Below are 43,468 nucleotides of genomic sequence, written 5' to 3'. Positions count from 1 at the left end.
GGCGCCAGCCGATGTCGTCTTTAAAGTAACCCGTATCGGCAGTAATGTGGATAAAGAGTTTAACCAGCAGGATTTGGCTGCTATTATTGAGCCTAGAGTGCAGGAAATTTTCCAACTCATTCAGGCGGAAGTTAAGCGCTTGGGTTACACAGAGCTTCCGGGGGGTTATATACTTACCGGAGGTACCGTCTCCATGCCTGGTGTACTTCAGGTGGCACAAAGCGAACTGGCCGCTTCCGTAAGGATCGCCGTACCTGATTTTATCGGTGTAAGGGATCCGGGCTACACGAGCGGAGTTGGCATCTTGCATAATGCCATTCGTTACTATCGCGGAAGATCGACAAGCGTTAGCAACAGTGGCGGAAGTACCAAGAAGCCAACCAACCGAACCAAAAGCAGCAGTCCCACTGTGGAAGGCGAGCAAAAGCAGGGATTGATTGAACGCTTGAAAAATATGTTCAGTGAATTTATATAACGTTCATTGCTAAATATGCCAATCATGGACGGGCCATCCATGCACATTGAGGGGGAGATGGAATAGTATGTTGGAATTTGATTTTGAAATGGAGAGCTTGGCTCAAATTAAAGTGATCGGCGTCGGCGGCGGCGGCAGCAATGCGGTTAACCGGATGATCGAAAATGGTGTTCAAGGTGTGGAGTTCATTACTGTCAATACAGATGCACAAGCACTTCACTTAGCGAAGTCCGAGCATAAGCTTCAGATTGGTGATAAGCTGACTCGCGGCTTGGGTGCTGGTGCTAACCCGGATGTAGGAAAAAAAGCGGCTGAGGAGTCGCGTGAGCTCATTATGAATACGCTCAAAGGAGCCGATATGGTATTCGTTACGGCGGGTATGGGCGGCGGTACAGGAACCGGAGCGGCTCCTGTCATTGCTGAGATTGCCAAGGAATGCGGCGCGTTGACAGTGGGCGTGGTAACACGACCATTCACATTTGAAGGTCGTAAGCGCTCCAATCAAGCTGAGCTTGGCATTGAGGGATTAAAAGAAAAGGTAGACACCTTGATTGTAATCCCGAATGATCGCCTGCTTGAAATTGTGGACAAGAAGACCCCGATGCTGGAAGCGTTCCGTGAAGCGGATAATGTTCTGCGCCAGGCGGTACAAGGTATTTCGGATCTGATCGCTGTACCAGGTTTGATCAACCTTGACTTTGCTGACGTAAAAACGATCATGACAGAGCGTGGCTCTGCTTTGATGGGAATCGGCGAAGCGACTGGTGAAAATCGTGCGGCTGAAGCAGCACGCAAGGCTATCATGAGTCCGTTGTTGGAGACATCCATTGAAGGTGCTCGCGGTGTAATTATGAACATTACTGGCGGTGCTAATTTGTCTCTGTACGAGGTCAATGAGGCAGCAGAAATTGTAACGTCGGCTTCCGATCCGGAGGTTAACATGATTTTCGGTGCTATCATTGACGAAGAGTTGAAGGAAGAGATTAAGGTTACCGTTATTGCAACTGGCTTTGAAGGTAAGCCAAGCCAACCAGCACCGGGACGTAGACCGGCAGCTAACCCGGCAACTTCCGAATCGACGGAAAAAGCCTCTCCTAACTTGCGTCCATTTGGTAATACTCAAAGCAGTGACCAATTGGATATTCCGACATTCTTACGTAACCGTTCACGCAATAATAATAACGATAACTAGTTTGAAATCAGAGAGCCCGCATTCTCCGTGGAGATGTGGGCTTCTTTGTGTTTTCTCTAAGCACGCTTTCGGAGCTTCTCCTCTTTCCGACAAAATTAGTCGATCACCGTCCCCATCGTTAGACAGACTTTGAACAGCATGGCTACTATACTTAAGCCTATCCTGCAAACGCTGGGCGGGTGAATCCTTGGTTGTTTATATCGACTTGATTTTTTTGACCAATTTGTTCATTGATGCTGTATTGCTGATGGTCACCGCCTGGATGAGAAAAATCCGTCCAGTGTGGTGGCGGCTGATTCTTTCGGCTGTGATCGGTGCAATGTACGTGGTCATGATGTTTGTGCCGGAGCTGTCCTTTTTATTTACGTTTCTGATCAAATTGGCATTATCGGTCATTATGCTGCTAGTGGCTTTTGGATTTGGCAGCATGCAAAAGGTTCTTCGGACAATGGGTGCTTTTTACATGATCAATTTTGTAGCTGCAGGCGGAATCTTGGGGGTGCATTATTTTCTTCAAAGTACGGGGGAAATGTTTAATGGCATTTGGTACACCACTTCGGGTGGAATGTCCTTTGAGTTGAAAATTGCATTCTGGTTTATCTTATGCACATTTGTCGGAGTGATGCTTTTCTTCCGTATTGTGCAATCCTCAAAGCAGCGTACAGAAAGGATGAGTGGGTTTTTAGGAGAAGTGCAGGTGTGGATCGGGCAGGATCATATTGAGTGTGCAGGCTTGCTGGATACTGGCAACCAACTGCATGATCCCTTGACCCGAATCCCGGTTATGGTGATGGAGTCCGCCTTGTGGGAAGGGTATTTGCCCTCCTCCTGGCTCCAAAAATGCTCCGAGGGGAATGTTGACCAATTGGTAATGGAGCTGGGGAACGAATCGTTCAGCTGGCAGGATCGTATCCGCCTTGTTCCCTATCGAGGGATCAACCGCAGCCATTCCTTTATGCTTGCACTCAAACCGGATCGGGTGGAAGTGTTCATGAATGGGACTCGTTTTGTACAGGACCGAGTACTGATTGGCTTGGATGGTGGGACCTTGTCGGCAGAGGGCAAATACCGTGCGATTATTCACCCGGATGTGACGGCACACGAAGAAGGCTGTACTGATATGAGCCAGAAGGGGGATGCGCGTCTTAGCGAGCCATTACAGGCTCAGGAGCGTGAAACGAAGGTACAGAATGAGGCTTGAAGGAGACGAAATGAGATTTGGCACCATTTTAAAATTCAAAAGGGGGAGCATGGTATGCGGGAACATGTGAAATTAAAAATGAAAATCAGGCTAGCTTTGCAATTGCAATATTATCGTATTTTATTTTTATTTGGCCTAAAAAGTGAAGAAATTTATTACATTGGCGGCAGCGAGGCGCTCCCCCCACCGTTGACGAGAGATGAGGAAGAGTATTTGCTCGGAAAGCTTTCTTCTGGAGATGCAGCTGTACGATCCATGCTAATTGAACGGAATTTGCGTTTAGTCGTGTATATTGCCCGTAAGTTTGAAAATACGGGGATCAACATTGAGGATCTCGTATCCATCGGTGCCATAGGACTGATCAAGGCAGTGAACACTTTTGATCCCGAAAAGAAAATCAAGCTTGCCACCTACGCTTCAAGATGCATTGAAAATGAAATTTTGATGTATTTGCGTCGCAATAGCAAAACGAGAACAGAAGTTTCTTTTGATGAACCCCTGAATATTGATTGGGATGGTAATGAATTACTGCTTTCCGACGTGATGGGTACGGAAAATGATACCATTTACCGCAATATTGAGGAGCAGGTAGACCGTAAATTGCTGCATAAGGCGTTGGATAAGCTGACAGATCGAGAGCGTTTAATTATGGAGCTGCGCTTCGGCTTGCAGGACGGAGAAGAGAAGACACAGAAGGATGTTGCTGACCTGCTGGGTATCTCGCAATCGTATATTTCACGTCTGGAAAAACGAATTATAAAGCGCTTACGAAAAGAATTCAACAAAATGGTATAACGTTTGGGGATATCCGGAAGCGATGGAAACGGCGAATAAAAAAACGCCCTCAGGAGATAATGTACATTAATGTTGCTCCTTGGGAGGTAAGACACGATGACCCGAAACAAAGTGGAAATTTGCGGTGTGGATACCGCCAAACTGCCGGTATTAGCCAATGCAGAAATGCGTGAGCTGTTCACATCACTTCAGCAAAATAATGAACGATCAGCCAGAGAAAAATTGGTCAATGGCAATCTCCGGCTCGTCCTGAGTGTAATTCAGCGGTTTAACAATCGGGGAGAGTTTGTGGATGATTTGTTCCAGGTAGGCTGCATCGGCCTGATGAAGGCGATTGATAATTTTGACCTGTCACAAAATGTGAAGTTCTCCACTTATGCGGTTCCGATGATTATCGGAGAGATACGCCGTTACTTGCGGGATAACAATCCGATTCGTGTATCGCGTTCGTTACGGGATATTGCATATAAGGCGCTCCAGGTGCGGGACAGTCTGACAAATCTAAACTCGCGGGAACCGACGATTTTTGAAATTTCTGAGGCGTTGAATGTTCCCAAAGAAGACGTTGTGTTCGCATTGGATGCGATTCAGGATCCGGTTTCGCTGTTCGAGCCGATATATCACGACGGGGGCGACCCAATCTATGTGATGGATCAGATCAGTGATGACAGAAACAAAGACGTCTCATGGATTGAGGAGATCGCTCTGCGGGAAGCGATGCATCGCCTGGGCCAGCGTGAAAAGATGATATTGTCCATGCGTTTTTATGAAGGAAAGACGCAAATGGAGGTTGCCGACGAAATCGGTATCTCTCAAGCCCAGGTTTCAAGATTAGAGAAATCGGCTATACAGCAAATGCAAAAGCACGTAAAATCCTAACGATATGAATGGTTTGAACGACTCCGATAAAAACGATCCTATGTGGATCGTTTTTGCGTTTACAGGACATTTTTTGGGTTCTCCCGCTCATATAGTGAAGTAAAGGATGTGATGCGCGTGAGTACGCCGGAAACGTCGGTAAGAGCAATGAAAATTTCCGAGTTTCAAACAAAGGATGTCATTAACATTGTAGATGGGCGACGACTGGGACAAATCAGTGATTTGGAGATTGATGTACGGCTGGGAAAAATTGAAGCCATTGTGGTTCCGGGCAACAGCCGGTTTATGGGCTGGTTTGGAGGGGGAAGTGAATTGGTCATCCCATGGCGAAATATTGTCAAGATCGGCTCGGATGTTGTGCTTGTACGACTGGAGGGGCTGGATGAGCTGGGTACAGGGGAGGAAAAGCTGTATATCGAACGTCAGGAGCGGAGTGACCGCCGGGGCTTCTGAGCAGCAGGTCTATGTATTTTAGCTGCTTGTGAAGACATGACGGCGGCTTTTTGGTACACTGGGCAGTAGAGGTGAGACAAATGGAACCGTTTGTAGTGAATACCATGGCAACGGGTGCTGCGTCAAAGGAAGATGGCGCTCGTCCCGTGCCGGAGTTGTTATATATTGAATCCTGGAAACGGAAGGTTCAGGGCTTGACAGCGGGGTTTACTGGACGTCATGGCGGTGTTAGCGAAGCGCCGTACGAGAGTCTGAATTGTGCGTTTCATGTAGGAGATGAGCCGGAGAAAGTGATCCGCAACCGACAGCTTATTACAGAGCGGCTTGGTTTTGCCGCTGAAGCATGGACATGTGGTGAGCAGGTGCATGGCAATCATGTTGCTGTCGTCAAGGCTGCTGACCGCGGACGCGGCTTTAGGGATCGTGCATCTGCTTTTCAGGATACAGACGGACTATTAACAGATGTACCGGGTATTTTGCTCACATCTTTTTATGCGGACTGTGTACCGCTATACTTTTGTGATCCGGTGCGGCGTGTGATTGGGCTGGCCCATGCGGGCTGGAAGGGAACGGTAGCAGAGATTGCCCTGAAAATGGTGCTAGCCATGCAGAACGAATTTGGATCACGTCCTTCTGATTTGCTTGCAGCCATCGGCCCTTCCATTGGCTCTGAATCATACGAGGTGGATGAGCATGTCATGAGCCAAATTCGGGTTTTAGAGCATGATTGCCCGGGTAATGATGATTGGGAAGGCTCCGTCTATTTCCCGTTAATGGGCGGTAAAACACTGCTTGACTTGAAACAATGCAATCGACACATTATGATGAAAGCAGGAATATTGCCGAGCCATATCGAATGTACTACCTTATGTACGAGCAGCCGTAGCGATTTGTTTTTTTCATATCGCAAGGAAGGCGGCGTTACAGGGAGAATGGCGAGCTGGATTGGTCTGGAAGAGAGGTGAGTCCTCCCGTGTCTTTGGAGGAACGAATCAAAGAAGTAAACGCCCGTATAGAAGCAGCTTGTGCTCGTAGTGGACGTTCACGTGATGAAGTGAATGTGATCGCTGTCACGAAATATATTTCGGCTGTAACAATGGAATCGGTATTGGACGACGGATTGGAGCATGTAGGCGAAAATCGCTGGCAGGATGCTGCGGATAAATGGAGCAGGTTGGGTGACCGGGGGACGTGGCATTTTATTGGTCATCTGCAAACCAATAAGGTTAAAGATGTGATTGGGAAATTTGAGTTTATACATTCGCTGGACCGTTTATCGCTGGCTCAGGAGTTGGAAAAGAAGGCCATCGCTCTTGGAGTGAGAGTCAAAGCCTTCGTGCAAGTGAATATCTCTGGAGAAATTTCAAAATACGGCTTGTCTCCTGAGGCGGTTGCTCCTTTCCTGGAACAAATTCGTGAGTTGGAGTATGTGGACGTCATCGGCTTGATGACGATGGCTCCTCATGAGGAAGACCCGGAAAAAACTCGACTTGTATTTCGGGGACTGCGTGAATTGCGTGATTCATTAAATGGACAAGCCTTGACCCGAGAGCCTATCGTTCACTTGTCCATGGGGATGTCCAACGATTTTGAGGTAGCGGTGGAGGAAGGGGCGACCTGGCTGCGGCTTGGTTCCGTACTGGTCGGAAGAGAGGAGGATTTCCATTGGGCGTGATGAATAAGTTTATGAATTTTCTGGGGCTTCAGGAAGAAGAGGAAGTTATTGAGCGAGAGGTTATGAATACGCCGGAAGAGCAAGAAATTGAAACCCCAAGCTTTGATAAACGTAAGAACCAGAAGGGCAATAATATTGTCAGCATCCATTCACAGAAAAATGTGAAAGTTGTCCTGTATGAGCCGCGATCTTACGATGAAGCACAGGAAATTGCCGACCATATTCGTTCCCATCGCACCGTCGTAGTCAATCTGCAACGAATTCGCAAGGATCAGGCGCTGCGTATTATTGATTTTTTGAGCGGCACCGTGTATGCGTTAAGCGGTGGCATTTCCAAAGTTGGTAACAATATTTTTCTGTGTACTCCGGATACGGTTGAAATACAAGGCTCCATTACGGAAATACTAGCTGACACGGAACAAGAATTTAACAGAATGAGGTGAGTTTTTTTTGATCGAGGTAATCGGTTGGCTATTTCAGATTTATTCGTACATGATCATTGCTTATGTCCTGATGTCATGGCTTCCTAATGCCAGAGAGAGTGTGATTGGTGATTTACTTGCCAAGTTTGTGGAGCCATATTTGTCTCCTTTTCGCAGGTTCATCCCGTCAATCGGGATGATTGATATTTCACCCATCGTGGCGCTGATTGCTCTGCGTTTTGCGTCGTATGGTTTGATTTCTTTAATTAGCAATTTCGTCTAGGAGGACTCATGCGAACCGAGATTTATGAGCATTTTCACCCGGATGAACGGGATTATGTGGATCGCGCTTCCGAATGGATCAGTCATGCGGGAGCTTATCATGAGCAGAAGCTGACTGATTTTTTGGATCCGCGCCAACTGTACATATTGGAGACACTTTCTTCGAAGGAAGATAAGGTCACGATTAGGGTAGATGGCGGCTACGAGGCTTCGGAACGAAATCGGGCGCTGATTGCGCCCGATTATTCGTATGTAGACGATGAGGATATGGGGATACGGGTTCTTTCCATCAGTTCTGATGATCATAAAATAGGTACGCTGGAGCACAGTGATTATTTGGGGGCCATATTAGGACTTGGAATCAAGCGTGGAAAAATCGGTGATATTCACGTATTAGACGATGGATGCCATGTATTAGTAGCTTCAGAAATCAGTGATTTCATTACGCTGCACCTACAGCAGGTTCATCGTGTTCATGTATGGACAGAACTGCTGCCTCCAGAAAGCCTGCGAACAAAGGAAGCTGCATTGGAGTCGTTGGATTTGACGGTGGCTTCCTTGCGCCTGGATGGAATTGCCAGTGACGTGTATAAGCTGAGCCGGAGCAAAATTCTAACTCCAATCCGGGCCGGACGGTGCCGAGTCAATTGGAAGGTGGAGGAGAATCCATCCAGATCACTTAAAGCGGGAGATGTTATTTCCATGCAAGGATTTGGGCGTTTCAAAGTGCTCGAAACAGACGGTATGACAAAAAAAGGAAGATTCCGTGTCAAAATCGGTAAGTTTGTATAGCTTGAGGCAGGATTCACGAGCTTTGTGTCGAAAGAATTAAGCTAAAGCATAGAACTGGAACGATTTTGCTCTGTACAGTATTCACAAATCGGGGTATGATGACCGATAGATGATAGTGAGCGTCGTGACGCGGAACATGTATTTTTTGTCAATCTTATAGGAGGTGGACGGCATGCCATTAACGCCATTGGATATACATAATAAGGAATTTGCCCGCCGGCTTCGTGGTTATGATGAGGATCAGGTCAATGAATTTTTGGATCAGGTGATCAAAGATTATGAAGCGGTTATTCGTGAAAATAAAGAATTGAGCACTGAGTTGCTGAACGTACAGGAGAAGCTTGACCATTTCGCGACGATTGAAGATACGCTGGGTAAGACGATTATCGTGGCGCAGGAAGCGGCGGATGAAGTTCGTAACAACGCCAAGAAGGAATCCCAGCTGATCGTAAAGGAAGCGGAAAAAAATGCGGATCGCATTGTAAACGAAGCATTGGCCAAATCCCGCAAAATTGCTTTGGAGGTTGAAGAGCTGAAGAAGCAGGCTTCGATTTACCGGGCACGTTTTCGTACACTGGTGGAGGCGCAGCTTGATCTGTTAAGTCAGGACGGCTGGGAAGCGCTTGAAAACCGGGAACGTGAAGTGCTGGAGCGCGAGCGTGAAATGAAGGAGATTTACTAATTGTCTTTTCTGACAGCGTTTAATAGGCTTCGTCAGGGTTGACTTTTATCTGCAAACAGGCTATAACTGTAAATACTATACTGAATATAACCACTAATCGTGCATCGGCTAAGGGTTATTATTCAAGTCAGCGGTGATGCTGCTGATACAATACCCCGATGAATTGAACATGTATAATTCGTTGATGGGAACGAGTACGTCATGATTTGTTCCTCAGAGAGTTGGCCTCTTGGTGCAAGCCAACGTTCAGAACATGACCGAAGATCCTCCCGGAGAAGTAAGCTGAAGCGCTTGATTTTTACGGCGTGTGTAAGCAATTACCGTTTGCCATACGTTACAATGGCGCCCTGCTGTAGTTGAGTAGGGCTCAGAGAGCCGTAACAGTACCTTTTTTTGTAGAAGGGTCTGTTTATGGAATCAGGGTGGTAACGCGAGCACAGCCTCGTCCCTCTACAGGGATGGGGCTTTTTTTGTTGCTTTTTTGGGAAACGCTACAGCAATTAGAATGATGAGCAGAGAAGGAGAATGACATTATGAACAGAGTGGATGTTAAAGAAAAAGCACGGTCCCGCGACCTGCGCATCCTGCACAAATGGAAAGAAGAGAACACCTTCCGTAAATCCATCACAAATCGTGAGGGGAAACCAAATTTTGTATTTTATGAAGGTCCACCAACTGCCAACGGTAAACCGCATATCGGTCACGTGCTGGGGCGTGTAATTAAGGATTTCGTCGGCCGCTATCAGACAATGAAGGGATATCGCGTTGTACGCAAAGCGGGTTGGGATACGCATGGCCTGCCAGTCGAATTAGGTGTGCAAAAACAACTGGGTATCTCCCACAAGCCTGAAATTGAAGAATACGGCGTTGAGAAGTTCATTAAAAAATGTAAAGCAAGCGTGTTTGAGTACGAGCAGCAATGGCGTGATCTGACCGAAGCCATCGGATACTGGACAGACCTTGATCACCCGTATATTACGCTGGATAACAACTATATCGAGAGTGTATGGAACATTTTGGCGACCATTCATGAAAAAGGACTGCTGTATCGTGGTCACCGTGTGAGTCCGTATTGCCCGGATTGCCAGACCACACTGAGTTCTCATGAAGTGGCACAGGGCTATAAAGATGTTAAGGATTTGAGCGCAACGGCCAAATTCAAGCTGCATAGTAGTGGTGAATATGTACTGGCCTGGACGACAACACCTTGGACCTTGCCGAGCCACGTAGCGCTTGCCGTTAACCCTGAGCTGGAATATGCACGTGTGAAGCAGGAAGACGGCGTATATATCGTTGCTAAAAATCTGGTTGAGGACGTAATTAAAGGCGATCATGAAGTGCTTGGCACGCTGTCCGGTTCAGAACTGGTTGGCCAGACTTATACCCCGCCATTTACGTATTTCCAGGTTGAGAAAGGTAATCAAATTTTGGGAGCAAAATTTGTAACAGACTCCAGCGGTACAGGTATCGTTCATATGGCTCCGGCTCATGGTGAGGATGATTATCGTGTATGCCGTGAAAATGGCGTTGGATTCATCAATGTGGTGGATCTCCAAGGTAACTATGTAAAGGAAATTACTGACTTTGCAGGCCGTTTTGTGAAGGACTGTGATGTGGATATTGTTAAGATGCTGTCTGAGAAAGGCTTGCTGTACAGCAAGGAAAAATACGAGCATAGCTATCCGTTCTGCTGGCGTTGTGATACTCCGCTGTTGTATTACGCTATGGACAGCTGGTTTATCAAAACAACCGCGATTAAGGATCAATTGATTGCCAACAACAGCGAAGTCGAATGGTATCCGGGCCATGTACGCGAAGGACGCTTCGGCAAGTTTTTGGAAGAGTTGGTGGATTGGAACATCAGCCGCGACCGCTATTGGGGTACACCGCTGAATATCTGGGTGTGTGAGGAGACTGGAGAACAGTTCGCACCGCATAGTATTGCCGAGTTGCGGGAACGTGCGATTGGCGACGTACCATCGGATATTGAGCTGCACAAGCCATATGTAGATGATATTAAGGTGCGTAGTAAATGCGGCAAGTATGAAATGACTCGTACGCCGGAAGTGATCGACGTATGGTTCGATAGCGGCTCCATGCCGTTTGCACAGCATCATTATCCATTTGAAAATAATGAAACGTTCCAACAGCAATTCCCGGCAGATATGATCTGTGAAGGGATTGACCAAACTCGTGGCTGGTTCTACAGCCTGCTCGCGGTTTCGACCATGCTGACTGGCAAAGCTCCTTACAAGGCAGTGATGGCAACAGGTCACGTACTGGATGAGCAGGGTCAAAAAATGTCCAAATCCAAGGGCAATGTGATTGATCCATGGGAAGTGATTGACGAGTACGGTACAGATGCTTTCCGTTGGGCATTGCTGTCCGATAGTGCACCATGGAATAGCAAGCGTTTTTCCAAAGGCATTGTAGGCGAAGCCAAATCGAAGCTGGTAGATACGCTTGTCAATACACATGCTTTCTTGACCTTGTATGCAGATATCGACGGCTTTGATCCGGCACAGCATCCGTTCAAGCCGTCGGCCCATAAGCTGGATCGCTGGATTTTGTCCCGTCTGAACAGCCTGATTTTGGTAGTGGACAAAGCTTTGTCTGTAAATGATTTCCTGAATTCTTCCAAAGCGATAGAATCGTTCGTAGATGAGCTGAGCAACTGGTATATCCGTCGTTCACGCGATCGATTCTGGGGCAACGGCCTTACAGAGGATAAGCTCGCTGCGTATCGCACATTGACTGAAGTGCTGTTGACGACAGCCAAGCTGCTTGCACCGTTCACACCGCTGCTCGCAGAGGATATTTATCTCAATCTGAGCAATGGGGAAAGTGTTCATCTGGATGATTATCCAACTGCCAATGAATCCTTGATTGATCTGGAATTGGAGCGTGATATGGAAACGGCACGTCGAGTAGTAGAATTGGCGCGCAACGTCCGCAACGAAACGGGTTTAAAAACGCGTCAGCCGTTGTCCGAGTTGATTTTGTCGATGGATCAGGATTTTGAACTGAGTGGCTACGAGGAAATCATCAAAGATGAGATCAATGTGAAGCATATTCATGTTGAGACGGACGATAGCGGTTTTGTAGATTTTACACTAAAGCTGAATTTGAAGGTAGCGGGTAAGAAATACGGCAAAAATGTCGGCTTCCTGCAAAACTTTTTCAAAGGCATGTCTGCCGAGGATACTCGTTCGGTAGTAGAGCAAGGGGCGCTGAACGTGACTTCTCCGGAAGGAGAGGAGCTACAAGTTACGGCCGAGGAATTGCTGGTGGAGAAAAAAGCGAAAGAAGGCTTTGCATCTGCTTCCGGTTATGGATTAACGGTCGCGTTGAACACGGACATTACGCCTGAGCTGGAGCAGGAAGGCTGGGTACGTGAAGTGGTCCGCGCGGTGCAGGATTATCGTAAAAAGCTGGATCTGCCGATTGAAAAATACGTGGCACTGACGCTGGATGTAGATGACGAGCTGCGTCAAGCAATCGAAAGCTTCGATTCTGTACTGCGTGAAAACGTATTGGTTACTACCGTGACATTCGGTCAGGCAGAGCCAGCAGAGCGTGTGGAAGTGAACGGTAAAACGATCAGCGTTCATATTGGGGAATAATTACAAGCCCCCTGTCCCATAATACAAGAACAGGCAGCGTATAAAAACGAGCCTAAGCATCGAAAACGGATCTTCTCCGTTACGTGCTTCGGCTCGTTTGCTGCGTTCAGGGCAGCCATGGAAAAAGGGGGATTGTGCAGATGACGGCACGATCAAGGCGCAGACAGGGAATCAGTCGCCAAAAAATGAACGAGGGAGAAGCTGCCAAAGCCGCAGATAAAAGTGCAGCAGGTAATCAGGCAGAGAAGCTAAATCGTGTAGAAAAGTTGATACATGCTGTGTCAGAGCAGATGGAACGGACACGTATTGCCGATTACGCTCTGCTGCTAAATAGGCCTTGGAGATTACTCTGGTTGAATTTAATATCAGGTATATCCCGTGGAGTCGGCATTGCTCTAGGCTTTACTTTTTTTGCAGCCACCATTATTTATGTGCTGCAAGTACTCGGTGCGCTGAATTTACCGATTATCGGTGATTATATTGCTGATATCGTACGGATTGTACAGCGACAGCTGGAGCTTACCACCTACTAGATTACAGATATTATGTTTTAATCTAAGTTTATGCTTCATCTTCGTCCGTCATATCCGGCTCCAGCAGACCTTCACCCTCGCCGTTTTCTAGATAACGCTGATAAATGGAGCTGCGAACAACGGATATATTTTTTCCATAAATGTCAGTAGCGATAAAGCTTTCGTATGGCTCTACGAAGCCCATATTATCATCGCCTGCTTCAATTTCCATATCATCATAGCGATGGATTTCTCCACTTTCCGCCATAGCTGGGGTATTAGATGTACCCCAACTTTCAACGATTTGCCAAGCATCTTCACCGTCAAATCCGTTTTGATCTTCACGTTCATCCAGACTCGTTCTGCCGAATGCGGGGGCCAGAAATTCCTCCTCGATTGGACGGCGGTTGGACACCTCTGTTTCAGGGTTATGCTCTTTGCAGTAAATGGTATAGGGAACAGCCAGCAGGCGCTCATAAGGAATGGGTTTGCCACAGGCGGCACAAATGCCGTACGTACCCTTTTCCATCGCCATCATGGCTGATTCGATACGTTCCAACTGGAATTCGTCGTGCTCCAGTAAGGAAATGTCCTTGGCTCGCTCGTATGTTTCGGTTGCCAGATCGCCTGGATGATTATCAATCGGGGATAGCTCGCCGGTCTGCTCGCGTTGGGAATCACCGAGTCCGTAGTGATCGTTGTCCTGCAAACGATGCTCAATCTCTTTTTTGCGTTGCAGCAGTTCGTTACGCAATCCCTGCAATTGTTGCTCCGTCAATGGGGACATGGAATCCTCTCCTTGCTTTAGATTAAGATGCATATGCATTGTCTCGGGGATGCTCCTTGTAGTTTGCACCGGAAAGACCTCTTTTACAGTAGGAAATTCTACTCAAAACTGTACTTGCGAGCTCATGGGACTCGTGGACGATCTGAGAAGGCTTATGCTACAATAAATGGGTTCGACAACGGATATAAGCAGATCGGAGTGACGAAGGACCGTGATTTATTTTGGTATTGCGCTAATTATTTTTTTGATTGACCAGGGAGTCAAATATTTGGTGGCTACGCGGATGGAATTGTACGAGCAAATACCGGTGATTGGCAACTTCTTTTTAATCACGTCCCATCGTAATCGTGGAGCCGCTTTTGGGATTTTGGAAGGTCAACGTTGGCTTTTTATCGTGATTACAATTGTAGTAGTGATCGGCATCGTATGGTACTTGCGAAAAACGGTGAAGGCTGGTCAGAAATTGCTTCCTGTAGCACTAAGCTTGGTGCTTGGAGGCGCAGTCGGTAACTTTTTGGATCGGGCTATTTCAGGAGAAGTGGTCGATTTTGCACAATTCAATTTTGGAAGTTATACGTTTCCGATCTTTAATGTGGCAGATTCGGCGATTGTCATCGGTGTAGCCCTGATTATTTTGGATACATTACTGGAGTCGCGTCGGAACAAAGAAAATGGCAATGAAAGCATTGAAGGGAAGTCGTAGCATGAAAGAAACGAATGAAAACAGTGAAGCCACAGGTCTGTCTTACGAGGAGGAGCTGGAGAGTGAATCCCTGGAATGGACAGCGGAATCTGTTGATGCCAAAACGCGTATAGATAAATATATCGCCGAAAAAATGGAGGATGTGTCCCGTTCTCAGATACAGCTGTGGATCGGAAACGGTCGGGTGCTGGTCAATGGCTCCGCAATCAAAGCCAATTACAAGCTGGCTGAAGGAGATCGTATTGAATTGTCCGTACCGGAGCCAGAGAATGTCGATATTATACCCGAAAATATTCCGTTGGATATTGTCTACGAGGATTCGGACGTGATTGTCATTAACAAACAGCGCGGTCTGGTCGTGCATCCCGCACCAGGACATACTTCAGGAACATTGGTCAATGCGCTGATGTATCACTGTCATGATCTCTCCGGCATTAACGGGGAATTGCGTCCGGGTATCGTTCACCGTATTGATAAAGATACATCAGGACTCATAATGGCGGCCAAAAATGACCAGGCTCATGCTTCGCTGGCAGCACAGCTAAAGGAACACAGCGTTACGCGTAAATATATAGCTTTGGTTCACGGTCATTTGAGCCACGATCAGGGAACGGTTGATGCTCCTATAGGTCGTGATTCAGGTGATCGTAAATTGTTCACCGTGACGGAACGAAACAGCAAGCATGCAGTCACCCATTTTCTCGTCATTGAGCGTTTGGGGGATTACACCCTGCTTGAGCTTCAATTGGAGACAGGGCGCACACATCAAATTCGTGTACACATGAAATTTATTGGGCATCCTTTGGTGGGTGACCCTATGTATGGACGCAGCAAAGGGGTTCGCATGAATGGTCAGGCGCTGCATGCAGCGGTGTTGGGCTTTAAGCATCCAGCCACTGGCGAGTATATGGAGTTCAGCAGACCCATTCCTCCCGATATGGAAGATGTTTTGGCGTCTTTGCGTAGTCGCTAAAATCAACGAAGTTCTGTATTCGTATTCAAAAACCTGAATAAATTATTAGAAAAAACCGCCTAATTGGCGGTTTTTTTATTGTTTGGGCAAGGTATGGGTAAAAACAACTATGGATAATTATACAATGAAGTTGTATAATTATTAAAGTGCTTCCGGTGGTTCCGGTTAAACAGGTGTTGACACATGATTTTCGATCTGTCATACTTCTTGTAGTTGCGATGAACTTTGTCCAAGAGATGGCTACCATCTCACACTATGAGAAGCTGGATAAAGAAAATCCTGAATAGCACCTTTAAATCAGTCCCGTGAGGCTGGCAAGGTAACGTGAATGGATCACTGATCAGTGCATCCGCTGCGGCGGTATGACTTCAGTGTGTCCGAGAGATCGGAGAACGGTGGAAGACTGTTCATACGAGACTCCTTGCCAAACTTGGGCAAGGAGTCTTTTTTGTATCCGAACACGGGACCAGGTCTGAAGGGAACATTACCTGAGGAGGCTGGGAGCATGAGTAATGAAACACATGTACTGATGGACGAAATTGCGATTCGTCGGGCATTAACACGGATTGCACATGAAATTTTGGAGAAAAACAAAGGTATTGATGATTGTGTCCTAGTAGGAATTCGAACACGCGGGGTTCATTTGGCGCAGCGTCTGGCTGAGAAAATTGCCGAAATCGAAGGTGCGCCGATTCCATGGGGAGAGCTGGATGTCACAGCTTACCGGGATGACCGGAGCAGCGTTAGTAAAACCAAAGGAAATGGAAAAGAGCTTTTGATGAATCCTGCTGACGTTTTGGTTCATGATAAGAAAGTCATTCTCTTTGACGATGTGCTGTACACAGGCCGCACTATTCGCGCGGCGATGGATGCATTGATGCACTGCGGACGCCCGCAAATGATTCAGCTGGCAGTGCTGGCGGATCGCGGACACCGTGAGCTTCCGATTCGTCCGGATTACATCGGCAAGAACATCCCGACTTCCAAATCCGAGGAAATCGTAGTTTCGCTTCAGGAGACGGACGGCAAGGACGAAGTGACGATCAATCAGAACCGGGGGGAACAGGAATGATCACAACAGCCAGTCAACTTAGAGAACGTAGCCTGCTCGGATTAAAAGAAATGAGCCGCAATGAAATCGAGTCCATTCTGGATCGCGCTCATTATTGGGAATCACAGCCGCAAAAGCTGATTCCGGTATTACAGTCACGCTTCGCGGCCAACATGTTTTTTGAAAACAGTACACGCACACGCTTTTCTTTTGAAATGGCGGAAAAGCGGCTGGGCGCTCAGGTGCTGAACTTTTCTGCTGCGGCTTCCAGTGTGGAAAAAGGGGAGTCCATTTACGATACAGTACGCACGCTCGAATCCATGGGCATTGATGCTGGAGTTATCCGGCTAAAACCAGCCGGGGTGCTGCAAGAGCTCGCTGAGAAGGTTAACGTCCCACTGGTTAATGCAGGGGATGGCAACAATGAGCACCCGACGCAGGCACTGCTAGACCTGTACACCATGCGCAAAGCTTTCGGTGAGCTTAAAGGCTTAAACGTATCAATCATTGGAGACATTCTGCACAGCCGTGTGGCTCGTTCGAATCTGTGGGCCCTGCAAAAATTTGGAGCAAAGGTCAGCTTCTGCGCGCCAAATAATATGCAGGCATCTGATCTTGCGGCGCACGCGCCTTATGTACCCATGCAAAAAGCATTGCAGGCTGATGTGGTCATGATGCTTCGGGTACAGCTCGAACGGCATGCCGAAGGTATGCTGCGCTCGGCGGATGAGTACCGAGAGCAGTATGGTTTGACAGAGGAAAGAGCAGCAAGTCTTAAGCCCGGAACGATCATTATGCATCCGGCTCCAGTCAATCGGAATGTGGAGATCGACAGTTCAGTTGTGGAAAGTGAACAATCACGGATTTTCCCACAGATGGCAAACGGGGTTCCGATCCGCATGGCGGTTATGGAACGGGCAATGAAGCTGTAGAGCTGTCAGCAGAATCGTAGGAAAAGTCGCAGAAAACCTGAGCGGAGGAACATTTCACATGAAACAATTAATTATGAATGCAAGTGTATTGAATGAGCAAGGCGAGCCTGAATTAAAATCTATTCTGATCGCCGACGGAAAAATTTTAGCGATCACAAATGCCGAAGCTGGAGCCAGCCTGCTTATAGAAGAAGGGAAATCTGAGCAAGAGCTGGAAGTCGAAAAAATCGACGCTCAGGGCAAGCTGGTTATCCCTGGTTTAATCGACATGCATGTGCATCTGAGAGAACCTGGCTTTGAATATAAAGAAACAATTGCAACCGGTAGTCATGCAGCGGTCAAAGGTGGTTTTACGACGATTGCCTGTATGCCGAACACACGCCCGGTCACGGACAATGTGGACACGGTTCAGCTGGTACTGAAAAAGGGTGAGGAAGCCGGGCTTGCCAAGGTCCTTCCTTACGCAGCCATTACCAAAAACGAGCTGGGACGCGAGCTGACGGATTTTGAAGCACTCAAGGCGGCAGGCGCAATTGGTTTTACCGACGACGGTGTAGGGGTGCAGAGTGCACAAATGATGAAGGACGCCATGGCCCGGGCCAAAGCGTTGGATATGCCGGTTATTGCTCACTGTGAGGATAACACGCTTGTGGAAGGAGCAGCGGTGACAGACGGTGAATTTGCCAAGCGTCACGGGCTTAAGGGTATACCGAACGAATCCGAGGCGATTCATGTCGGACGGGACATTCTGCTATCCGAGGCAACCGGGGCACATTATCATGTATGTCATGTCAGCACAGAGCAGTCGGTACGGTTGATTCGCCATGCGAAATCTTTTGGCATCAAGGTAACTGCGGAGGTATGCCCGCACCACTTGGTATTGTCCGATGAGGACATTCCCGGGCTGGATGCGAATTGGAAAATGAATCCTCCATTACGCTCTCCGCGTGATGTGCAGGCATGTATCGAAGGACTGGAGGATGGCACGATTGACATTATCGTAACCGACCATGCGGCACACAGCGAGGAAGAGAAGGCAAAAGGTATGGAACTGGCGCCTTTCGGTATTGTCGGATTTGAGACCGCCTTTCCGCTGCTGTACACGAAATTTGTAGCAACCGGTCAATGGACACTGGACTTTCTGGTACGCCGTATGACGGCTGACCCGGCGCGTGTCTTCCGCCTTAATACAGGACGTTTGGAAGAAGGAGCACCCGCCGACCTGACCATGATTGATTTGGAGCAGGAGCAGGCAGTTGATCCGCAAACGTTTGCCAGCAAAGGCCGCAACACTCCTTTTACAGGCTGGAAGCTCAAAGGCTGGCCCGTAAAAACCTGGGTAGACGGCAAGCTGGTATGGTCTGCTGACCAAGCAAACTGAAAATATAATTTATTCAAAAAAATAGACCTTATAGCAAGAAACAATACAGAGGAGTGAGACGGGATGCAGGCAAGATTGTTGCTTCAGGACGGCACGCTGTTTACAGGCACATCATTTGGTGCGGAAGGTGAAAAAACAGGCGAGGTCGTTTTCAACACAGGGATTACAGGCTATCAGGAGGTGCTGACGGATCCCTCTTATTGCGGACAAATCGTAACAATGACTTACCCGCTGATTGGCAATTACGGAATTACTCGTGATGATTTTGAATCGGTACGGCCTTATGTTCACGGCTTTGCTGTTCGACATTACGAGCCGGTGCCAAGCAACTGGCGCGCTCAATACAGCGTAGGCGATTTGCTGAAGGAATATGGCATCATTGGCATTAGCGACATCGACACCCGTATGCTTACCCGGATTATTCGCCATCATGGCACGATGAAGGGCATTTTAACAACTGGCTCTCAGCCGCTGGAAGAACTGAAAGAAATGATGGCTGACCTGACCATTGAAGAACTGCGTAATCAGGTGCCTTTGACTTCCACACCTCATCCGTACAGCAGTCCTGGCAACGGCGAGCGGATCGTATTGATTGATTATGGTGCCAAAAGCGGCATCTTGCGCGAACTGAATAAACGGGACTGCGATGTGGTTGTCGTTCCGCATGATACGACGGCTGAGGAAATCCGCCGTCTTAACCCGGACGGTATCCAGCTGTCTAACGGCCCTGGAGATCCGAAAGACGTACCACATGCTGTTCGTACGGTAGCTGAATTGTTAGGAGAATACCCGATCTTCGGAATTTGCTTGGGACATCAGCTGTTTGCGCTTGCTTCGGGAGCGGATACGGAGAAGCTGAAATTCGGACATCGCGGTGGTAATCATCCGGTAAAAGAACTGGAGAGCGGACGCTGCTTTATTACCTCACAAAATCACGGCTACACAGTGAATGAGGATTCGATTAAGGGAACCGACCTTGAAGTGACACACATTAATAACAACGATAAGACGATTGAAGGTCTTAAACATACCAAGTATCCTGCGTTTTCCGTGCAATACCATCCAGAGGCTGCGCCAGGACCTTATGATAATGGCTACCTGTTTGATCGCTTCCTGGACATGATCCGTGAGCACAAGAGAAATCAACCAAAGCAACCGCGTCAGGCTGTTATCGCCGCCGCAGTGAGAGGAGAGCGCTAATATGCCGAAAAATACAGAACTAAAAAAAATACTCGTGATCGGTTCCGGTCCCATCGTTATTGGCCAGGCAGCGGAATTTGATTACGCTGGTACACAAGCTTGTCAAGCGCTCAAAGAAGAAGGCGTCGAAGTGGTACTGATCAACAGTAATCCGGCAACCATCATGACAGACACCAATATGGCTGACAAAGTATATATTGAGCCGATTACACTTGATTTTGTAACACAGATTATCCGTCAAGAGCGTCCGGACGGCCTGCTTCCTACACTGGGAGGACAGACAGGTTTGAATATGGCGGTAGAGCTGGCTCGCGCCGGAGTGTTGGAACGTGAAAACGTCAAATTGCTGGGAACACAACTGAATTCGATAGAAAAAGCCGAAGACCGTGATCTGTTCCGTGAGTTGATGCGTGAGCTGGAACAGCCTGTACCTGAAAGTGTAATTGTTACCACATTAGAAGAATCCCTCGATTTTGCTAATGAGATCGGTTATCCGATTATCGTTCGTCCTGCCTATACGCTGGGAGGTACGGGGGGCGGTATCTGTTCGACTGAAGAAGAACTGCGTGAAACGGTTAGCTCAGGCTTGCGGTACAGTCCCATTGGACAATGTCTGGTGGAAAAAAGCATTGCAGGCATGAAGGAAGTCGAGTATGAGGTTATGCGTGACGGCAATGATAACTGCATCGTTGTCTGCAATATGGAAAACTTTGACCCGGTCGGCGTGCATACTGGCGACAGTATCGTCGTAGCGCCGAGTCAGACGCTGTCAGATCGCGAGTATCAGATGCTGCGCTCTGCTTCCCTGAAAATTATCCGCGCCCTCAATATTGAAGGCGGCTGTAATGTACAGTTTGCGCTTGATCCGCACAGCTATCAATACTACGTCATTGAAGTCAACCCGCGCGTGAGTCGCTCTTCAGCGCTGGCTTCCAAAGCAACCGGATATCCGATTGCCAAAATGGCTGCCAAAATTGCGCTAGGCTACACACTGGATGAAATCGTGAATCCGGTAACGGGACAAACGTATGCTTGCTTTGAGCCAACACTGGATTACATCGTGAGCAAAATACCGCGCTGGCCGTTCGACAAATTCATTTCTGCCAACCGCAAACTGGGCACGCAAATGAAAGCAACAGGTGAAGTGATGGCCATTGGCCGTACGTTCGAGGAATCTATCCATAAAGCGATACGATCTCTGGAAATCGGTGTGCATCGTTTACATCTTAAGGGAGCCGATCAGCTGTCTGATGAGGTGCTTAAAGAACGTCTGATTAAAGCAGATGATGAGCGTTTGTTCTTGGTAGCCGAGGCATTCCGCCGCGGCTGGCAGCAGCAGGAAATTCAGGATTTAACGAAAATTGACTGGTGGTTCCTTGATAAGGTAGAAGAAATCGTTAAGTTTGAAGCTGTCATTGCAGGAGAGTCTGAGCTGACTTACGAAACGCTTTATCAGGCCAAACGCAAAGGCTTTACCGACCGTTCTATCGCTGAGATTCGCAGTCTGAGTCAAACTGCTAACAATTTGACAACCGAGCGTGAGGTGCGTGAGCTCCGTCTGGGTCAAAACCTGCGTCCTGTCTACAAAATGGTAGATACGTGTGCGGCCGAGTTTGAAGCCACAACGCCTTACTACTACTCCTCTTATGAGGTGGAAAACGAAGTAATTCCTTCCAACAAAGAGAAAGTTATCGTTCTTGGCTCCGGGCCAATTCGGATCGGGCAAGGAATTGAATTTGATTACTCCACCGTACATGCGGTATGGGCTATTCAAAAGGCAGGTTACGAAGCAGTCATCATTAATAATAACCCGGAGACCGTTTCTACCGACTTTAACACATCCGACCGCCTCTACTTTGAGCCGCTTTTCTTCGAGGATGTAATGAATGTCATCGAGCAGGAAAAACCGATCGGCGTTATCGTCCAATTTGGCGGCCAAACGGCCATTAATCTCGCAGCTCCGCTGAGTGCGGCAGGCGTGAACATTCTGGGCACAAGTCTGGAAAGTATCGACGAAGCGGAAGATCGGAAAAAGTTCGAGCAACTGTTGTCTCGTCTGGCTATCGCACAGCCAAAAGGCAACACGGTCACCTCTGTAGATGAAGCGGTAGGAACCGCTCAGGCGCTGGGTTATCCGGTGCTGGTACGTCCATCCTACGTCCTGGGCGGACGCGCCATGGAAATTGTCTACTCGGATGCGGAATTGCTGCGGTACATGGAAGAAGCCGTTAAAATCAATCCGGAACACCCTGTGCTCATCGACCGCTACATGCTGGGCAAAGAGGTTGAGGTTGATGCCATCTGTGATGGCGAAACGGTACTCGTACCAGGCATTATGGAGCATGTGGAACGGGCCGGGGTTCACTCAGGTGACTCGATCGCGGTATATCCGCCACAGCACTTGTCTGCCGAGCTGAAGCAAAAAATCGTGGATATTACGATCAGCATTGCCAAGGAATTGAAAACGATCGGTCTGGTAAACATCCAGTTCGTTATTCATCAAGACGAGGTGTATGTCATCGAGGTTAACCCTCGCTCCTCGCGGACGGTTCCTTTCCTGAGCAAAGTTACGAACATCCCGATGGCGAATCTGGCAACACAGGCTATTTTGGGTGGTAAGCTTAAGGAAGCAGGCTACACAGAAGGTCTATGGCCTGAAAGTAACTATGTCTCGGTTAAGGTTCCGGTATTCTCCTTTGCCAAGCTGCGCCGTGTAGAGCCAACGCTGGGGCCTGAAATGAAGTCGACAGGTGAAGTTATGGGCCGTGATATTCAGTATGCCAAAGCGCTGTATAAAGGACTTGTGGGTGCTGGTATGAAAATCCCATCCACCGGTGCGATCATCATCACCGTAGCGGATAAAGATAAAGAAGAAGCTGTCGAGTTGATGCAGGGCTTTTACAGACTGGGCTACAAAATTATTGCAACAGGTGGAACGGCGGCTGCGCTGGAGCAGGCCAACATTCCGGTGAACACGATTAACAAGCTGAGTGAGGGCAATCCGAACATCCTGGATATGATTCGCACGGGTGAAGCCAACTTTGTCTTCAATACGCTGACCAAAGGGAAAACACCAGAGCGTGACGGATTCCGCATCCGCCGTGAAGCGGTTGAAAACGGTATTGTCTGCATGACCTCGCTGGATACGGTGCGCGCCTTGCTAAGAATGCTGGAGACGATTAATTTTACGTCCGAATCCATGCCGGTATTGAGCAATTAAGGCGATACAATGAGATCATGAAAAATAAGTAAATCAAGAAAGGACATTCATCGGCTTTTGCTGACGGATGTCCTTTATCACGGGCAAATACACCCGAATCGACGCGAAAAGGGGATGTAGAACGGTGAACGAAGCATTTCAGCAAATGGCAGGACGGCTGATGATCGCGTTAGATTACCCGGATGCGCAGCAAGCAGAGCAGCTGATTCGGCAGCTGGAGGGTATTCCCTGTTATATAAAAGTAGGTATGCAGCTGTTTTATAGCGCAGGACCCGCTTTTGTAGAACAGCTAAAATCCAGAGGATACTCCGTTTTTCTGGATTTAAAAATGCATGATATCCCTAACACGGTACGGGGAGGGGCAGAGAGTATTACCCGCTTAGGGGTGGATATGTTCAACGTACATGCGGCTGGAGGCCGCAGTATGATGTCAGCCGCCAGGGCCGGAGCCGAGGCTGCGATTTCTGCGAACAGCTCGCTCGCCATGCCGCTCATTATTGCAGTTACACAGCTGACCAGCACGGACCAGGCGACCATGAATACGGAGCTGGGCATTCCTGGCACGGTACAGGATGCGGTCGTTCGCTATGCACAATTGACCCGTGAGGCGGGACTGGACGGTGTGGTAGCGTCCCCATTGGAAGTGCCTGCGATTCGGGCCGTATGCGGGTCTGACTTTAAAACTATAACCCCTGGCATCCGCCCGGCAGGCAGCGCCACAGGTGATCAGTCACGTGTCCTTACACCTGGACAAGCCATTGCCCAAGGCAGCAGCTACATTGTCGTTGGACGGCCGATCACGGCAGCACCCGACCCACGCGCCGCAGCGCAACACATTATTGAGGAGATGAACCAAGTATGACTACATTAAACAATATACCAGAACAAATTGCATCCCATTTGTTACGCATTCAGGCGGTGGCACTGCGTCCACAACAGCCTTTTACATGGACATCAGGTATTAAATCCCCAATCTACTGTGACAATCGCCTTACCATGTCCTACCCGGAGGTGCGTGAGCTGATCGCGGACTCATTTGCTGCTCTTATACGCGAGCAATATCCCGAAACCGAAGTCATTGCGGGTACAGCTACAGCAGGGATTCCTCATGCGGCCTGGGTGGCGCAAAAGCTGAATTTGCCGATGGCCTATGTAAGGGACAAAGCCAAAGGACACGGGAAAGAGAACCAAATCGAAGGCCGAATCAGTGCCGGACAAAAGGTTATGGTTATCGAGGACCTCATCTCTACTGGTGGGAGCTCCATTAAAGCAGCACAGGCCGTAGCACAAGCAGGTGCTGAGCCGTTAGCAGTACTGGCTATTTTCAGCTACCAGCTCGACAAAGCGACTCAAGCTTTTGAAGAGGCAGGTGTGAAGCTGCAAACCTTGTCTAATTACACGGCCTTGATGGAGGTTGCCTTGCGTGATGGAATCATTCAGGAGGAAGAGATGGAGTTGCTGCGTTCCTGGCGTCAGGACCCGGCTTCCTTTGGCAAATAAGGCAGGGCATCTTGAGGAAACGGAACTAAGGTGCGGCTTTGACTCGTTGTCATCCAGCGTAGATTGTTATGATTAAAAGCTGTGTAAATCGAATTCGATCCGGTTACACTAACTCCTACCATCATGCGAAAAGAGGGAGTTTGGATGTATTGGGTTTACTATGGCAGACTGTACACAACTAAATTTCAGGCCGGGTGTCTGGCAAAGAGGCTGGAGCATGACGGCTGGATGTACGGCTACAATGATCCCCGCGCAGTGGAGGTGTACCGCTCGCGCAAGGGACGTTATGGTGTCCGATTTATTCCATGATATTAAAATAAAAAAATATTTGAAAAACTATTGACGAAACACAAGAAAATGTTGTATATTAATTAACGTTGCTGTTATGAATATGTAGCGTGAATATACATATTTTTTTGAGGGCCCTTAGCTCAGTTGGTTAGAGCGGTCGGCTCATAACCGATTGGTCGGGGGTTCGAGTCCCTCAGGGCCCATTTCCTCAAAAACCCTTGCTAAGCAAGGGTTTTTTTTGTTGTATATAGAGGTAAAGAAAACGGAAGGAAAGTGTGATAAAACGTTGAAGTTTCATTAAGTTTGAGCTTTCCACCGGGAAATTCCCACTTGCCAGCAGGTATGGTGTCGAGGCTCCGTTTGGTAATTTATATAAAGATTAAGAGCTGTCCCAGATCATTAAATGCTACGGGACAGCTCTTTGTTTGAAGAACGATAATTTCTCAATCTATACAGGAACGTAGCAATTACAAGAAAAATAAAGTTCTATTACCGGCCCCTATGTTTAGCTTTTGCCTTAAGCCGAGCAATATCTCGTTTGTACTCTTTAATTTCCTCACGACGTTCACGGTTCATTGTTCTCTTCTCAGCCTTATGCTGTTCAAGCTGCAATTTGATTGCCTGTTCCGCATAAGTATTAGTGCCGCGAGAACGTATTTCCTTAGCTGCCAACCGTTGTAAACGTTTGGGGTTAACCCTGTGATTAAGAGGTGTTTTTCCTTCGATTACTACTGTCATGCGTTCAGTCAGATTGGACATTTCGTCGCTTTGTACGAATGTCAGTACTTCGGCATCCGACGGCTCCGATCCAAATACATATCTTGCTGCCCGAATCTTGCCTTTTTCCTGTGTTTCGATTACTCCGACCCAATAAGGTTTTTCGAAATATACCGTTAGCTTCATAATGATGAAACCCCCTCTTAAAGTGTTACGGAGTCGATGGACATCCCGAGGGGGAAGGTTACTTGTATCGGTAATATAACCCAATACGCCCGGACTACCAACCGAGCCGTGTTTTTACGCTCCATTTTCATCATAAAAGAGTTTGGGAGTTGCGTCTACACCTTTTTTTAGTGCAAAAAAGCACTGCCGTATTAAACGAACAGTGCTTCTTTTAAATGCTCTTATTTAATCTTAGGATACCTTAACAGTGTAAACCATTCTCAATTTACCGTTACCGCCATAAATTTCGACTCTTGCGTTCGTTGCAGTGGTGGTTGTTACGACACCGGAGGCGGAGACTGTGACATTTCCGCTCGCCACTTTATAAGTATCCCCAGGGTAATTTGACAGTGCATAGGAATAATTTCGTGGCAGCGTAGCAGTTCTGTAGTATACTCCGTTAACTTCTACAATAGGCGTAATTACGGGAGAAGGACCTACGCTTTGAATATGGCTATATGTACTACTTGCTGCTGCGGAAGCATTTAGGGCGGGAAACAGCCTTGCAGCAGGTGTACTGGAATGATGAAGGCTGGCTGCGCTTAACCGCTGGGGGCCATACACCTCAACTGGAGGTGCCTGCTCAGTCAAGTAAGAGCAGAGCTATATATTTGAAGATTTTTTCGAGGGACCTGCTTTAGATAAAACGTGGAATACATTGCGTATACTGGCAGATGATCGTTGGAGTTCGCTAAGCCAACGCCCTGGCTATCTTCGAATTCGGGCTGGAGAATCGATACAAAGTCTGTTTCAGCATCACGTGCTTGCCATTCGGCAAACGGATCATCGTTTCCGGGCAGAAACAGCCCTGGAGTATCAGCCTGTAAGCTATTTGCAAATGGCGGGGCTTTTGCTGTATCTCAATGAAGAGGATTATTTGTATGCGTATGTTAGCTATGAAGAAGGGCTAGGAAAAGTGCTGCGTATGATGCGATGTGAAGCAAATTCATTCACGTTAGTTCCGCAAGTGATTACGCTTCAGGATGATCTTCCTGTACATTTGGCTGTAGAAGTCCACGGAATCCAAGCACAATTTTATTATGGAGTCGGAGATGAACCTGCCTGGAAGCGACTTTTTTTGAAATGCAGGATATCAGCTTTTTATCCGGTGGATTTACCGGGAACTTTGTAGGTATTGCCGCCCATGATATGCAACAATTCCAAGGCAGCTACGCTGATTTCTCCCATTTTCTGTATCATGGAAAAGATCATCTCTCCTCATAAAATAATCATATGAATATAATGATGTAATAGTCGGCATGATCCGGATGCCCAACTTGTTATAGTGTTTAGTTTGTTAAAGTTTTAGTTGTTAAAGCACCTGATCGGTGCTTTTTTTCTGCTTCTGAGTTTTACCTTTTCACGCTATTCCCTCGCAAAATCTCCAAAAATACGCTGCTCGCTTTGGTCTCAAATACCGCAGTAGGGGTCAGAAAAGAAAATTTCCGAATAACCGGAAGATTACGGATATCTAATATTTTTAATGTACCCAAAGTGAGTTCCTTCTGAATGACCCATCGGGACAGCAATGAAATCCCCAAGCCTGCTTCCACAGACTCCTTGATGATCTGCGTGCTGCCAAAATCCATCATATGAGAAGGGGAGAACTGAAATCGTCCAAACATCTTTTCAACTGCTTCCCGGGTTCCCGAGCCTTCTTCGCGCAGAATCCAGATGTCCTCCTGTAGCTCACTTAAATCCACTTGAGGTTTGTCAGCCAAACGGTGATTTGGTGGGGCGACGATAAACATTTCATCATCAGCAAATGATTCAATATATAAATGATCATGCTGAAACTCTCCTTCAATAATCCCTACATCCAGCTGATTACGGATAACCAATTCTTCGATTTCTTGGGTGTTGCCAATCGTAATGGAAGGCTGAATGAGTGGATATTGTACTCTCATTTTACCAATCACATGCGGCAGGACGTATTCGCCATACGTGTAGCTTGCACCAATAGACAGGTTCCCTTGTGCCGTATTCATCAGCCCGTCCACCAAATACTGCATTCGGGCGTTCAAGCGGATAATCTCCTGGGCATGATGGTACACGATTTCACCGGCTTTGGTTAAGCGCACATATTTGTTGCTTCGCTCCAAAAGCCGGGCTCCTACGGTACGCTCCAGCGTTTGAATATACTGGCTTACAGCAGGCTGAGTCATGTGCAGTGCTTTAGCAGCTCGCGTGAAGTTTTGTTTGTCCGCGACCGTTACAAATACGATTAAAGATTGATCCAAAGCCCATTCCTCCAAACCGATCATATCACTTTACTTATCATAACCATTATAATGATTTATTTTCCTTATGGCAAAAAACGGATTAAGCTGGATACATACAGATGGGAGGGAGTCACCATGAGCAGTCATACAAAATACATCAAATTATCATCAAATAGGGGGCGATGGACCCCATGTGTACTGGGCATTGTGCTAACGATGATATTCGCATTGGCAGGATACGCTCTGAACGAATTTCCAGGCTTTCATTATGTAGGCCCATTGGCATGCGCCATGTTTCTCGCTGTCCTGTACCGGCAGTTATGGGGGTATCCAGAAGCTGTACGCCCAGGGGTTGAGTTTTCTTCTAAAAAATTGCTGCGAGGGGCTATTGTGCTTTATGGGCTAAAGCTCAATATGGATATAGTCATTCATCAAGGACTGGGTTTGCTTTTGCGTGATGCAGGTATTGTTGTATTCTCTATCTTGTTTACAATTGGTCTGGCCAAACGTTTCAAGGCAGATGCTTCGCTATCGCTTCTTCTCGGGATTGGGACAGGGGTTTGCGGCGCAGCAGCCATTGCGGCCGTGTCTCCCCTGCTGAAAGCCAAGGATGAGGATACGGCCATTGGAGTTGGATTAATCGCCTTGGTTGGAACGGTATTTGCCATTTTGTTCACAGTACTTCGTCCCTGGATTCCTTTGACGGATATGCAATACGGAATTTGGTCGGGAAGCAGTCTGCATGAAATTGCACATGTGGCCTTAGCTGCGGCGCCTGCCGGACAGGATGCTCTTGCGATGGGCCTATTGGCTAAATTGGGGCGTGTCTTTTTACTAATACCGCTCAGCTTTATTTTAATATACTGGATGAAACGCAGTGGGAAGCTTCGCCCAGATGCAAAAGTGGAGTTCCCTTGGTTCCTCATTGGCTTTATCGCTACAAGTATTTTGGGCAGCTATGTTTTGGGAAAATATATTGTGGTTCCTTCCAGACTGATGAACGAAATTTCCCAAGCTACTACATTTATGCTAACGATGGCTATGGTAGGCATGGGGCTGAATGTAAGCTTTAAGGCTTTGCGGGAGAAAGCACTGCTTCCCTTACTGGTGCTGTCTATTACTTCGGTGATGCTTGTAGGTTTAACCTTTTTAACAGTGTAAATTAAGAGGAATAAACACCGTTTGAATGTGCTGAAAAAGTCCGTAAAAACCCGAAAGAGCTCTGCTTGCTGTATGGCTGGCAGAGTTTTTTTGTGCAATGAATGAGTAAGTTTGAAATATGTGCTAAACTAATCGTAACTTCTACATATTGTTCGCGTCTATCAAAACGAAAGGTTTTGAGATCGTAGATTTCAAGATCATAGATTGCAGGATTATAGATTGTAAGACAACAAGTGAAAATTTAGAGAATGGTAGGGTACATATGAAGAACATTCGTTGGTTTGCTTTTCTGTTTTTATTTCTACTCGTATTTCCAGTGGAGAGTCATGCTGCGTCTTCAAGCTCACATATCCAGTTGGACGGTAAAGACATAAGTGCTGCAAAGGGAGTTGAGATCCAGGAGGTAAAGGGGAATGTGTTGGTCCCACTTCGTCTCATTGTGGAGGAGCTGGGTTATAAGGTCAACTGGGAGCCCAAGACAAGAACGGTAACGATTCAGAATCAAAATAAGAATCAGATTCTCAGTCTTCAGGTCGACAATCCCATGGCTTCTGTTAATGGACAACAAATGGGATTAGCAGTAGCTCCGTTACTTACAGGAGGGACAACCTATGTTCCGATTCGTTTTGTATCTGAGCAGACGGGAATTGATGTGACCTGGAATAGTGAGCTTAAAACAGTGGTTCTGACTACTCCAGCTACTTCAAGCGTGAATAGCGAGTCTTCCCGCGGAAATTCTCCCACTCAGACTGTCACTGATGTAGAAGAGAACGCACTTGCACCTATCAGCCAAATTAGCTTCACTAATCATCAATTAACCATTGCAGTGAATGGAAAAGTAAGCCCTAAAGTAACTACGTTGACTCATACAGACCGTATTGTTGTAGACATACCTGATTCAAAATTTTCTGAGGATTTCCTGTCATCGCAATCTTTTGATAAAGGTGGACAAGGGGCTTTTCCAGTTACAGATGATCCTGATGTTTCACAAGTCAGATACTCTAAATTTAGTACAAATCCCGCTTCAGTACGTATTGTGGTAGATCTAAATAACAGTGCACCTTATCATGTACTAAACGAAGACGACGATAAGGTTATCATAGCAATAGATCAGACATCAGATGAGACAGCCCCTACGGGGCCTGTTACAGCTATTTCGCCTACTGAGCCCACTGAACCTACTCTTGCTTCCGACGGTCATGCTCAGGGAATTGACGTGTCCCACTATAACGGCAAAATCGATTGGCAGCAAGTAGCGGCGGCAGGTAAGACCTTCGCCTTCATTAAAGCTACAGAAGGGACAAAATATCAAGATAATCAATTTTTGGTGAATGTTCAGGGAGCCAGAGATGCCAATATATTAGTTGGTGCTTACCACTTTTTGAATGCGACTACTGCAGATGGGGCTCGTCTGGAAGCTGCTAATTTTGCCAGGGCTATAGATTCAGCAGGAGGAAGACTGGATCTGCCGCCTGTGCTGGATTATGAAAATAACCCCAAAGGTCTTACTTCAGCACAAATTAGTGAAGTAGCTCATGCATTTTTGGATGAAATGGAAAAGCTCACCGGGCGTCAGCCGATCGTATATACAGGCAATGTTTTTGCTTTCAAGTTTGACCCTACGTTTTCTATGTATAAACTGTGGGTAGCCAGATACAGCACTACGCAAAAGCCGACTGCAGTTCCGGCCTGGAATAGCTGGTGGGCTTGGCAATACAGCAGCACAGGCAGTGTTCCGGGTATCAATGGGGCAGTGGATTTGGATGAATATAACGGAACGATCGATGAACTGCGTTCGTCACTGGCGGGAGGCTAATTAGTACAACATAACACGATAGATCCTCGCGAATCCGGATAGGATCTGCGAGGATTTTTTGTTGCTGATTCGTTTAGCCGGGCATAATCCATACGATTTCGCAGATACGAACAAAAAATTTCTTTCCGTATACATCTAAAATGACATGGTCAGGCTTACAATCCACTACGCATCCGTCAATTCTGCCGCGTGTTGTTTCAAGCACGACATACTTGCCGATGACCGATTTTAATGTTTCTACTACATATGGATCTACAGGGGATACCACCATGGGGGGATGGGGTGGATGGTGAGGGAAAGGTTGATTGGTACTGTAACTGAACACTTGATTCGGATTCAATTGCTTCACTCCTTCAAGATTAGATGTGATATCTTATGCTCCTGCCCAGGAAAGGTGTAGGCTAATGCCCATCAACGGAAAGATTCAATAACATTGCCAAAAGGCCCGGTCCATAGGAAAACTCAATACATAATCTATGGTGTACCTTGAAATAAAGGAGGAAATGAACCATGAGTGATTGTGAAAGAGGTTGTGGCGGCGGTGCTGCATATCCAGGAGTTTGGACATCAACAGGGGCAATTCTTGTACTGTTCATTCTGCTGGTCATCATCACCAAGTCTTTATGGGTTTAAATTGAATTGATTAGGTTAAACCCCTCATCGGTATATACCGGTGAGGGGTTTAATCATTTTAGAAGATGAGTCGATTGGCATATATGATAAAACACCTCATAGCAGCGTACAAACCCTGACACAATCTATACCGGGCTGGGCAGCTGTCATATGAGGTGTATAGGAATGTGCAGGCAGGACATGACGCGGATTAAGGATTAAATTAAGGCAATCGCGAGCAGGGTGAACAGGCTCAAAGTCAAGATTTGGTCTCCATATCCGTAAGGATAAAAGGCAGACGTTTGTACACGACCATTTCGTTCTGTTCTTAAGTACACGTTATTGCGATCAACATCCGTAATAGTTCCTTCGTACTGCTTTCCGTCTATAGTCAGAATACGCACCTTTTTGTTCATACATTTCAAGCAGTTGTAGTATGCGTCCATTCAATCACCCCCTCTTGTACATTCGCATTTTATGAGAAGAAAGGTCTAATGGTAACGGCGAACATACAGGAAAGGGACATTCAATCGAACTTAGGGTCTGATCAGAGCTAAGCCTGATCCAGATAGGGATTAAATGAAAAACCGGGATACCCATTTGTATATGGGCTGCTTCTTTCAGGGGTGGCCTGATAATGTGTTGGAGCGTCGGCAAGTCTCACATGTACGCCCGGTTTTCGAAGCGTCTGATGCTTGCAATCCTTGGGAGGGCCGATGAGGACGGGTTTTTTAATAGGGCTGAGCGCCTCTTGAATTTTATTCTCATTCAGGCAGTACGCATGAGCCAGAATATTACTTGGCGTTAAGCGCAAGACGTCAGAACCTAGAATGAATTCAGGGATGGGGACATTAAAAATCGATAGTAAATGAGTGTTGTCCATCGTAGCAACGAGATAATGCCACCATCCCTGAGGGACGTTAGCCACCTGACCAGGTGTTATCGGGAAATGTCGTAACTCGCTGGTAAACGGATTAATCAGCGATACCGTTACTGCTCCAGAGATGCAGTATATTAATTCTGTAGCATTTTGATGGTAATGGGGTTCTACCACGTTAGCCGTACTGAGGCGGATGTCTAGCAGCGATACATTTACCAACGTATTCAGCTGCTTGATCGAAAGCTCGTTAATCGAGTTTTGAGCATCCTTTTGAAACAGATCATTGTCGCTTAAATCATAGGTAAATTGTACGGAGGGAGAGGTGTAATCTACATTTGCATTCACGTGCCGTTTCCTGCCTTTCTGTTATTCCAATTTTGATAATCGTACGCTACCCTATGTATTTGCCTATGAATGTGTGCATGGACAGATTTGCGTTTCGGGCGAGCGGAAGGCGAAAAATAGCGAAAAAAGTCACGTATTCAAGTGTAATTTGAACAGGATTCTTTGCTTCTATTACACGTCAGCCCTTTAGAACGGGCCTTTTTTGGCTGATGTAGTCTTAGGACCAGAGCCGGATGATACGTAAATGCGGCTTGTGGTATACTGCAACGGACGTGTGAAAGAAGCCTTGTCCGATTCCACGTGTAGCAACGCGTCTTTCCGCAGCTAGGCAATAAGCTATGGCAGAAGAAACATCATCGGATAAACGTCCCTGAGTTGTACAGGCCGGAATGGTTGTACCGGACAGAACATGAAAGAGGAGGTTGTCTGGAATATGAAAAAACTATCTATTTTAATCCTGTCCTGCGCATGCATGCTAGGTACTGTCTTATCAGTTGTACCGGAGCAAGCACAAGCGCAATCGTCAGCTTTGAAGAAAGGGATCCAGAGCGATCGAGTGCTGGAGCTTCAACAGCAGCTGCATTCGCTCGGTTATTTCAAAGCCGGTTTTACCGGGTACTATGGTTCTCTGACCAGCAAAGCAGTAACCCGTTTTCAACGAGACAATGGTCTGACGCCTGACGGTATAGCTGGAGCGGCAACACAAGCCAAGCTGGATTCCTTTGGAAAGGTGCGCTTAACCGCTTTGGAACAGTTGGCCCGGATCATTTACTCGGAGGCACGCGGAGAATCGTTTGAAGGACAGGTGGCTGTTGGCGCTGTCGTATTAAACCGTGTACAGTCTAGTGAATTTCCAAGCTCGATTCCGGACGTTATCTTGCAGCCTGGTCAGTTTACCGCTGTACAGGATGGTCAATATCTCCTCAAGCCAAACAAGACCGCATACCGTGCGGCACGACAAGCACTGAATGGTGCTGATCCGACGAATGGGTCCTTATATTATTACAATCCGGCCATTGCCACAGCCAAATGGAGTAAAAGCCGTCCGGCTGTCATCTCGCTGGGTCGGCATACGTTTACGAATTAATTCAATACAGACCAGTAACTTGTTAGCCGTCAGTTGCTTCCTGTAGTCAGGAGCAGTGGCGGTTTTTTTTGTATATTCACAAATCTGTAATCTTTTAGTCGTGATTTTTCCTGGTTTAATATTAAAAATGCTACATACTTTTCCGATACTCTTAATAGAAAAAATATGAAATCAAAGGAGTCCTACTAAAATAAGTCAACATCCTTACACCATCGAAGTGGAACAAGCCATTAAAACGGTGCATGGAGTTTTTAGCCATGAGGAGTATGAACGTTTTGTAAAAGATTATGAAGCCAAAACCTCGAATATTCAGGCATCCAACTTCACGCTCAAGGTAGATTGCACCCAAATGGCGTTGCTGGGTCCGGGAGAAGTAGAGAAACTGAAGGGCTCTTTTGTGCGTTATAAAAAAACGGGGTTTGCCAAAGTGATTTTTGGTATCAGCCTTCAACAAACGATTATTAAAATGCAGCTCGGCCGTGTAGCGCGTGAAGCAGGATTAAACAACGTAGATATTGTTGTACAATAATGTTTTGAGGTGTATGCAAGGGGGAACTGCTGATGAGCCATGTTAAAATTAAAGCCCTGGGTGTGTATCATCCGTCCCAATCGCTGGATAACGAATATTACATTCGTCACTTTGACGAACAGGGCAAAGATATTCGACGCTTCATGGAGCATATGGGCAGAAAAAGTCGTTATATCATTGATAATCCGGATGAGAACGGTCTAACCATGGGAATTGCAGCCGCGCAAAAAGCGCTGGAACAAGCTGGTATGACAGGCCGTGATGTGGATATGATCGTGTTCTCCAGCCAGGTTCCTGAGTCGCTGTTTCCGATGAATGGGCTGTTTGTTCACCAGGCGATTGGGGGCCAGGCATGACGTAGCCGTGATGGACTCTAATGCCAACTGTGCTGGGATGACCGTAGCTGTTGATATGGCTAGTCGTTCGATGCTGTCCAATCCGGATATGCGGACAGCGCTTATTATTGGTTCGGATTATAACTCGCTCATTTCCGGTCCCGAGGATGAAATTACTTATGCGAATTATGGAGATGCTGCGTGTGCAGCCATTTTGGAGCGTACAGAAGAGGATACCGGCTTTATAGATTCCATGTATTTTACAGACCTGATCAATATAGATAAAATTTTATATCCGGCTCAAGGATTAGCGGCAACATTGCAAAGGAATGCACCCGGAAAATATATTCAGTGGCTTCCGTTTGATGCCAATATGGCTCTGCCCCCAACATATGATCTGCTTGAACGTATCTTAAAGGAGAATGGGCTGGCACCTCAGGATATACGGGCTTATTGCCTGTCTCAGTTTTCGTTGGCAAATGTGTTGAAGATTCAGGACCATTTGAAGCTGGAGGATGCCAGATGATCTATGTGGGTGATCGTTATGGTTACACAGGTACCAGTAGTCCATTCATTGCCTTGTATGAAGGCATCGAATCCGGTCGTATCCGGCGTGGTGATTATGTGCTGTTCTGGACGATTGGAGCCGGATATCAACTGGTTGCTATGCTGTTTAAATATTAAGAATACGAAAGACCTTGCGGCTGTAAGGTCTTTTTTGAGTATTTGAAAATAGGGTACTTGTAATGTTTTGATTGTGTTATGTCCAATTGTTTTGTAAAATTTATACATTGAATTCATAAGGGGCGCTTATATTGCGAACATTTAATTGATTGACAGTTGTTGTGAAAAAAACGGACAAAATGTACAACAGGAGATGAAGCACGTATGGGGATCGCAAATTTATTTTACGGAGAACGAATTAAGCTAGCCGCAGTCAGAGAAGAGGATGCCGAGGTGATGTTCAAATGGGGAGAGGATGCGGAGTATCTGCGAAATGTAGATACGGATTTGGCACTCCCTTACACATTGAAGCAGATGGAGGCAGAAGGAGCCCCAAGCTCTAATGAGGTTTATTTTCGGTTAAGAACATTAGCCGATGATGTCCTGATCGGATTTATTGCTATTCATGGGATTGAGTGGAATAATCGAACCGGGCAACTGGCCGTTGGTATAGGTAATACGGAATATCGTGGCAAAGGTTACGGGACAGAAGCTGTACGTCTCATTCTTCGTTATGCCTTTTATGAACTAAATTTGAACCGGGTCGGGTTGGATGTCATTGAATACAATGATCAGGCTATTCGGACCTACGAAAAAGCAGGTTTTCAGATTGAAGGCAGGGTTCGTTCCGCTGTTCTTCGTGATGGTAATAGCTATGACCGTATCATGATGGGAATCCTGTATTCTGAATGGAGCGCGGACGTGAAGGGATGACGGATACACAATTTGTTCATAAAATATTCCATAATAAGCCTTTTAATATGGGGAAAAGAGGTTTATAGTTAGATGTGTCACATGCTGAAAGGGCTATTCTTTTCGGTATGAGTCAAAGCTGAGGAGGAATTTACATGAAAAACGTTGTAAGGTCCGTTACTTCACCCAAGAAATTTATTTCTGGTCAAAATCTGCTCTCGTCATTAAATGACTACATTAAGGATTATGGCGATAAAGCCTTTGTTATTTGTGATGAGTTCATTCTTGAAAGGGCCCAAAAGGAGGCTGGTGCTTCTATTGAAGCAGCCGGTAACCAGGCAGTTTTCGAGAAATTCCAATATGAATGTACAAAAGAAGAAATTGAGCGTAACCGTGAATTGGTGCGTAAACACGGCTCTAATATTATTATAGGGATTGGCGGCGGTAAAACGCTGGATACCGCTAAGGCAACCGCTTATTATGAAAAGCTGCCTGTCGTAATTTTCCCGACGATTGCCTCTACGGATGCCCCTTGTACCGCGCTTGCGGTCATTTATAAGAAAGATGGCTCCTTTGATGAATATTTGTTCCTGCCTACGAATCCAGACGTTGTGCTGGCGGATACAGGGATTCTGGCAGCAGCACCTGCGCGTTTCTTTGCAGCTGGTATCGGTGATGCACTGGCGACTTATTTTGAAGCCCGTGCTTGCTATCAGTCCAACGGGGACAACCTGGTTTTGAACAAGCCTTCCACCACAGGACTGGGACTTGCCCGCCTTTGTTATGAAACGTTGCTGGAAAATGCAGTGAAGGCCAAACGTGCCGTCGATCGTAAAGTATATACTCGTGCGGTAGAGGATACGATTGAAGCAACTATTTATTTGAGTGGTGTAGGTGCAGAATCAGGCGGGTTGGCAGCAGCGCATGCCATTCACAATGGTATGACAGCTGTTCCTTCGCTCCACAAAGCACAGCATGGCGAGAAGGTTACTTTTGGTCTGTTAACTCAGCTGGTGCTGGAAAATGCTCCAAAAGAGGAGCTGGAAACCGTAATTAAGCTGATTAAGGATGTAGACCTCCCATTGACGCTTCGTGATTTGGGGGTAGAGGAATTTGTTGAGGCTGAGTGGCGTCAAGTAGCTGAGACAGCTTGTGCATCCAATGATACGATGGTCAACATGCCATTCCCTGTCAGCCCTGAAGATGTGTACAACGCTATCATTGCAGCAAATGCGATAGCAGAATCCTATAAATAATGGTTTTTTCGTAAATCACGGTAATAGCTTTACAAAAACGGGTCTGTCACATTAATGGCAGGCCCGTTTCGTTTAAGTGCACAATTATATGAAACGGGTAAAGAGTACCAGGGACTTATATCCTATCTTGTTCTGACCGATATAAATGTAACAGGAAAATTAGGATGTTACAGCAGGAGGAGATTTGATGTTGGTACATGGTAAAACACGAAGAGGCAACTTGTACATCCATATATCCAGCGGTTTTCACAAAATTGGAGATTTTCGGGAAGAATATTCTGTAGTACCGGGTGATCGACTGATGTCAAGATTGACCAAGCGGATCTATACCATTGTATCCGTACATCTTGGTGAAGAGGCTTATGCCGATATTGATCTGGAAGAAGTAATCAGAAATAGTTAAGGACTTGATTGGGTTTTATTTATAAAAAAGCTTCAACCTCACTCGTAGAGCGAAGTTGAAGCTTTTTGTCTTGTCAGCGGAAGGACTCATGAAGAAGCTCTCGTGTGATAATATTGTTTTGGTTCATGAAATGTCTGATCGCTGCCTGAGAATTGACTGCAGACAGTTCCTTTCCCCAGGTCATGGCATAGGCCCAGTCAGGTTGATTTTGCAATACCTTTGCACTCGGTAGAATATCACTTTCCCCGATTCCGATAGGCTTGCCCTGCGCAAGCTTTAGCAATTCGGTGTAGTAAGAGGATTTGTAATCATTGTTGTAGATATCGGCTGCGAGAATATCCACTCGATGTATACCAGGAAAGGTTTGATTATACGGAGTGCTGTATGCGTTTGGAGCATTGGGACTCCATACCCACAACAGGTTGTCGAGATGATGGACACGTACGAACCGATCATACATCAGATCCCATAGTTTGGCGTAATTTTGCTTGTCCCCCCACCAAACCCAGCTGCCGTTCATTTCGTGATACGGTCTCCATAAAACAGGCACATCTGCGTCTCGCAAGCTCTTGAGTGACAGAGCAGCCTCGTCCAAATCAGCGATCAGCTGCTTATATTGGGAGGTGCCCGGCGTGACGTAACGATTGAACTCAGCTTGAGTAATTTTGGCCTGTACGTTCTTCCACGTTTTGGGTGTACCCGGTAACGCTTGATGAAAGGTGATGGCTACGATCCCGCCGTCCTCACTCCATCGAATAGCGCTGTCCACCACATGTTGCCGCTGTTCCCGTAAGGCAGTATGGGACTGATTGGCCAATCCTCCAAACTCATAGCCGTGAAGCCCTGCGTATTGACCACTGATTTGTTGTAGCTTGTTATTTTGTTCATCCGGTGCCTCCAAGTAATCATGCTGCCCGGAGATCAGCATACCGGCCGGCACATTAGAAAGGTAGGCAAGTAGCTGCCTTGCTTTTGCTGAGGCTTGAGCATTAACAGGTGGGGCGGCATCGGCTATGATAAACGATTGCTGAGAGCCGCTAAAGAGTAAAACAAGCATTAGTAGTAGCACCCTCTGTAGCCAAAAGCGTATTGAGTGAGATTTCATGGCGCTCCTCCTTTGCTGCATGTAATGAGACTAGCTTTTTCCTTTTTGTTTTCTAAGCTGTATACATGCGCTAATCATGATCACTAGCCAACAAATCATCGTCCAACCATTGAATTCCTGTGGATATACCCAGTAGTTCCACACCAAGAAGCCTAAAATCAAAGCGAGCAAACCCAGCGTAAGGTACATTTTGGTCCGGGCTGGGCGGCGGGTGTGCTTGGAAACCCAATGAATAATACCCAGAATGATGGCTGCCTGAAATAACAACAGGCCCATTAACATTATAGTAGCTAAAAAAATTGGGGACATCGGTATCCTCCCTCGGAATTACAATTAGAATATGCTGGTTTGTAATCGGGATGCGGATTCTTGGATGTAGATCCATCAGCGTTGGAGAAATAGCTATTTTCTGATTACGTTCTTGAACAAGTTGACTAAATTATACCATAACTACCGTCCTGCAATAAAAGGCGTCTAAATACCCACTGCCCTAATTCATCTTCATACTTTATATTCAGTGAATATCGACACATGATTGTACAATAAAATCAATGCGAAATCAGAGGTAAAGTTTGGTATCATTAAGATGAAACTTAACAAGGAGGCTGTTAACATGAATGAAGAAAATAGACCGTTCTCTAAGCCTGTAGATGCTGAAGGAGCCAAAGCAAACTTTGATGTGAATCAGCAAAGGCTTCACTCTGAGGGAGTCTCTGGTTTATGGCGTCAGGTCAGCAACCTGCTTATTCTGGTCGGCGTGATTGCAGTGATTATTATTTTAAGCCGAGTGCTATAACGAGACATTCAAAAATTAATCGAGAAGCTTAGCAGAATGAAGGATGTGAAATAGTGTTAAAGGCAGCGTTACTTTTTATTTTGGCTGGCATCGCTGAAATTGGAGGAGGATATTTGATCTGGCAATGGCTACGTGAAGGGAAGACATGGTATGTCGGACTTTGCGGCGGAGTGATTTTGGCAGTGTATGGGATCATTGCAACTTTTCAGGTTTTCTCCTCCTTTGGGCGTGTATATGCAGCATATGGAGGTGTCTTTATTGTTCTGTCTATTGCATGGGGCTGGTGGATTGATAAAAAGACACCTGATGTGTACGATATCATCGGGGGATTGATTTGTTTAATTGGTATTGCTGTAATACTTTTTCCTCGCTCAGTATGATAGGACAAAAAACCCTTTTTTATTTTTATAAATATGACTATTGATCTACAAAAATAAGCTTCATATTCCGAAATAGAACTTAAGGAGGGGGTTCTATGAACTGGGATCAACTGAAGCTTAGATTAAAATTTGGCAATGCTATGCCGAAGACCGAAGGTAATTTCTCTGTAGGTATTGTATTCGGGCTTTTAATTAGCATCATGCTGTGGATTTCGATTATTGGCTGGATTATGCTTATTTTCAAGTGATTTTACGAAATCACTGTACATATAACTAAGAATTAGGTAAACATGCTCAATAAGCCAGCCTTTTTATTACCAAACTTTATTTTGTAAAATCATTGCGCAACTTGTCTATTCCACGATCAACGGCTTCATCAATCATATCAGTAGCTGCAGGCGTATCGGCATCGGTGTCAGGAATCCGATTAAATCCTGGCTCGCGCTTATCCAGAGATTGTTTATATTCGTTTTGATCGTCGGTATGATTCTTTTTTTCAGAGTTATTTTTTCTCATAGCACATTACTCGCTCCTTCTTAGGTATAATCAGATTCTAAACTTTACATAAACGCTTATGCTCCAGACCAAACGTTTATAAAAATAAAACCGAGAAGGAATTTGAATCCTTCCCGGCACTTCCCAAACAGTTAGCGATGCTCAATCAGATCAATCGCTCCCAGGACAACATGAGCCAGTCCGAAACCGAGAATGCCTGTAGCTGCAAGTTTATACTTACTGCTCAGCAACACAGCGCCTGAAGCTGATACTACCGTTCCAAGAACAGCTGGAATCATACCTTCACGCATTCGTAACACCCCTTCTGGTAGTTTGGAAAGACGTTTATTAGTGTAAATCAAATGACCTTAAGTTATTCAAACAGAGAATTTTATTATTTTTTAAAAAAACACTTTACAAACCGATGAAATTGTCGTATTATATGTTGGTGACCAATTGAACGGTATTTACATAATGAGAACCATAAGTAATGTTTCTCCAGTACTTGCAAGTCAAGTAAGTGTAAAACAACGTTCCTAAATGCATGCCGGGGTGGCGGAATTGGCAGACGCACAGGACTTAAAATCCTGCGGTAGGTGACTACCGTACCGGTTCGATCCCGGTCCTCGGCATATTAATTTATCGCATGAAACCCTTGATACTCAAGGGTTTTTTGCTTTTTCAGAACTTGAGATCATAGCACTCATTTTATAGGGGACGAGCACTTTTTTCGCCTTTGGGGACGGATTGGGACGAACTTTCGGATCGAAGACGTCAAGGTGTGCTGTCGTTTTGCGACTAAGCTTTTTGGTGACGTGCGCATAGGTATCTGTGGTCACTTGAAAGTGGAGTGTCGCAAACGATGTTGAATAGATGCTCCCTGGCCCAGCAAATACGTTGCATTTGTATGGAGGAGACCATGAAGTGATACATTATGGAAGCCGTACCGCTCACACCAGTTTTTCCACTGCTGGGACGGCGTTGTATGGTAATAGGGTTTCCCTGTACCTGAGTGAAAAACAAAGTTGCGATCCCCGCCTTTCCATGTCCCATTTGCCTTTGCCTCAAACCTTAGTTTTCGCATGCCTTTAACATGGACGGCCAGTTCCTCTATATACCATTGCGGCATATCTACATAATCGTTAGATGCTTCATTCTTGGTATCTGTAATGTCCGCCTGGCCATTTTTGGTGCTTGAAATGCTCTCGTCAATCCTTAATCTGCTGTTTTCAAAGTCGCAATCGTCTTCGTCTAAAGCAATTAACTGACCGCGTCGGAATCCTCCCATTATCGCCCCCAAGAAAAAAAGTCTCCATTTAGAGTATGAATAAAGTAATTTATCAATTACCTCGACAGCCTCATTTTCTTCAAAGTAGTTTTTGCGGTCTTTGCGGGCCTTTTTATCCTCTTTGCTAATTTGTGGACGTTTAACGCCTTCCAGGAGGTTTTTGGTCAGTACACGTCATTCTGTGGCTCGTTGGAATATGCTATTTGTTACATCGTAAGTATACTGGATTGTACGCGATGCAAGAGTAGACTTTGTCCCTTTTTTATCAACACGGGCGCCGGGCTTTCTCATATCAGCGAACAATTTCACTAAAATCATGGTTGTAATTTCATCAATAGTCATATGACCAATTTTCGGCAGAACGTGATTCTTGATTTTGGAGCAGTGAGATTCCAAGGTGGTTCCGTTCTTTAATTCTATTGCGGCGTACTTCGGAACCCACTCATTTTCATAAAAGTTTTTAAACGTCAGCTTGCTGGGTTTGATGTAGTTACCGCTTAATACTTCACTTTTAAAAGCAGCTAATTGATCGTCCAAGTAATCCTTAAGTTTTCGTGTTGCGTCTTTGTACTTCGGGTAGTTCCCAGACAGCTTCATCAGGGATGGGTCATCGATTTCATGGTTCTTATCAGGCCGGTTTCGAGTACCGTCAGCGTGATACCCAAGATCAATACTTCCCTTCAAAATAATCCCTCCAACCAAACGTATGAGTTTATCCGTGAAATTGAGATGATAGCAGAGCGTATGTCTGGAGCAGGCAGCTTACATGCAGATGCTGACAGGTATCATACGGACTATATCGAGTTTACAGATGTATTCCGACCTGGGGAAGTAATTGTTATTGATTCCGGCAAATTCAAGATTACACGGAATGGACAGAATGTTTCACATCCTTACAATGGAGATTTCTTTGACTTGAATCTCGGTAATAACAACCTGACTTGGACAGACCCGGAGACAGGCAGGACGGTGCTGTGTCGTATTGCTCATAGAGATAAATTTTTGTATTGAGGTGACTTATGGCGAATCCAACTATGCAAGTATTGATAAAAACATGAGACGTGTTGGACCGCTGGCTGACTCTTACGACATTCAGCGGCGGCGCAGGATCAACAGTGAATATGAGTTAACCTTTATGGTTCCAATAAACCAGCGATGATTACCGTGAAAAGATAGCAATCAAGGGCCACGTTCGAGATGAGCGTGGCCAATTTTATGTCATTCAGTCTCGTAGCCGATCACGCGAGGGAAAAAAGCTGACTGCAAATATCTACTGTAATCACGTTATGTTCAAGCTCAATGATTACAAGTTTCCGTATGCTTCATACATTGCTGAAGCTTATGGTATCCATATCAACCAGCTTACAGACTTGATTACG

48 protein-coding genes, 2 tRNA genes, 3 pseudogenes and 1 other annotated feature are annotated in these 43,468 nt (G+C 46.3%); of the genes and pseudogenes, 40 read left to right on the top strand and 13 right to left on the bottom strand.

Features of this window, described 5'->3' with window-relative positions; genetic code table 11:
* From L693_RS0100760 to L693_RS0100695, 14 genes and pseudogenes are all read left to right on the top strand, one after another.
* Nucleotides 1-475, top strand: a pseudogene (locus L693_RS0100760) (cell division protein FtsA); the annotation flags it as partial.
* 67 nt (nucleotides 476-542) lie between these two features.
* The gene (gene ftsZ / locus L693_RS0100755; protein ID WP_025715634.1) at nucleotides 543-1,667 is read left to right on the top strand and encodes a cell division protein FtsZ; all 1,125 of its coding nucleotides are present in this window, start codon (nucleotides 543-545) and stop codon (nucleotides 1,665-1,667) included.
* Between the two features lie 187 nt (nucleotides 1,668-1,854).
* A complete protein-coding gene (gene spoIIGA, locus L693_RS0100750; RefSeq protein WP_025715633.1) occupies nucleotides 1,855-2,868 on the top strand; it encodes a sigma-E processing peptidase SpoIIGA in 1,014 nt (337 codons plus the stop codon).
* 54 nt (nucleotides 2,869-2,922) lie between these two features.
* A complete protein-coding gene (gene sigE, locus L693_RS0100745; RefSeq protein WP_025715632.1) occupies nucleotides 2,923-3,663 on the top strand; it encodes an RNA polymerase sporulation sigma factor SigE in 741 nt (246 codons plus the stop codon).
* A gap of 96 nt (nucleotides 3,664-3,759) precedes the next feature.
* Nucleotides 3,760-4,542: an RNA polymerase sporulation sigma factor SigG gene (sigG, locus tag L693_RS0100740; RefSeq protein WP_025715631.1), complete on the top strand. Its 783-nt coding sequence runs from the start codon at nucleotides 3,760-3,762 to the stop codon at nucleotides 4,540-4,542.
* 111 nt (nucleotides 4,543-4,653) lie between these two features.
* Entirely contained in the window at nucleotides 4,654-4,995 is a 342-nt protein-coding gene (locus L693_RS0100735) for a YlmC/YmxH family sporulation protein (RefSeq protein WP_197029821.1), read from the top strand.
* A gap of 80 nt (nucleotides 4,996-5,075) precedes the next feature.
* Entirely contained in the window at nucleotides 5,076-5,960 is an 885-nt protein-coding gene (gene pgeF, locus L693_RS0100730) for a peptidoglycan editing factor PgeF (RefSeq protein ID WP_025715629.1), read from the top strand.
* Nucleotides 5,961-5,968: 8 nt separating this feature from the next.
* The gene (locus L693_RS0100725) at nucleotides 5,969-6,670 is read left to right on the top strand and encodes a YggS family pyridoxal phosphate-dependent enzyme (protein ID WP_025715628.1); all 702 of its coding nucleotides are present in this window, start codon (nucleotides 5,969-5,971) and stop codon (nucleotides 6,668-6,670) included.
* Nucleotides 6,661-7,113 carry a cell division protein SepF gene (locus tag L693_RS0100720; RefSeq protein WP_025715627.1) on the top strand — a complete coding sequence of 151 codons (453 nt, stop codon included), beginning with the start codon at nucleotides 6,661-6,663 and terminating at the stop codon, nucleotides 7,111-7,113. The genes L693_RS0100725 and L693_RS0100720 overlap by 10 nt, the downstream gene beginning before the upstream one ends.
* A 7-nt stretch (nucleotides 7,114-7,120) precedes the next feature.
* On the top strand, nucleotides 7,121-7,375 hold the full coding sequence (locus L693_RS0100715) for a YggT family protein (RefSeq protein WP_025715626.1): 255 nt from the start codon (nucleotides 7,121-7,123) through the stop codon (nucleotides 7,373-7,375).
* Between the two features lie 8 nt (nucleotides 7,376-7,383).
* On the top strand, nucleotides 7,384-8,166 hold the full coding sequence (locus L693_RS0100710; RefSeq protein WP_025715625.1) for a YlmH family RNA-binding protein: 783 nt from the start codon (nucleotides 7,384-7,386) through the stop codon (nucleotides 8,164-8,166).
* Between the two features lie 172 nt (nucleotides 8,167-8,338).
* On the top strand, nucleotides 8,339-8,848 hold the full coding sequence (locus tag L693_RS0100705; protein WP_025715624.1) for a DivIVA domain-containing protein: 510 nt from the start codon (nucleotides 8,339-8,341) through the stop codon (nucleotides 8,846-8,848).
* 172 nt (nucleotides 8,849-9,020) lie between these two features.
* Nucleotides 9,021-9,301 (top strand) — a binding site (T-box leader).
* Between the two features lie 80 nt (nucleotides 9,302-9,381).
* The gene (gene ileS / locus L693_RS0100700; protein ID WP_025715623.1) at nucleotides 9,382-12,471 is read left to right on the top strand and encodes an isoleucine--tRNA ligase; all 3,090 of its coding nucleotides are present in this window, start codon (nucleotides 9,382-9,384) and stop codon (nucleotides 12,469-12,471) included.
* 140 nt (nucleotides 12,472-12,611) lie between these two features.
* Complete coding sequence (locus L693_RS0100695) at nucleotides 12,612-13,004, top strand: DUF5665 domain-containing protein (RefSeq protein ID WP_081752057.1); 393 nt, start codon at nucleotides 12,612-12,614, stop codon at nucleotides 13,002-13,004.
* Between the two features lie 28 nt (nucleotides 13,005-13,032).
* Here the strand turns inward: L693_RS0100695 and L693_RS0100690 are convergent, their stop codons facing one another.
* The gene (locus tag L693_RS0100690; RefSeq protein WP_025715621.1) at nucleotides 13,033-13,770 is read right to left on the bottom strand and encodes a TraR/DksA C4-type zinc finger protein; all 738 of its coding nucleotides are present in this window, start codon (nucleotides 13,768-13,770) and stop codon (nucleotides 13,033-13,035) included.
* 211 nt (nucleotides 13,771-13,981) lie between these two features.
* Between L693_RS0100690 and lspA the strand changes: the two genes are divergently transcribed.
* From lspA to L693_RS0100635, 11 genes are all read left to right on the top strand, one after another.
* Nucleotides 13,982-14,473: a signal peptidase II gene (gene lspA / locus L693_RS0100685; protein WP_025715620.1), complete on the top strand. Its 492-nt coding sequence runs from the start codon at nucleotides 13,982-13,984 to the stop codon at nucleotides 14,471-14,473.
* A gap of 1 nt (nucleotide 14,474) precedes the next feature.
* Nucleotides 14,475-15,446 (top strand): RluA family pseudouridine synthase, encoded by a 972-nt coding sequence (locus tag L693_RS0100680; protein ID WP_025715619.1) that lies wholly within the window; start codon nucleotides 14,475-14,477, stop codon nucleotides 15,444-15,446.
* 505 nt (nucleotides 15,447-15,951) lie between these two features.
* A complete protein-coding gene (gene pyrR / locus L693_RS0100675) occupies nucleotides 15,952-16,518 on the top strand; it encodes a bifunctional pyr operon transcriptional regulator/uracil phosphoribosyltransferase PyrR (protein ID WP_025715618.1) in 567 nt (188 codons plus the stop codon).
* Nucleotides 16,515-17,429 (top strand): aspartate carbamoyltransferase catalytic subunit, encoded by a 915-nt coding sequence (locus L693_RS0100670; RefSeq protein WP_025715617.1) that lies wholly within the window; start codon nucleotides 16,515-16,517, stop codon nucleotides 17,427-17,429. The genes pyrR and L693_RS0100670 overlap by 4 nt, the downstream gene beginning before the upstream one ends.
* A 58-nt stretch (nucleotides 17,430-17,487) precedes the next feature.
* Nucleotides 17,488-18,810 carry a dihydroorotase gene (locus tag L693_RS0100665; RefSeq protein WP_025715616.1) on the top strand — a complete coding sequence of 441 codons (1,323 nt, stop codon included), beginning with the start codon at nucleotides 17,488-17,490 and terminating at the stop codon, nucleotides 18,808-18,810.
* 63 nt (nucleotides 18,811-18,873) lie between these two features.
* Entirely contained in the window at nucleotides 18,874-20,010 is a 1,137-nt protein-coding gene (gene carA, locus L693_RS0100660; protein WP_025715615.1) for a glutamine-hydrolyzing carbamoyl-phosphate synthase small subunit, read from the top strand.
* A gap of 1 nt (nucleotide 20,011) precedes the next feature.
* Nucleotides 20,012-23,230: a carbamoyl-phosphate synthase large subunit gene (gene carB / locus L693_RS0100655; protein WP_025715614.1), complete on the top strand. Its 3,219-nt coding sequence runs from the start codon at nucleotides 20,012-20,014 to the stop codon at nucleotides 23,228-23,230.
* Nucleotides 23,231-23,297: 67 nt separating this feature from the next.
* On the top strand, nucleotides 23,298-24,092 hold the full coding sequence (gene pyrF, locus L693_RS0100650; RefSeq protein WP_081752056.1) for an orotidine-5'-phosphate decarboxylase: 795 nt from the start codon (nucleotides 23,298-23,300) through the stop codon (nucleotides 24,090-24,092).
* Complete coding sequence (gene pyrE / locus L693_RS0100645) at nucleotides 24,089-24,730, top strand: orotate phosphoribosyltransferase (RefSeq protein WP_025715612.1); 642 nt, start codon at nucleotides 24,089-24,091, stop codon at nucleotides 24,728-24,730. The genes pyrF and pyrE overlap by 4 nt, the downstream gene beginning before the upstream one ends.
* A 144-nt stretch (nucleotides 24,731-24,874) precedes the next feature.
* Nucleotides 24,875-25,039 (top strand): hypothetical protein, encoded by a 165-nt coding sequence (locus L693_RS30370; protein ID WP_010345444.1) that lies wholly within the window; start codon nucleotides 24,875-24,877, stop codon nucleotides 25,037-25,039.
* A gap of 111 nt (nucleotides 25,040-25,150) precedes the next feature.
* Nucleotides 25,151-25,224, top strand: a tRNA-Ile gene (locus L693_RS0100635).
* 286 nt (nucleotides 25,225-25,510) lie between these two features.
* Here L693_RS0100635 and L693_RS0100630 read toward each other — a convergent pair.
* Complete coding sequence (locus L693_RS0100630) at nucleotides 25,511-25,924, bottom strand: YjdF family protein (RefSeq protein WP_025715611.1); 414 nt, start codon at nucleotides 25,922-25,924, stop codon at nucleotides 25,511-25,513.
* A 231-nt stretch (nucleotides 25,925-26,155) separates the two neighbouring features.
* Nucleotides 26,156-26,464, bottom strand: coding sequence for a hypothetical protein (locus L693_RS30930; RefSeq protein WP_081752058.1), 309 nt, complete (start codon nucleotides 26,462-26,464; stop codon nucleotides 26,156-26,158).
* On the opposite strand from L693_RS30930, the pseudogene L693_RS27535 reads away from it, so the two are divergent.
* Nucleotides 26,449-27,187: pseudogene (locus tag L693_RS27535) on the top strand (glycoside hydrolase family 43 protein); the annotation flags it as partial. The gene L693_RS30930 and the pseudogene L693_RS27535 sit on opposite strands and share 16 nt — an antisense overlap.
* Nucleotides 27,188-27,315: 128 nt before the next feature.
* On the opposite strand, the gene L693_RS0100615 reads toward L693_RS27535, so the two are convergent.
* Complete coding sequence (locus L693_RS0100615) at nucleotides 27,316-28,203, bottom strand: LysR family transcriptional regulator (protein WP_025715608.1); 888 nt, start codon at nucleotides 28,201-28,203, stop codon at nucleotides 27,316-27,318.
* Nucleotides 28,204-28,320: 117 nt separating this feature from the next.
* Here L693_RS0100615 and L693_RS0100610 point away from each other — a divergent pair, with 117 nt between their 5' ends.
* Both L693_RS0100610 and L693_RS0100605 read left to right on the top strand, forming a co-directional pair.
* Nucleotides 28,321-29,346 (top strand): YeiH family protein, encoded by a 1,026-nt coding sequence (locus tag L693_RS0100610; RefSeq protein WP_025715607.1) that lies wholly within the window; start codon nucleotides 28,321-28,323, stop codon nucleotides 29,344-29,346.
* A 262-nt stretch (nucleotides 29,347-29,608) separates the two neighbouring features.
* Nucleotides 29,609-31,162 carry a GH25 family lysozyme gene (locus L693_RS0100605; protein WP_025715606.1) on the top strand — a complete coding sequence of 518 codons (1,554 nt, stop codon included), beginning with the start codon at nucleotides 29,609-29,611 and terminating at the stop codon, nucleotides 31,160-31,162.
* A gap of 73 nt (nucleotides 31,163-31,235) precedes the next feature.
* Here the strand turns inward: L693_RS0100605 and L693_RS0100600 are convergent, their stop codons facing one another.
* The gene (locus tag L693_RS0100600; RefSeq protein ID WP_025715605.1) at nucleotides 31,236-31,502 is read right to left on the bottom strand and encodes a YuzF family protein; all 267 of its coding nucleotides are present in this window, start codon (nucleotides 31,500-31,502) and stop codon (nucleotides 31,236-31,238) included.
* A gap of 170 nt (nucleotides 31,503-31,672) precedes the next feature.
* Here L693_RS0100600 and L693_RS31855 point away from each other — a divergent pair, with 170 nt between their 5' ends.
* Complete coding sequence (locus tag L693_RS31855) at nucleotides 31,673-31,795, top strand: hypothetical protein (protein WP_269320809.1); 123 nt, start codon at nucleotides 31,673-31,675, stop codon at nucleotides 31,793-31,795.
* Nucleotides 31,796-31,992: 197 nt separating this feature from the next.
* Here L693_RS31855 and L693_RS0100590 read toward each other — a convergent pair whose 3' ends face one another.
* The gene (locus tag L693_RS0100590) at nucleotides 31,993-32,220 is read right to left on the bottom strand and encodes a hypothetical protein (protein WP_025715604.1); all 228 of its coding nucleotides are present in this window, start codon (nucleotides 32,218-32,220) and stop codon (nucleotides 31,993-31,995) included.
* Between the two features lie 107 nt (nucleotides 32,221-32,327).
* The gene (locus L693_RS0100585) at nucleotides 32,328-32,999 is read right to left on the bottom strand and encodes a cupin domain-containing protein (RefSeq protein ID WP_025715603.1); all 672 of its coding nucleotides are present in this window, start codon (nucleotides 32,997-32,999) and stop codon (nucleotides 32,328-32,330) included.
* Nucleotides 33,000-33,432: 433 nt separating this feature from the next.
* Between L693_RS0100585 and L693_RS0100580 the strand changes: the two genes are divergently transcribed.
* The 6 genes and pseudogenes from L693_RS0100580 (at nucleotide 33,433) to L693_RS0100555 (ending at nucleotide 38,025) form a co-directional block, all read left to right on the top strand.
* On the top strand, nucleotides 33,433-34,086 hold the full coding sequence (locus tag L693_RS0100580; protein WP_025715602.1) for a cell wall hydrolase: 654 nt from the start codon (nucleotides 33,433-33,435) through the stop codon (nucleotides 34,084-34,086).
* Nucleotides 34,087-34,276: 190 nt separating this feature from the next.
* Nucleotides 34,277-34,615 carry a hypothetical protein gene (locus L693_RS0100575; protein ID WP_025715601.1) on the top strand — a complete coding sequence of 113 codons (339 nt, stop codon included), beginning with the start codon at nucleotides 34,277-34,279 and terminating at the stop codon, nucleotides 34,613-34,615.
* Nucleotides 34,616-34,647: 32 nt separating this feature from the next.
* Nucleotides 34,648-35,634: pseudogene (locus tag L693_RS0100570) on the top strand (ketoacyl-ACP synthase III).
* A gap of 204 nt (nucleotides 35,635-35,838) precedes the next feature.
* A complete protein-coding gene (locus L693_RS0100565; protein WP_025715600.1) occupies nucleotides 35,839-36,387 on the top strand; it encodes a GNAT family N-acetyltransferase in 549 nt (182 codons plus the stop codon).
* A 134-nt stretch (nucleotides 36,388-36,521) separates the two neighbouring features.
* Complete coding sequence (locus L693_RS0100560; RefSeq protein WP_025715599.1) at nucleotides 36,522-37,622, top strand: glycerol dehydrogenase; 1,101 nt, start codon at nucleotides 36,522-36,524, stop codon at nucleotides 37,620-37,622.
* Between the two features lie 187 nt (nucleotides 37,623-37,809).
* On the top strand, nucleotides 37,810-38,025 hold the full coding sequence (locus tag L693_RS0100555) for a hypothetical protein (RefSeq protein ID WP_025715598.1): 216 nt from the start codon (nucleotides 37,810-37,812) through the stop codon (nucleotides 38,023-38,025).
* Nucleotides 38,026-38,098: 73 nt separating this feature from the next.
* On the opposite strand, the gene L693_RS0100550 is transcribed toward L693_RS0100555, so the two are convergent.
* Nucleotides 38,099-39,130 carry a glycosyl hydrolase gene (locus L693_RS0100550; RefSeq protein ID WP_025715597.1) on the bottom strand — a complete coding sequence of 344 codons (1,032 nt, stop codon included), beginning with the start codon at nucleotides 39,128-39,130 and terminating at the stop codon, nucleotides 38,099-38,101.
* A 30-nt stretch (nucleotides 39,131-39,160) separates the two neighbouring features.
* Entirely contained in the window at nucleotides 39,161-39,439 is a 279-nt protein-coding gene (locus tag L693_RS0100545) for a hypothetical protein (protein ID WP_025715596.1), read from the bottom strand.
* Between the two features lie 304 nt (nucleotides 39,440-39,743).
* On the opposite strand from L693_RS0100545, the gene L693_RS0100540 reads away from it, so the two are divergent.
* From L693_RS0100540 to L693_RS30365, 3 genes are all read left to right on the top strand, one after another.
* Complete coding sequence (locus tag L693_RS0100540; RefSeq protein ID WP_025715595.1) at nucleotides 39,744-39,926, top strand: hypothetical protein; 183 nt, start codon at nucleotides 39,744-39,746, stop codon at nucleotides 39,924-39,926.
* A gap of 53 nt (nucleotides 39,927-39,979) precedes the next feature.
* Nucleotides 39,980-40,306 (top strand): YnfA family protein, encoded by a 327-nt coding sequence (locus L693_RS0100535; protein WP_025715594.1) that lies wholly within the window; start codon nucleotides 39,980-39,982, stop codon nucleotides 40,304-40,306.
* Nucleotides 40,307-40,401: 95 nt separating this feature from the next.
* A complete protein-coding gene (locus L693_RS30365; RefSeq protein WP_167518622.1) occupies nucleotides 40,402-40,554 on the top strand; it encodes a hypothetical protein in 153 nt (50 codons plus the stop codon).
* 76 nt (nucleotides 40,555-40,630) lie between these two features.
* Here the strand turns inward: L693_RS30365 and L693_RS0100525 are convergent, their stop codons facing one another.
* Both L693_RS0100525 and L693_RS0100520 read right to left on the bottom strand, forming a co-directional pair.
* Nucleotides 40,631-40,822, bottom strand: a complete 192-nt coding sequence (locus tag L693_RS0100525) for a hypothetical protein (protein ID WP_025715593.1) — start codon at nucleotides 40,820-40,822, stop codon at nucleotides 40,631-40,633.
* 131 nt (nucleotides 40,823-40,953) lie between these two features.
* Nucleotides 40,954-41,112 carry a hypothetical protein gene (locus tag L693_RS0100520; RefSeq protein ID WP_013311032.1) on the bottom strand — a complete coding sequence of 53 codons (159 nt, stop codon included), beginning with the start codon at nucleotides 41,110-41,112 and terminating at the stop codon, nucleotides 40,954-40,956.
* A 235-nt stretch (nucleotides 41,113-41,347) separates the two neighbouring features.
* On the opposite strand from L693_RS0100520, the gene L693_RS0100515 reads away from it, so the two are divergent.
* A tRNA-Leu gene (locus tag L693_RS0100515) sits at nucleotides 41,348-41,433 on the top strand.
* A 203-nt stretch (nucleotides 41,434-41,636) separates the two neighbouring features.
* Here the strand turns inward: L693_RS0100515 and L693_RS27530 are convergent.
* The gene (locus L693_RS27530; protein WP_269320810.1) at nucleotides 41,637-42,218 is read right to left on the bottom strand and encodes a site-specific integrase; all 582 of its coding nucleotides are present in this window, start codon (nucleotides 42,216-42,218) and stop codon (nucleotides 41,637-41,639) included.
* Between the two features lie 45 nt (nucleotides 42,219-42,263).
* Entirely contained in the window at nucleotides 42,264-42,773 is a 510-nt protein-coding gene (locus tag L693_RS27525) for a hypothetical protein (protein WP_049825010.1), read from the bottom strand.
* Between L693_RS27525 and L693_RS0100505 the strand changes: the two genes are divergently transcribed.
* Nucleotides 42,744-43,100, top strand: coding sequence for a phage distal tail protein (locus tag L693_RS0100505; protein ID WP_025715592.1), 357 nt, complete (start codon nucleotides 42,744-42,746; stop codon nucleotides 43,098-43,100). The two genes, L693_RS27525 and L693_RS0100505, sit on opposite strands and share 30 nt — an antisense overlap.
* The last annotated feature ends 368 nt before the right edge of the window (nucleotides 43,101-43,468 follow it).

The sequence above is a fragment of the Paenibacillus sp. 1-18 genome, assembly GCF_000520755.1.
GTDB classification, from domain to species: domain Bacteria; phylum Bacillota; class Bacilli; order Paenibacillales; family Paenibacillaceae; genus Paenibacillus; species Paenibacillus brasilensis.
Note: the sequence above shows the minus strand (reverse complement) of the source record. Positions and strands in the feature narration are given on the sequence as shown.

Coding starts and splice junctions, on each gene's coding strand:
- L693_RS0100590 (WP_025715604.1), bottom strand. CDS start 32,220: ATGGACGCATACTACAACTGCTTGAAATGTATGAACAAAAAGGTGCGT.
- L693_RS0100580 (WP_025715602.1), top strand. CDS start 33,433: ATGAAAAAACTATCTATTTTAATCCTGTCCTGCGCATGCATGCTAGGT.
- L693_RS0100550 (WP_025715597.1), bottom strand. CDS start 39,130: ATGAAATCTCACTCAATACGCTTTTGGCTACAGAGGGTGCTACTACTA.
- pgeF (WP_025715629.1), top strand. CDS start 5,076: ATGGAACCGTTTGTAGTGAATACCATGGCAACGGGTGCTGCGTCAAAG.
- L693_RS31855 (WP_269320809.1), top strand. CDS start 31,673: ATGAGTGATTGTGAAAGAGGTTGTGGCGGCGGTGCTGCATATCCAGGA.
- L693_RS30370 (WP_010345444.1), top strand. CDS start 24,875: ATGTATTGGGTTTACTATGGCAGACTGTACACAACTAAATTTCAGGCC.
- L693_RS0100665 (WP_025715616.1), top strand. CDS start 17,488: ATGAAACAATTAATTATGAATGCAAGTGTATTGAATGAGCAAGGCGAG.
- L693_RS0100525 (WP_025715593.1), bottom strand. CDS start 40,822: ATGAGAAAAAATAACTCTGAAAAAAAGAATCATACCGACGATCAAAAC.
- L693_RS0100555 (WP_025715598.1), top strand. CDS start 37,810: ATGTTGGTACATGGTAAAACACGAAGAGGCAACTTGTACATCCATATA.
- L693_RS0100735 (WP_197029821.1), top strand. CDS start 4,654: ATGCGCGTGAGTACGCCGGAAACGTCGGTAAGAGCAATGAAAATTTCC.
- L693_RS0100695 (WP_081752057.1), top strand. CDS start 12,612: ATGACGGCACGATCAAGGCGCAGACAGGGAATCAGTCGCCAAAAAATG.
- carB (WP_025715614.1), top strand. CDS start 20,012: ATGCCGAAAAATACAGAACTAAAAAAAATACTCGTGATCGGTTCCGGT.
- L693_RS0100630 (WP_025715611.1), bottom strand. CDS start 25,924: ATGAAGCTAACGGTATATTTCGAAAAACCTTATTGGGTCGGAGTAATC.
- pyrF (WP_081752056.1), top strand. CDS start 23,298: ATGTCCTTTATCACGGGCAAATACACCCGAATCGACGCGAAAAGGGGA.
- pyrR (WP_025715618.1), top strand. CDS start 15,952: ATGAGTAATGAAACACATGTACTGATGGACGAAATTGCGATTCGTCGG.
- ileS (WP_025715623.1), top strand. CDS start 9,382: ATGAACAGAGTGGATGTTAAAGAAAAAGCACGGTCCCGCGACCTGCGC.
- L693_RS30365 (WP_167518622.1), top strand. CDS start 40,402: ATGAACTGGGATCAACTGAAGCTTAGATTAAAATTTGGCAATGCTATG.
- pyrE (WP_025715612.1), top strand. CDS start 24,089: ATGACTACATTAAACAATATACCAGAACAAATTGCATCCCATTTGTTA.
- L693_RS0100605 (WP_025715606.1), top strand. CDS start 29,609: ATGAAGAACATTCGTTGGTTTGCTTTTCTGTTTTTATTTCTACTCGTA.
- sigE (WP_025715632.1), top strand. CDS start 2,923: ATGCGGGAACATGTGAAATTAAAAATGAAAATCAGGCTAGCTTTGCAA.
- sigG (WP_025715631.1), top strand. CDS start 3,760: ATGACCCGAAACAAAGTGGAAATTTGCGGTGTGGATACCGCCAAACTG.
- L693_RS0100565 (WP_025715600.1), top strand. CDS start 35,839: ATGGGGATCGCAAATTTATTTTACGGAGAACGAATTAAGCTAGCCGCA.
- L693_RS0100540 (WP_025715595.1), top strand. CDS start 39,744: ATGAATGAAGAAAATAGACCGTTCTCTAAGCCTGTAGATGCTGAAGGA.
- L693_RS0100710 (WP_025715625.1), top strand. CDS start 7,384: ATGCGAACCGAGATTTATGAGCATTTTCACCCGGATGAACGGGATTAT.
- ftsZ (WP_025715634.1), top strand. CDS start 543: ATGTTGGAATTTGATTTTGAAATGGAGAGCTTGGCTCAAATTAAAGTG.
- L693_RS0100560 (WP_025715599.1), top strand. CDS start 36,522: ATGAAAAACGTTGTAAGGTCCGTTACTTCACCCAAGAAATTTATTTCT.
- L693_RS0100610 (WP_025715607.1), top strand. CDS start 28,321: ATGAGCAGTCATACAAAATACATCAAATTATCATCAAATAGGGGGCGA.
- L693_RS0100520 (WP_013311032.1), bottom strand. CDS start 41,112: ATGCGTGAAGGTATGATTCCAGCTGTTCTTGGAACGGTAGTATCAGCT.
- L693_RS0100690 (WP_025715621.1), bottom strand. CDS start 13,770: ATGTCCCCATTGACGGAGCAACAATTGCAGGGATTGCGTAACGAACTG.
- carA (WP_025715615.1), top strand. CDS start 18,874: ATGCAGGCAAGATTGTTGCTTCAGGACGGCACGCTGTTTACAGGCACA.
- L693_RS0100680 (WP_025715619.1), top strand. CDS start 14,475: ATGAAAGAAACGAATGAAAACAGTGAAGCCACAGGTCTGTCTTACGAG.
- L693_RS0100545 (WP_025715596.1), bottom strand. CDS start 39,439: ATGTCCCCAATTTTTTTAGCTACTATAATGTTAATGGGCCTGTTGTTA.
- L693_RS0100670 (WP_025715617.1), top strand. CDS start 16,515: ATGATCACAACAGCCAGTCAACTTAGAGAACGTAGCCTGCTCGGATTA.
- L693_RS0100705 (WP_025715624.1), top strand. CDS start 8,339: ATGCCATTAACGCCATTGGATATACATAATAAGGAATTTGCCCGCCGG.